This window comes from Mycolicibacterium iranicum, assembly GCF_002101705.1.
GTDB lineage: Bacteria > Actinomycetota > Actinomycetes > Mycobacteriales > Mycobacteriaceae > Mycobacterium > Mycobacterium iranicum.
This window is the reverse complement of the sequence record NZ_LQPC01000054.1, coordinates 1-57,671: the sequence shown is the minus strand read 5'-3', so window position 1 is coordinate 57,671 and position 57,671 is coordinate 1. Positions and strand designations below refer to the sequence as shown.

The window sequence follows — 57,671 nt, the reverse complement described above, 5'->3', positions numbered from 1 at the left end:
GCTCCCGTGAATCCTGCCGCTTGCCCACTGCTGCAGTGTGGCACAAAACGAGATCGGTGCTCTTGTATTTTTCGGCCAAGCCTGCCACTGTAAGAAAAGAGAGCAGTGCTCTCGATAGGGAAAGGGAGAGACATGGCAGAGCGCTACGACCACCCCGGACGGGGAGCGCGGATCTTCAACGAAGCGATCCGCAGGCTCGCCGAGGTCGGGATCAGCATTCAAGGAAGTACCGCGGTGCAGGTCCGCGGCCGCACGAGTGGTCGGCTCCGCGGAGTCGTGGTCAACGTGCTGACGGTCGAGGGACGCCGCTACCTCGTGTCGCCGCGCGGCAACACCCAGTGGGCGCGCAATGCGAGGTCCGCCGGCGAGGTCGAGGTGGGGCCACGTCGACGTTCCCGAACGCACGGCGTCGTCGAGGTGCCCGACAGCGCCAAGCCGGACCTTTTGAAGCCCTATCTCGACCGCTGGTATTGGCAGGTCAAGGGGCACATCGGCGGCCTGACGCCGCGGTCGACCCGCGAAGAGATGAACCGTGCGGCGCCGTCGATCCCGGTGTTCGAGCTCGTCGGCTAAGGGGCCACGGGCGGGATTTGGGCCGAGGCGGCGGAGATGGTGTCCGCCTGAGCCTGCTGGCTGGCGACCTGCCACGAGATCGCGGCGGGAAAGGTGCCCCAGGTGCTGTTGAACAGGCCGATCAAGACGGTCCGGCCGTCGGGAAGCGTGGTGTAGACCGGGCCGCCCGAATCACCCTTGCGGCTCACCACGCCGTTGGCCATCGTGAACCATCCGTTGTTGACCGACTCGATCGTGCCGCAGCTCTCCCCCGTGACGACGCCGAAGTGGCACACCGGCATTCCCTTTGCGGGCAGCACTGCCGGATCGGTCACCAGCACCTTGCCGCCGGGCAACACGTTGTTGACCATCACGCCGGGGTGCAGGTGGATGACCTCCCAGTCGGTGATCTGGTGATTGGTGTCGACCGTCATTCCGTCGGGCGTGTTGTCACGGAACGTGCCCTGTGTGCCGATCGGGGTTCCGAACCTGTCCGACACGGTGCCTGAGGCGCGGCAGTGCCCCGCGGTGTAGGCAATGCGCGTCTGCGGATCGACGTAGCCGAGCGTGCACAGCACGGTGTCCTGGTGAATCTCCATCCCGGGAAAGACGAGAACGCCGGGCTGCGCATGCGCGGCTGACGAGGCGAGCGCGACGGCCAACAGCGGGGCGAACAGCGCCACCAATAGCTGCATCAGCCGCCTCGGCGACCGTGCGGACGTGGATACAGACCTTGAAAAAGACACTGCCCCTCCGACCCGTGATGACCCGATTCACCAGTACCCGAAGGCAGGGCTGGTGTAACTGGGTCATCGCGGTTAGATAAAGCGGCGTTACACGCGAGTTGTCAAAAAGCGACCTCAGGAGTCGAATCCGAGACCCGCGGCGTCGAGGGTTCGCAACAGCAGATTGCGACGTCCGGCACTGTGGTCGGCACGGTCCAGCGACCACCGGGTGGCCTGGATGCCGACGCTGGCCAGCGGTTCCGGCGGGAAGGGCAACGGCTTCTTGCGGACCATTTCCAACTCGGTGCGTGGTGTCGGCGTGCCGCCCAGCAGATCCAGGCACACGTCGGCGGCGAACCGGGCGGCCCCGACGCCGAGTCCGGTGAAGCCGTTGACGTAGGCGACCCGGCTTTCGCGCGCCAGCCCCCAGTGGGCACAGAACCGGGTGTTGGTGTCGATGGCGCCCGCCCACCGGTGGGTGAACCGGACATCGTCGAGTTGCGGGAAGGTGATGAAGAAGTGAGCGGCCAGTCGGCGATAGCTCTGCTGCCGCTCTTCGTAGGACGATTTGACCTGCCTGCCGAAGTGGTAGACGGCGTCGTAGCCGCCCCAGACGATCCTGTTGTCCTGGCTCAGCCGGTAGTAGTGAAACTGGTTGGCGGAGTCGCCAATCCCCTGCCTGCCGCGCCATCCGATGCGGCTCATCTGCTCGTCGGTCAGTGGCTCGGTGGCCAGTACGTAGTCGTAGACGGGCACGGTGTAGAGCCGGTTGCGCCTCAGCAGGCTAGGAAACACGTTGGTGGCCAGCACGACCTGCCGGCACAGGATCGACGATCCGTCGGTGTACACGCGTACCGCAGCGCCGCCGGTCTCGATGCGCGACGCGGTGGTGTGCTCGTAGATTTCGACTCCGGCCTCGCGGCAGACTCGCGCGAGTTCCAGCGCCAGCTTCGCGGGGTTGACGATCGCGCAGGAATCGGCGCTCACCAGTCCCGCGAGGAAGGTCGGCGACTGCACCTGATCACGGACCTGTTCGAGATCGAGGAAATCGCCGTGGCCCTCGGCTGCGGCGTCTTGGAGCCACTGCACCTGGTGCGGTTCGGTGGCGACGCCGAGCATGCCGGTGCGCTCCCACTCGACGTCCATGCCGAGGTCGGCGATCTCGGCCTGCATCCCGTCGAGGTTCTCCAGGCCCATTGCCTCGAGGGTGTCGATCTCGTTGGGCCAGCGCGTCTTTCCGTTCTCGTAACCGTGAGTCAGGCTCGCGTCGACGAATCCGCCGTTGCGGCCGGAGGCGGCCCATCCGATGCGGTCGGCCTCGATGAGCACGACGCGGCGGTCGGGGTGACGCCGCGCCGCGTGCAAGGCGCTCCACAGACCGGTGTATCCCCCGCCGATGACGAGCAGGTCGCACGTGACGGGGCCGGCGGTCGAGGGGAATTCCGGACGGGGAACGTCCAGCCACATTGAGCCGAGCGTGGTCTCGGCGAGTGATCGGTCGATCAGCGCGGGGTCGACAGGGGCATCGAAGACGGTCTCCACTCGCGCCACATTACGACGTGGCATGGGCTTTCCTGGCCGGGCTGGGCGCATTCGCCGGTTCCCAACCGGGTGGGCCGAACATGTAGCCGAGCTTGGTGCGCAGTCCGCGCGCGGCACGCACATCACGACCGATGGCCGCATACTCGCGCGTCTGCAGTTTCCAGATGTTGAAGGTGTTCACGGGCTTGGTGAGGCCGTAGTGGGGACGGAACTGCTCGGCCTGGAAGCTGCCGAACAGCCGGTCCCAGATGATGAGGATCCCGCCATAGTTCTTGTCGAGATAGAGCTGGTCCATCCCATGGTGGACGCGGTGGTGCGACGGCGTGTTGAAGATGAATTCGAAAGGCCGCCAGAGCTTTCCGATGCGCTCGGTATGGATCCAGAACTGGTAGATCAGACTCAGCGAGAAGCTGAAGAACACCATCCAGGGCGGGACGCCCAGCAGCGGCAGCGGCAGCCACATCAGGATCTCGCCGCTGTTGTTCCACTTCTGGCGCAGCGCCGTGGCGAAGTTGAAGTACTGACTGGAGTGGTGGGCTTGATGGGTGGCCCAGATCAACCGGACCCGGTGCGCCGTGCGGTGATAGGCGTAGAACAGCACATCGACACCCACGATTGCGATGACCCACGTGTACCACTGCGAGGCCGACAGCTGCCACGGCGCCACATAGGCGAAGATCGCGGCATATCCCAACAGCGCCACGAACTTCCACGCGCCCATCGTGGCCACAGACACCAGTCCCATCGAGATGCTGGCCCACGAATCCCTGGCGTGATAGGCGCCGTTCGCGGGGGTCCCGTCCTCCGACACGAGATGCTCAAGCTTGCGGGCGGCGGTCCATTCGATGATGAGCAGCAGCAGGAAGAAAGGGATGGCGAACAGCACGGGGTCGCGCATCTGCGGCGGAAGGAAATCCAGGAACTCCACGGCGAGCACCTCCGAGGTGAGTGTACGGCGGTTACAGGAAGCTCAGGACGTCGTCGCCCCAGGCGCGGCGCACATGGGCGTCCAGGTCGTCGACCACCGTGTCGTGTTTGTCGATGACCAGCGTCGCGCGGTCGTCGTCGTCATAGGGCCGCCAGCGCGGTTCATCTGCGGGGCCGTCCGGTACGCCGTGCGTGGCGAAGTTCGCCCAGCGGGTCTGCATCCGCCGCGAGACCTCGGTGCCCGCCTTGCGGCCGCCGAGCGCGAACGTCGGATCCTTGCGGCCCGAGCCGAGGTTGCCCCACACGAACGGAAGTTCGGTGGCGTGGGCGGCGTGCAGCCTCGCGAGTCGCAAGAGCGGCGTCGCGAAGTCGAACCGGTAGAGGTACACGGGCGCTACCTTGCGGTGGCCGTCGGCGAACCAGATCGAGGGCATGCGGAAACCCAGATCGCTGGTCAGGCCGAGGCCTTTGGCCTTTCCGCGGCCGCGATAGGTGCCTTTCAGAACATCTTCGGTGGGCAGCGGCAGTCCCGGCTGCTCGGCGGCGATCTCGTTGAACATGGCCTTGATGGAGTCGGGCGCGATCGGCATCAGCGGCGACTTCATGTACCGGAACAGCGCGGCCTCGTTCTTGTTGGTGCCGATGATCAGCGGGACGGCGTGGGTTTTGCCGTCTCTGGCCAGGTTCACCGGGTAGTCCGGAAGCAGGTCGCCGTCGACGGTCGGGGTGAAGGCGAGAGTGCCGGGCTTGCGCACCGGAACCTCGTTGAACACCGTCCGCGACGCCTCGATCAGAGTCTTCAGCGGCGCGTCGGCCAGCGCCGGGAGGTCGTGCCTTCCGGCGCCGAGCACCTCGAGGAACCTTTCGGCGACCCTGCCGGCGCGGCTGAGTTCGTAGGTCGATGTCGCGGGGGAACTTTTGGCGATCGCCGCACTGAACAGCCCCGCCGCGGCCGGGCTACCGAGCAGCGACGTGACGATGCCCCCGCCCGCCGATTCACCGAACAGCGTGACCCTGCGCGGGTCGCCGCCGAAGGCAGCGATGTTGTCGCGCACCCACTGCAACGCGGCGAGGACGTCACGAAGACCGACGTTGGTCGCGAACCGTCGGGTGTCGTCACCGACCGTGGACAGCTCCAGGAAGCCGAGTGCGCCGAGCCGGTAGTTCACGGTGACGACGATGACGTCGCCCCCGGTGGCCAGCGCACGGCCGTGATACAGCGGCTGGCTCGCCGACCCGAGCACGTAGGCGCCGCCGTGCACCCAGACCATTACCGGCTTGTCGTCCCCGGGCTGCGCGCCCGAGGGCGCCCATACGTTCAGGACGAGAAAATCCTCGCCCTGTGGCGCGCCGAGGTCGAGGGGAATCTTGGGGTCGGTGGGCTGAGGGCACACCGGCCCGACCCGTGCCGCGTCCGCCGGCTCGGTCCAGGCGGCCGGCGGCTCGGGGGCGCGCCAGCGCAGTTCCCCGACGGGGGCCGCGGCGTAACGAATACCCTTCCAGGATTTGACGATTCCGTCGTCGACGCCCCTCACCGGCCCGTTCGTGGTGTCCACGACGGGGCGGTCGTTCTTCGAACTTCGGGCGGTCGCCTCCGCGGTCATGCCGAGCTCCTTCGACTAATCGGTACGCCAGTGTACCAGCGGCGTGCTGCACCGACATTCTCCCTGCTTGGAAGCTGTTCAGTGCCGCCGCGCGCTGAGCGCCCCGGCGAGCAGTATCACCGCGACGCCGGCCACCGGAACGGTGAGCAGTCCGATGCGTAGGCTGCTGGCGTCGGCGACCACGCCGACGATGAGCGGCGCGCCGAGGAAGCCGAGACGCATCAGCCACGTCAGCAGGGTCAGCCCGGTGCCGGCCCGCAGCCCGGGCAACTCGTCGGCGGCACGCATCGCAGCGGGCACCACTGTGGCGACCCCGAGGCCGGCGGCGGCAAACCCGGCGATGGTTCCCGGCACCGTCGGGAAGGCCAGCGCGACGCCCATTCCGACCGCGGCGAGGGCGCCGCCGGCGCGGGCCACCGCCCGGTCGCCGAACCGGTCGACGAGCCGGTCCCCGATCATCCTGCCGACGAACATGAACCCGACGAGGGCGACGTAGCCGAGCGCCGCGACGGGCCCGGGGGCACCCAGGCTGTCTCGCAGATAAAGGGTGGCCCACGACGAGCCGGCGTCTTCGACCGTCGCACCCGCCACGGCAATTCCGACCAGGGCCGCCAGCGTGAGGTAGATCAACCCGCCCGCCTTCGCGCCGCCGTCGTTCTGCGTCGCGGGGTGGCCGTCGTGGTCGGGGCCGCGCAGCAGATGTGGGTAGGCGCCGACGACGACGCCGCAGAACAGCACCGCCGCGAACCCGAGGTGGATTCCTCGCGGAATGTGGAGCGCGATGGCGGCCGCGCCCATCAGCCCGCCCAGGATCGCCCCCACCGCCCAGATCGCGTGCAGCGAATTGATGATCGACCGACCGTAGTCGCGTTGCAGGCGAAGGCCGTTGACGTTCTGGGCGACATCGGTGATCGCGTCGCACGCGCCTGCGAACAGCAGGGCGGCCGCAAAGGCCAGGGGTGTCGCGGCCACCCCGGCGACGACGATCAGCGTCGCCAACGCCACCGTCGTGGCGACGGCGACACGCGCGGACTGGAAACGCCGCACGAGCGCACCCGCGGTCAGGCCCGCCAGCAACGCCCCTACGGAGAACGACGCGACCGCCGCACCGTAGGCAGCGTTCGACATGTCGAGGTCGGCTTTGATCTCGGGGAGACGCGGCAGCAAGTTGGCAAAGAGTGCACCGTTGGTGAGGAACAGCGCGGCGGCGGCGATCCTGGCTCGCCCGTGACGACCCTCGCCGCCGGTCGGCGGTTCAGACGCCATGATGGTCGACCCTACCTTCGACGTCTTCGACATTTGCGAACGGGTTTTACAGGGCAAGATTGGCGCCATGTCCGATGACACCGCGCTGCCCGAATCGCTCATCGAACTGGCACAGCGCTTCGGGGTGGCGACCGAATACACCGATTGGACCCACCGGGCAGTTGCGGTGTCCGCCCCGACCCTGATTGCGGTACTGGATGCGCTGGGCGTCGCGGCCGCCACCGAAGCCGACCGCGCCGATGCCCTGGCCGCACACGATCGCGATCACTGGGCCCGCCCTTTGCCGCCGACCATCGTCGGGCGCTCGGGCGCCACCACGCCGTTCTGGGTTCACGTCACCCACGGCGACCCGGCCAGGCTGTGGCTACGGCTCGAAGACGGCAGCGTGCGCACCGGCATTCGGCAACTCGAAAACAACAGACCGCCTTATGATCTCGACGGCAGGCTGGTCGGCGAGGCCACCTTCGAGCTACCCGCGGACCTGCCGATCGGCTATCACCGGCTGCATCTTCAGGTCGGCCCCTCCGACATCAGCACCACGGTGATCGTGTCTCCGTCCACGCTGCTGCGATCCGTTCGGCTGGCGACCGGGCGGACATGGGGGCTGGCCACCCAGCTCTACAGCGTCCGCTCCCGAAAGTCATGGGGCATAGGAGATTTGACCGACCTCACGGACCTCGCCGTGTGGTCGGCGGCCCGGTACGGCGCGGGCTTCGTGCTCGCCAACCCGCTGCACGCGGCAGCACCCGTCGCTCCGATGGAACCGTCGCCGTACCTGCCGACGTCGCGGCGCTTCGTCAATCCGCTGTACCTGCGGGTCGAGGCGGTGCCCGAGTTCGCCTACATCCGGCACCGCGGCCGCATCCGCAAGGCCCAGGCGCAGGTGCAGGCCCGCGCCAACCGGTCGACGCAGATCGACCGCGACGCCGCGTGGAAGGCCAAGCGTGCCGCACTGGAGGCGCTGTACCTGGTCGAACTGTCGGACGGCCGCCAGATCGCCTACCAGGCATTCCAACAGCGGCAGGGGCGCAGCCTCGACGACTTCGCGACCTGGTGCGCGCTGGCCGAGCATTACGGGGCGGACTGGCACCAGTGGCCGGAGGCGCTGCAGCACCCACGCAACGACGCGGTGACCGAGTTCGCCGAACAGCACGCCGCTGAAGTGGACTTTCATCGATGGCTGCAGTGGCTGGTCGACGAACAGCTGTCGGCCGCCCAGGACGCCGCCGTGCAGGCGGGCATGGAGCTGGGCATCATGCACGATCTCGCCGTGGGCGTCGATCCGAACGGCGCCGACGCCTGGGCGCTTCAGGACGTGCTGGCACTGGGCGTCACCGCGGGAGCTCCGCCGGACGAGTTCAATCAGCTGGGTCAGGACTGGTCGCAGCCGCCGTGGCGCCCCGACCGGCTGGCCGACGCGGCGTACGAACCGTTCCGAGCTCTCGTCAGCGCCGTGCTGCGGCATGCAGGCGGCGTCCGGATCGACCACATCATCGGACTCTTCCGGCTGTGGTGGATTCCGAAGGGGTCGCTACCCACGGTCGGCACATATGTGCGCTACGACCACGAGGCAATGATCGGCATCGTCGCCCTCGAGGCGCACCGGGCGGGCGCTGTCGTCGTCGGCGAGGATCTCGGCACCGTGGAGCCGTGGGTGCGCGACTATCTGCGCGACCGCGGGCTGTACGGCACTTCGATCCTCTGGTTCGAGATGACCGACGAAGGCCGCGAGCCGCTGCCTGCGGACCGGTGGCGGGAGTACTGCCTATCGGCGGTCACCACACACGACCTCCCGCCGACCGCGGGGTATCTGGCCGGCGAGCACGTGCGGCTGCGTGACGAACTCGGCCTGCTCACCCGCACCGCCGACGAAGAGCTGGCCGGCGACCGCGCCCATCAGGACGCCTGGCTCGCCGAGCTGCGGCGCGTCGGGCTGCTCGCCGACGGTGACGAGGACACCGACCACGTCGTGCTCGCCTTGCACCGCTACCTCGGGCGTACGCCGTCGCGGCTGTTGTCCCTGTCTGTTGCCGACGCAGTCGGTGAGGTGCGCACCCAGAACCAGCCGGGCACGACCGACGAATATCCCAACTGGCGGGTGCCGCTGGGCGGCCCCACGGGTAAGCAGATTCTGCTCGAGGACATCTTCGCCGACCCGAGGGCGGCGGCGTTGTGCGAGGCGATGCGATCCGCGGTCACGCCGCGCAGCTGACCCATCGGAAGGTCCCTTCCTCGTCGCCACATGTACTTGTATGATGAGTTGCGATACTTGTCATACAACTGAGTCGAGGTCTCTCGTGTCCGATCGCATCCGCCACCTGAAGCTGTCCCACGTCGTCCTGCCGCTGGAGACTCCGGTCAGCGACGCCAAAGTGCTGACCGGACGCCAGAAACCCCTGACCGAGACCGTCTTGCTCTTCGTCGAGGTCCTCACCGAAGACGGCCACACCGGAACCGGTTTCAGCTACTCGAAGCGCGCCGGCGGGCAGGCGCAGTACACGCACCTCAAGGAGGTCGCCGAGGTCGCGATCGGCCAAGACCCGTCCGATATCGACCGCATCTACCAGTCGCTGCTGTGGGCGGGCGCATCGGTTGGCCGGTCCGGAACAGCCACTCAGGCCATCGCCGCCCTCGACGTGGCGCTCTATGACCTCAAGGCCCGCCGCGCCGGCCTGCCGCTGGCCAAGCTGCTTGGCGCACACCGCGATTCGTGCCGCGTGTACAACACCTCCGGCGGATTCCTGCAGGCCTCGGTCGAGGAGATCAAGGAGAAGGCCGGCGCTTCGCTGTCCGCTGGCATCGGCGGCATCAAAATCAAGGTGGGACAACCGGATTGGCAGACCGACCTGGCGCGGGTCGCGGCGATGCGCGAGCACCTCGGCGACGCCCCGCTGATGGTCGACGCCAACCAGCAGTGGGACCGCGCCCGCGCCCGCCGCATGTGCCGCGAGCTCGAACAGTTCGACCTGATCTGGATCGAGGAGCCCCTCGACGCGTGGGACGCGGTCGGGCACGCCGATCTCAGCCGCACCTTCGACACCCCCATCGCCACCGGCGAGATGCTGACGTCGGTGGGTGAGCACATGGCCCTCATCGACGCGGGCTACCGGGGCATCGTGCAGCCCGACGCCCCGCGCATCGGCGGCATCACACCATTCCTGCGGTTCGCCACACTCGCCTCGCACGCCGGTCTCGCGCTCGCGCCGCACTACGCCATGGAAATCCACCTGCACCTGGCCGCGACCTACCCGACCGAGCCGTGGGTGGAGCACTTCGAATGGCTCAACCCACTGTTCGACGAGCGCATCGACATCCACGACGGCCGGATGTGGCTGCCGGAGCGGCCGGGTCTCGGATTCACGCTCAGCGAACGGATGAGGGCTCTCACCGTGGAGTCGGCGGAGTTCGGCACGCCATGATGTGGTGGTGATGAGCGCTTGCGCGAAGGACAGACGGTCATGACGACCACCATGGCGGCGCGAGTCGTCGAAGGCCTGAAGGACAAGATCTTCGCCGGTGATCTCCCTGCAGGCGAGAAATTGCCGTCGGAGGCGGAGCTGATCGAGGAGTTCGGTGTGTCGCGCACCGTGGTGCGCGAGGCAGTGACCCGGTTGCGGGCCGAGGGCCTGGTGGAGACGTTCCAGGGGCGCGGTTCCTATGTACTCGCCCTCCCCCGCTCGACGGCCTTCACGATCGGACCCGTCGAGATCCGCACCCAGCGCGACGTCCTCGACGTCGTCGATCTGCGCCTCGGCATCGAAAGCGAGGCCGCGGCATTGGCTGCGGCGCGGGCCGACGCATCGGAACGCGACTCGGTGCGCGCAGCGCTCGCGGCATTCGAGGACGCGCCACCCGAAGACGCTGTGGAGGCCGACTTCCGCTTCCACCGCGCTGTCGCCGAGGCCTCCGGCAATCGGTTCTTCCTCGATCTGCTGGACTCTCTAGGGCCGATGACGATCATGCTCGCCCGCACCCGCCTCGGCGAAGAGCATTCGATTGTGCACGCCGACCACGCCGAGCGGGTGCGACGCGAGCATGCCGACATCGCCGCCGCTGTCGTGGCGGGTGACGTGGACACCGCCCGGGCGGCGATGCGGGTGCACCTGGGCAACACCCGTCGCCGCCTCGACTCCGGCCGCTGACCCTCAAACTTCGAGTTTGTCGTTCTCCGAGGCGGTTTCGTCGCGCTGCGACGATTGCCTGCGACCCTTGAGCAGGTGTCGGGCCAGTGGCAGCACGGCGAGCACGACGAACACGGCCAACAGCACACCGGAGATGGGCCGGGTGACGAACCCGGTCGGGTCGCCGCCGAAGATCAGAAGTGACCGCCTGGTGCTCGACTCGATGATCGAGCCGAGCACAAATGCCAGCACCATCGGCCCGGGGTCGAACCCGGCCTTCTTCATCAGATATCCGACGATGCCGAAAGCCACCATGAGAAAGATGTCGAACGTCGAGTTGTTGATCGTGTAGACGCCGAGCAGCGTGATGAGAGCCGTGATCGGCGCAAGGATCGCAGGCCGCACCCGCAGGATGCGGACGAAGATCCCGACCAGCGGCACCGACAGGATCAGCAACAGGATGTTGCCGATGTACATCGAGTTGATGACGCCCCAGAAGACGTCGGGATGCTCGTCGACGAGTTGCGGGCCCGGGGACACCCCGAGGATCAGCAGCGCCCCGAACAGCATCGCCATGGTCGCGTTGGCGGGCAGGCCGATGGTGAGCAGCGGGATGAACGACGAGGTGGCCGCCGCGTTGTTGGCCGTCTCGGGAGCCGCGACGCCCTCGACCGCACCGCGGCCGAAGCGTTCCGGGGTCTTGCTGCGGCGCTTCTCGGTCGCGTACGCCACGATCGACGACAGCACCGCACCGCCGCCCGGAAGCACCCCCAGCACGAAGCCGATGATCGACCCGCGCCCGATGGCTCCCGAGGACTGCCGCAGATCCTTGCGCGACGGCCACGCGTTTCCGACCTTTGCAGGCGGTGCGACCTTGCGGTGGCGCTGTTCGAGGTTGTAGAGGATTTCGCCGACGCCGAACAGCCCCATCGCGACGACGACGAAGTCGATTCCATCCGCGAGCTGCAGGCTGTCGAAGGTGAAACGCGAAGCGCCGGTGAAGCTGTCGCGTCCGACGGTGGCGAGTAGCAGGCCTATCGCTCCGGCGATCAAGGCCTTGAGTTTGTTGCCGCTGCCGATGGTCGCGACGAGGAGCACGCCGAGCAGTGCCAGCGCCGCGTACTCGGGCGGGCCGAAATCGAGTGCGACGCTGGCCACCACCGGCGCCAACAAGGTCAGCCCGATGATCGAGATCGTGGCTCCCACAAAGGAACCGATGGCCGCGATGCCGAGCGCGGTGCCGGCTCTGCCCTGTTTGGCCAGCGCGAAACCGTCGAAGACGGTCACCACCGACGACGCCTCGCCGGGTAGCCGCAACAGCACCGACGTGATGGTGCCGCCGTACTGGGCGCCGTAGTAGATGCCTGCCAGCATGATGATCGCCGACACCGGATCGATGGTGTAGGTGATCGGGAGCAGGATCGCGATGGTGGCCGCGGGCCCGAGGCCGGGCAGCACGCCGATGACCATGCCGATCAGCACGCCAACCAGGCAGTAGAGCAGGTTCTTCGGTTCAATGACCAGAGCGAACCCGTCCAGGAATGCGGTGAAATCCATTTCGTGCGTCGCCTCTACAGAGATATCAAGTGCGGCAACGGAATCCGCAGGCCGTAAAGAAAAAGAAAATAAAAGGCGGCGACCGTCACCACGCTGATCACCACGGTGTTGCGCCAGCTCTCCCCGCCGAGGAACCTCAGCCAAATCACGCACAGCGCGAGCGCGGGGATCTCGAAGCCGGTGAGCGGCAACAGAACACCGAATACGACGAACGTGACCATGCCGGCGACGGCGAGCAGACTACTGCGGGTGAAGGCTTCGCTGTCGGTCAACCCGCGACCTGTCACCAACAGCACCGCCGACAGCACGGCCACGATGACACTGACGGCGAACGGCCACAGCCCGGGGCCGGGTTCGCTCAGCGACCCGAGGCCGTAGCGGAACGCAAGCACTCCGCCGCCGAGGCCGATCGCGAGCCCCACCAACGCGCCGACCGTCTGATAGACGGGCTCGCCGGGGGTGGGCCGCTCCTCCTCCAGCTCGTGAGCGACTTCGGCCTCGATCTCGGCAAGGAGGTCGCGGGTGTGGGGGTGCGGCGCGGGTTCGGTCACGGCTCAGGCCTCGTTGCGCAGGTTGATGCCGTATTGCTGGACCAGGTCGGCGTAGCGCTGCCGGTCCTCTTCGAGCGCCGCGACGACCTCGTCGCCGGGGATCTCCATCGGGGTGAGGCTGTTCTGCTCGTTGAAGGCTTTGTACTCCTCGGTGGCGAAGGTGGCTTTCATCCCTTCCACGAGCCGGTCGCGCACCTCCTGCGGGGTGCCCTTGGGCACGGTCATGAAGCGGTACTGCGTGACCTCGACGTCGAGACCCTGTTCCTTGGCCGTCGGCACATCCGGCAGGTAGGCGATGCGGTCGGGCCCGAATACCGCCAGTGCGGTGAGCTTGCCGGACTGGATGTTCTCAATGGCCTCACCGACCTGGATGCTCGCGACGTCGACCTGATTTCCGAGAACTGCGGCCAGCGCCGGTGCGCCGCCGTCGAACGGGACGGCCTGGGCGTTGACATTGCTGGTCTTGAACAGCAGTGCGGCCGAGAGCTGGGCGCCGGTCCCGACCCCGGTGGTCCCGTATCGGACCACGCGGGTGGCGCGCTTGATGTCCTCCAGCGTGCGGTATCCGCTGGCCGGATTGGTGACAAGGACGTAGTCGTCGCGGGATACGCCCTGCACGACGTCGAAGCTGTCGAGGTTGGTGACCTCGTTCTCGGCGACGGCCAGTGGGGTGATCGTGAACAGCGACGCATTCTGGATCGCGATCTTGGAGCCGTCCGGTGTGGCATTGGCGACTTCGGCTGCGGCGAGTGCGCCGTTGGCTCCTTCGCGGTTGATGACCGGGAAGGAGGCGCCGAGATTGTCGGACAGTCCTTTCGAAACCGCGCGGCTGATCAGGTCGCTGGATCCACCCGCCGATGCGCCGACGTACATCTCGACCGTCCCCGACGGGTAGTCGCCGCCCGACTCGCCGCCGGTGGAGCTCTGCACTCCGCTGCAACCGGTCACCGCCAGGCCGACGGCTGCCAGCACGGCGAAGCCGCCTTTGAGAGAGGTGGGCAGGGCCAGGTTCATGGGGTCACTCCTTGTTCCGTGTGGTCCACATCCGCGGCACGCACAGGTGTGGTGGGCGTCACGTCATAAGCTAGGCAGATCGGTCGATACCTGTCCAAGCCGTTTTCGGCATAGGTTGATACCTTCTCGGCATCAGAGTCAGGTCAACATGTGGGCACCCTGACAGCGCGAACGCGGCTGGCGTGTAACACCGACGCCCGCTGCAGCGGTTTCACATTCGTCACTGCTGCGATATGTTCGCACCGCATACCGAACCCGAGGGAGTTGTCGTGAACAAGTTCGTTGCGCTCAGCGGCGGATTGCTCGCCGCCGGAACAGCCGCGCTGGTCGGCACCGGTGTGGCGATGTCGCAACCACAGCCGGGTGCAGCGGCTCATCCCTCCAACGTCATCGGCGAGCAATACGGGCGCGCGCTGGCGATCCTGAAAAGCCAGGGCGTCAAGGCCTACTTCGGCGGATCCACCGGCAGTGTGCTGCCCCAGTCGTCCTGCCTGGTCGGTTCGCAGAAAGTCACCAGCGGCGGCCGCATGCTGCTCATGCTCGACTGCACGCAGGCCGCAGCAGACCAGATCAAAGCCATGGGTCCGACCGGTGGACCGACCGTCGGAGCCAATGGCGTCACCACCGTCACCCCGACTCCGCTGGTCCCGATCGCGGGCGCTCCCGGCGCCGGGATGGCGCCGCCCGCTCCCGGCATCGTGCAGAACGTCCCGCAGGGTGGCGGCGCGCCGATCATCGCCAACACGTCGCCGCAGCCCTGAGGTCCGCAGTCATCTAACCGGTACCCGCGTTCCCACTAACGGGGCTGCTTCGTCGTAAACTCTGCTGAGTTCACCGACGAACAGGAGCCGCAATGTTGCGACCGCGCCGTTTCGCCGCGGAGATCGATCCCGGTCCCGTCCAGATCCAGGCCCGCAAGGTGCACTTCGACGTCGCCGATGTGCCGCTGCACTGGATCCCCGGCCATCCGGTGGCCTCGCACGTCGTCAGCGTGCTCAACATCGTGCTGCCCGCAGGTGAGCGCTGGTTCGTAGAGACGTTCAACGAGGCACTTCCGATGGTCAAAGACCCCAAGCTGGCAGACGACATCCGGGGGTTCATCGGCCAGGAAGCCACCCACGCCGACGTGCACGATCAGGTCCTGCACGAGTTCATGGTCCATCACGGCGTGGACCCGACGCCGATCCTCGACCAGATCGAACATCTGTTCAGCGGGGTACTCGCTCCGCTGGACGGTGCCGTCGACGAAGCCCGCCGGATGAATCACCTGTGCGACCGGCTCTGGCTGATCGCCGCGATCGAGCATTACACCGCTGTCATGGGCGATTTCGCGCTGAATTGCTCCTGGGACGACCACGGCGCCGACCCGACGCTGGTGGACATGTTCCGTTGGCACGGCAGCGAAGAGGTCGAACACCGCAGCGTCGCCCACGACGTCGCCGTCTACTTTCACGACAGCTACTTCGCGAGGATCCGCGCGATGGCGATGTCGGCGACGATGCTGTTCGTCTTCTTCCAGCGGGCGGCCTGGTATCTGGTGAAGCACGACCCCACGGTGGATGCCACCTGGTGGACATTCAACAAGATGCGCATGCGTGACTCCAAACTGGGCCTACTCCCCTTGTACCGCAACCTTTTCGGCTCCAGCACGCTCGGCTATTTCCGTCCCGGCTATTCGCCGGAGCAGCTGGGTTCCACCGCCCAGGCGGTGGCCTATCTGGCCACCTCACCGGCGGCGCGCGCCGCACACCTGTGATGAGACTCTTCGAGCGCCACCGCCGGGTCCCGCCGAGCGCGTCGGGAAGGATGCGGCACGACCCGACGCTGAGCCTGGCCGATTCGGCGATCTCGGGGCTCTTCGCCCTGTCGGCGGCGGTGCGGCGCATCCGGCCGCCCGAGACTGCACCGGACACCTTCGGCCTGACGGTCGCCGCGCGGCGCACCGTGGCACGAGACCAGGACGTCGTCGAGCTGACGCTCACCTCCGGCGACGGAACCCCTCTGCCGCCGTGGTATCCCGGCGCCCACCTCGACGTGCACCTGCCCAGCGGCGCGGTGCGCCAGTACTCGCTGTGCGGTGACCCCGCTGCCGCATCTGAATACCGGATCGCGGTACGGCGCATCCCCGACGGCGGCGGCGGATCGGTGGAGGTGCACGACGCCCTGCCGGTGGGGTCGACCGTGCACACGCACGGTCCGCGCAACGCGTTCCCCCTCACCGTGCCCGGCTACGGGTCCCCCGCCCGCCGATTCCGTTTCATCGCAGGCGGTATCGGCATCACGCCGATCCTGCCGATGCTCGCTGCGGCCCGCCGCCTGGCCATCGACTGGTCGATGGTCTACACCGGCCGTTCCCTCGACAGCCTGCCGTTCGTCGACGAGGTCGTGGGCTACGGCGCGGCCGTCGAGGTCCGCACCGACGACCGCAGCGGGTTGCCGTCGGCCGTCGAACTGCTCGGCGACTGCCCCTCGGGTACCGCGGTGTATGCGTGCGGGCCCGCCCCGATGCTCACCGCCATCAGGTCCGCCCTGGTCGGACGCGACGACGTCGAACTCCATTTCGAACGCTTTGCGGCGCCCCCGGTTGTCGACGGCAGACCGTTCCGGGTCACGGCGGCCTCCAGCGGCGAAACGGTCGAGGTGCTCGCCGAGGAGACTCTGCTCGCTGCGCTTCGCCGGGCCGGCGTCACCGCGCCGTACTCCTGCCAGCAAGGCTTCTGCGGGACCTGCCGGATCCGGGTGCTCGCGGGGTCCGTCGATCACCGCGACACATTGCTGACCGATCCGGAGCGGGCTGCCGGGATGATGCTGACCTGCGTGTCCCGCGCCGCAGAAGGTTCGGGCCTGACGTTGGATCTCTGAGACCCTGGCGCCCCGTCTGTAGTATTCGGCAATGCCGTTGGCCGCTGGCGACACGTTCGCGGGGTACACGATCGTTCGCCTGCTCGGAGCCGGCGGCATGGGCGAGGTCTATCTCGCGCAGCACCCGAGACTCCCCCGCCAGGATGCGCTGAAGATCCTGCCCGCCACGGTGTCTGCGGACTCCGAGTATCGGCAGCGCTTCAATCGGGAAGCCGACATCGCCGCAACGCTGTGGCATCCCCACATCGTCGGAGTGCATGACCGCGGCGAATACGACGGTCAGATCTGGATCTCGATGGATTATGTCGAGGGCACTGATGCAGCGCATCTGCTCGCCGCAGGCCACGGCGACGGCATGCCCGCACAGCAGGTCGCCGACATCGTCACCGCGGTCGCCGAAGCGCTCGACTACGCCCATGAACGCCATCTACTTCACCGCGACGTCAAACCCGCCAATATCCTGCTGGCCCGCCCCGGTTCTAAAGATCAGCGAATACTGTTGGCGGACTTCGGCATTGCCCGCTGGGAAGACGACATCAGCGGTTTGACCGCCACGAATATGACGGTCGGGACGGTGTCGTACGCGGCACCGGAGCAGCTGATGGCCCGCGACCTCGACGGTCGCGCCGATCAGTACGCACTGGCGGCGACGGCGTTCCACCTGTTGACCGGTAAACCCCCGTTCGCCCATTCGAATCCGGCCGTCGTGATCAGTGCGCACCTCTCGGCGGAGCCGCCCACCGTCGCCGGACACCGCCCCGACCTGTCCGGCGCGGACCCGGTCCTCGCCAAGGCGCTCGCGAAGGATCCCGCCGATCGCTTCGAGCGGTGCACGGATTTCGCGCACGCGCTCAGCCACCGCCTCACCGTTGCCGGACAAGACGTTTCCGATGTCACCCGGTTGGCGCAATGCCCCGCACCAGAGCCGGCCGATCGGGCCAGGCCGGCGTGGTTGCGGCCCGCGGTCCTGGCACCGGCCGTGCTCGCGGTGCTACTCGTCGTGGCGATCGGCGTGGCGGCGATGGAGTTCCTGCGCGCCGACAGCGAGCAACAGCCGTCGGCGCGCCCACCCACGACGACGCCCACCACCGCCGCCTCCAGCGTGGCGCCGCCGCCGGTCCCGGCCGTCACTGACACGACGACCACCGAGGCGACCGTGACCGACACCGTGACGTCGGCGGCGGCCCCGGCCGCCGCCGTCATCGGCGCGAACTGCACCCCGCTGGACGCCACCGCGACGACGGAGACTGGCGCGACGGCCTACTGCGCATCCGTCCCGGGCTCGGGCACCACCATCTGGTCGCTGACCCAGGGCGAGGTTCCCAGCCCCACGTCGACACCGCCGCCCGATCCGACAGAACCGCCCGTGTCTGCCGAAGAGGCGTTCCCGGTGCTGACCTGCATGGCGCAGACCGGCCAGACCCGCAGAGAGTGCCGCGAAGACATCCGCAGAAGCAACGGCGGGCCACCGCTGCCGTGACGCTGGACGTCGCCGACCGGCTCGCAGTCTCCGACCTGGTCCATCTTTACGCCTCCGCCGTCGACGACCGAAGGTTCGACGATGTAGGAGAATTGTTCACCGCGACAGCAGAATTGCGGACCCCCGATCCGCCGCGATCCCTGGACCCGGTGCGCACGCATCACGGCCGAACCGGCGTGCGGACCGCGCTGGCAGCGTTGGCGGGGGTCGCCCGCACCGAGCACGCGATCGTCGGTGAGGTTTATGCGCCCGGCGACGACCGCGGTTACGCGCTGGGACGCATCACCTGTATCGCACACCACTGGACGCTGGACGGAAATGGCGCGGCTGCGGATCTGGTGTGGCACCTGCGCTACGACGACGAGTATCTGCGCACACCGCACGGGTGGCGCTTCCACGGCCGCGCGCTGACCATCAATGCGATCGAGACCCGTCCGGTCCGCCGCGTCCGAGTGCATCCTCGAGCTGATCCAGCAGCGGGCGCTGGCCCTTCAGCAGCTTCTCCCGCGCCGCCGCGACGTCGAACCATCCCACCCGGTCGACCTCCGGGAACTCCCTGAACGTTCCCGACCCGCGCGGCCATTCCAGCGTGAAGGTGTTGCTGAAGGTGCCCTCGAGGTCGAGGTCGCCGCGCACGGCGTACGCGGTGACGATCTTGCCGCCGGGCTGGCGCAGCGGCGTCAGGTCGATCCGGACGCCCATGGGAGGTTGTTTTCCGAGTTCCTCCAGGAATTCGCGCTGTGCGACCGCCCAGGGATCCTCGCCGTCGACGTACTCCCCTTTCGGAATCGACCACGCGCCTTTGTCTTTACGCGCCCAGAACGGGCCGCCGGGGTGTCCGATGAGCACTTCGAGGGTTCCGCCGGTTTCGCGGAACAGCAGCAGTCCGGCGCTGAGCTTGGGCACGGCCCCGACGATAATATGGACGCCATCATGACCCGTCCTCGGCGGTTCGACCCGTCACGTCCGGTCGAGCTGCTGTCCTCGCTGTGGTTTGCGACCGCGATGGTGCCCGTGAACAGTGGCGCCGCCGCCGCTTACCGCACGCTGTTCGTCACCGTGCGCAGGCTCGTCCTCGGCCGCAGGATGACCGTACGGCTCGACGACGGCGATCTGACCATGACCGTCACCGAGTTCGACTCCCGCCTCGACACCCGCGGACTGGCCGTCGGACAACTCAACGATGTCACCGCGAAAGCTGCGGATATCCATTGGCGGACAAGCAGATTCGATGCCGCGACGGTCAAGGCCCACAACGTCCACATGAAACCGGGCGCACCTCCGGTACTCGTGGCGGCTCCGGTCGACGTCACACTGGACCTGCCCGCGTCCGCGCTCGACGCCCTGTTCCGCGCTGCGGCACCGCGGCTGACCGCCGCGGTGGGCCCCGACGGCGTCGCGCGTCTTCGGCTGGCCAACCGACCCCGACTCGGGCATGTCGAGGTCGAGGCCAGGCTCGACGGCACCACGCTGTGGCTGACCGCCCGCCGCCTGGGCATCGGCACCCGAGGATGGCGGTTACCTGCCAGGACGCCGAGCTATCCGGTACGGCTGCCGGAAATGGCTCACAACCTGCAGCTCACCGCCGTCACGTTCGCCCCGGGGGTGGTGCAGGTGTCGGGACGGCTGCCCGAGTGGCGCACCGAACTGCCCCCGAAACTGTTGGAGGACATTGTCGTTCACCTCGGCAGGCTGCTGTGACCCGGTGGCGGAGCCGACCCGGTTCGGCCGGATGGCCGACACCGTCGGCCTGCGGCAGGTGATGGACGCCGCGCGCCGCTAGAGTCGCCTCTGTGTTGGGGTATTCCCGGTATGTCGCGCTGGGCGACAGTCAGACGGAGGGCCTCTGGGACGGCGACGACGAGACCGGTCTCGCCGGCTTCGCCGACCGCCTCGCAGCAATGCTCGACGATGTCCGGCCCGGACTGCTTTATGCCAACCTCGCGATCCGCGGACGACAGATCCGTGATGTCCTCGACGAGCAGTTGCCGCGGGCGATCGCGATGCAGGCCGACCTGATCACCGTGTGCGTCGGGATGAACGACATGACGAGGCCCGGTAGGGGCTTCGACCGCGCGCTGGGACAACTCGACGAGATGCATGTGCGGCTCGCCTCATCGGGAGCGACGGTTGTGACGACGACGTTCCCGGACCTCGCCCGAATCCTTCCGATCGGACGGGTGCTCGCCAAGCGGCTTCTCACGATCAACGAGCGCATCCGGGCCGCCGCGGCACAGTACGGCTTCCGACTGGTCGATCTGTTCGTGGCGCCGTCGATGACTCAGCCCGACGTGTGGGCCCTCGACCGGGTGCACGGCTCGCCGAAGGGACACGCGCTGTTCGCCGCCGCGGCTGCCGAGGCGCTCGGGCTCCCCGGCAGCAACCATGATTGGGCGGTTGCCGATCCGGCGGCCGCGCTGCCGTCGTTCCGGTCGCGGATGTACTCGCAGATGCTGTGGACCCAGAACATGATGATGCCGTACCTGTGGATGCACATGCGCGGCAAGTCGGTGGGCACCGGCCGTCCGCCGCGGCGCCCCGAGCTCGAGACCGTACGGGCACTCAAGGATGCCTGAGCGATGGCAGAGGCGTGAGACTCAGACGCCGGTCCAGGTGTCGGCGATGGTCTCGGCGACGTCGATGACCTTCGCTTCCTGTGATCCTGGGCTGTCGATCTCGCCGGCGACGTGCAGGGCGATGAAGCGTTTGATCTCGGCGTCCACGCCGCCGATGATGCGCACCACTTCGCCGCGCAGGGACTTCGACGTCACGTGGATCGCGATATCGGAGGCGCGCGGTTTCTCCACGTCGAGAATCAGCAGCAGCGGCTCGGCCGCCTTGGCGGTCGCACGGAGCGAGATCTCGCCGAAGACCATGAACTTCGGTTTGTCGATGCGGAGGTCGACGACCATGTCGATCTCCAGGGGGATCCGGATCGCGAAGGTGATCAGCTCGCCGACGTCGCGGGTCACCTTGGGCTGCTGAATGCGGACTTTCGCAGTCACCTTGGCGATACGGCCGGGTCCCTGCGCGATCGGGCCCATCTCGAAGGCCTCGCCGGCGATTTCGCCGATCGCTGCGCCGACCCGCTGCTCTGTCACGGCGATCTCGAAGAACCTGCGGCCGAACTGCTCGTAGGTCAGAAAGTTGCCGGGAAAAGGGTCACCGCCGGGCGGGCTGGACGCAACAGACTCTGACATGGTGCTGTTACGTTCTCACGTTCAGCTCGCCCCGGGCGACACCGCGACCGAAACGTTGCCGTCAGTTGACCTCGGCGAAAAGGCGGAGCCGGGTAATGCGAGTGCGATCCGCGCCCGTCCCGGCCCCGATTTCGGCGATGAGCACACTTCGCCGCCCGTCGCGGTCGATGCGCGCCGCGACAGAACGACCGGCGCCGATCAGCTTGCTCCAGTTGCCACCTGAAAGGTTCTTGACAAGATCAGATGAGGTCACCGGCTCGCTGTCCCCGAGGGTCAGCGTGGCGTCCGAGAGCAGGCGCCGCATGCCGACCTCGTCTCCTCCGCAGACGTCGTCGAGGAAACGGCCGAACAGCGCTTTGCCACCGCTGCCCAGTCCACGGAACCCGCTGAGGAATCCGAGACTGCCGCCGAGACCTTGATTGGCGACCATCGTCCTGCCCAGCGACACACCGGCGGGCACGGCACCCAGACCTGCCCGGGCGAACCGGCCCATCATCGCGGGTAGCTCCCAGTAGGCCGACAGCGCGGCGATCTTGAGCTCCCCGCGCTCGTCGCGCATGTCGTAGCGGATGTAGGTCGGGACGGTCATCGTCAGCGACGACGACATCTCGATCTGAAGTTCGACGTCGCGGATCACGATGGAACCGACGACGGTATCGCCGTCGGGTCGGAACGAGATCGAGCGCGGGGCGATGAAGGTGTCGTAGAACCGCCCGATCGCCGGATGCCCCCGGTGTGGCGCCGACCCGACCGGGTCTTCGACCCTGCCATCGGCGGTGAACAGCCCGATCCAGCCGTCGCGGTCGTGCGTTCCCGCGGCGACGAGCGAGCGCTGCGCCGCGGCCAGCGCGTCGGCGTGTGTGAAGGGCATATGGTTGCCTACCACCTCGCCGCGCGACAGTCGACTAGACCTGCCGTCGCAGGCACACTGGTCTCTGACGGCAGCGTTTTCTGCGCTGCCACGAGGAGGACCACATGGCCAGGAGCAACGGACCCTTCGGATTCGACCCCGAGGATTTGGACCGTGTCGTGCGCGAGGCGGGCGAAGGGCTCAAGGAGGCGCTGGACGGCCTCGGAAGGTTCGTCGGCACACCTGGTGAGCGGGCGGGGTGGTCTGCGCTGTTCGATGAGTTCTCGCGCGGCACGCGTCCGCGGCCCCGGCCTGAGACCACCGGCGAGGCCGGCGATGGCGTGTGGGCGATCTACACAATCGACGACGCGGGCGGCGCCCACATCGAGCAGGTGTATCCGACGGAGTTGGACGCGCTGCGGGCGAACAAGGACAACACCGACCCGAAGCGCCGCGTGCGCTTCCTGCCGTATGGCATCGCCGTCAGCGTCCTCGATGCCGGCGGCGATTCCGGCCCCGACAGCGAAGGCTCCGGCGCCTCAGGCGACCAGCACCCGTAGGTGTTCCCAGCCCCTGACCGTGGAGGTCGGGGCCAGCTGGGCGCTGCCGTAGTCGATATCCCACTCGGGCCACCGGTTGAGCAGTTCGTCGAGTGCGACGCGGCCTTCGAGGCGCGCGAGGTTGGCACCCAGGCAGTAGTGCAGACCCTTTCCGAACGTCAGGTGGCTGATGTTGTCGCGATGAATGTCGAATGTGTCGGGATCGCGGTATCGGCGCTCGTCGCGGTTGGCGGCGCCGAAGAGCAGCAGGATCGCACTCCCCGCGGGCACGGTGGTGTCGCCGTACTCGAAATCCTTTGCGAGATAACGCGCGACGTGTGGTCCGGTGGGTTCGAAGCGGAGGGTTTCATCGACGGCGCGTCCCAGCAGTGACCGGTCGTCGACGATCTGCCTGCGCTGGTGAGGGTGCTCGGCGAGCACCTTGGCCAGCCAGCCGATCAGCCGCCCGGTGGTCTCGTTTCCGGCGCCGGCCACCACCTGGGTGTAGTGCAGCACTTCCTTGCGCGTCAGCTTGCGTTCGACGCCGTGCTCATCGGTGAACTCGACGTTCAGCAGCGCGGTCATCAGATCGTCGGAGGGGTTGGCCGAGCGCCATTCGACGTAATCCGCATAGATGCGGCCGTCGGCGATCCTGTCGGGGTCGGCGACCTTCATCGGCGCACCCGGCTTGGTCCGCAGGTTCGCATCGTTGGCGTCACGCACCGAAACCTGCTCCGACTCCGGGATGCCGAGCAGCATGCCGATCACCCGCATCGGCATCATCGCGGCGAGCTCGGCGATGACATCGAAACCGTCCGAGCCCACCAGGGGGTCGAGGCAGCTCACGCAGTACCGCCGGATCTGGTCCTCGATCTCGGCCATGCGGCGGGGCGTAAACACCCGCGACATCAATCCGCGCAGCATGGTGTGTTCGGGCGGGTCCTCGAACATCATCACGCCTTCGGGCATGGCGAAGTCGGACTTGACCAGCTCAAGGATGTCGCTGCGGCTGTTGGAGAAGGTCGCCCAGTCCAGCAACGCCTTCTCGACGTCGGTGTGACGCGACAGCGCCCAGAAGTCGTAGCGTTCGTTGTAATAAAGAGGTGCTTCGTCACGTAAGCGCGCATAGGTTGGGTAGGGGTCGGCGGTGATGTTCAGGTCGTAGGGGTCGTAGTACACGGTCATCCCGGCACGCTCCTCGTCGGCTGTGCGACTGCTCAGCATTGGGCTGCCGCTATGTCTAGCAGCGCTGAGACAAACACCGCAAGCGTCAAATTGTGACCTGGATCGCGCGCGTGCGAAATGAGTTAGCAGGGACACAATCGCTTGAGCTAATCTGTGGCTGGATGAGAACTTAAACGCGCTAAGTTACGATCAGCCAAACAATAGTCACGAATATTTTCCAGGGGTCACATGCGCGCCACTCCGCGGGGTCAGCAACCGTGCTAGCAATCGGCAAGAAGGTGTGGCTACCGCTGCTCATCATCGTCGTCGTCGTCATCGCCGGTCTGACGGTGGCCCGCATCCGTACCTTCTTCGGTTCCGAGGGCATCATCGAGACCCCCCGCAACTTCGCCGATCTCCCGGAACCGTTCGATCCCAAAGTCGTTCGCTACGAGATCACCGGTACCGGCAGCTATGCCGATGTGAACTACCTCGATCTCGACGCCAAGCCCCAGCGCGTCGACGGAGCCGCACTCCCCTGGTCGCTGACGCTGGAGACCACCGAGCCGTCCGCGGCACCCAACATCGTCGCCCAGGGCGACGGCAGCACCATCACCTGCCGGATATTCGTCGACGACGAGTTGAAGGACGAGAGGACGACCGACGGCTTGAATGCCCAGACCTTCTGCTTCGTGAAATCCGCATGAGCGCAACAGTTTCCGACGCCCGCACCGACGAGTTCCCCTCGGCACGCCAGCCCCACAGGCCGTTCATCCCGCGGATGATCCGACTGTTCGCGCTGCCGATCGTCGTGGTCTGGGTCGGCGTGATCGTCTGCCTGAACGTCTTCGTCCCCCAGCTCGAAGCGGTCGGCGAGGCCCAGGCGGTCTCGATGAGCCCCAATGACGCGCCCTCGATGATCTCGATGAAGAAGGTCGGCGAGCTGTTCGAGGAAGGCGATTCCGACAGCTCGGTCATGATCGTCTTCGAGGGGGAGCAGCCGCTCGGCGACGAGGCGCACGCCTGGTACGACGAACTGGTCGACCGCCTCGAGGCCGACACCGCACACGTGCAGTCGGTTCAGGACTTCTGGAGCGACCCCCTGACCGCGTCGGGCTCGCAGAGCAACGACGGCAAGGCGGCCTACGTCCAGGTCAAACTCGCCGGCAACCAGGGTGAGGCGCTGGCAAACGAGTCGGTGAAGTCCGTTCAGAGCATCGTCAACAGCCTGGAGGCACCGCCGGGGGTCAAGGCCTATGTGACAGGTCCGGCGGCGCTGGCCGCCGACCAGCACATCGCCGGCGACCGCAGCATGCGCATGATCGAGGCGGTGACGTTCACCGTCATCATCGCGATGCTGCTGCTGGTCTACCGATCGATCGTGACGGTGCTGATCACGCTCGTCATGGTCGTGCTGTCACTGGCCACCGCCCGCGGTGTCGTCGCGTTCCTCGGCCACACCGAGATCATCGGCCTGTCCACGTTTGCGACGAACCTGTTGGTGACGCTCGCGATCGCGGCAGCCACCGACTATGCGATCTTCCTGATAGGCCGATATCAAGAGGCCCGTTCTGCTGGTGAGGACAAGGAACAGGCCTACTACACGATGTTCCACGGCACGGCGCACGTCGTGCTCGGTTCCGGCCTCACCATCGCGGGCGCGACGTTCTGCCTGAGCTTCACCCGGCTGCCTTACTTCCAGACCATGGGTGTCCCCCTGGCGATCGGCATGTTCGTCGTCGTGATGGCGGGCGTGGTGTTGATGGTCGCGATCATCAGCATCGCAACACGCTTCGGAAAGCTGCTGGAACCCAAGCGCGCCATGCGGATCCGGGGCTGGCGCAAGATCGGCGCCGCGGTGGTTCGCTGGCCGGGGCCGATTCTGATTGCGACGATGGCGATCACGCTGGTCGGCCTGCTGGCGCTGCCCGGCTACCGGACCAACTACAACGACCGCGACTACCTGCCTGCCGACCTGCCCGCCAACGAGGGTTACGCGGTCGCCGACGAACACTTCGATCAGGCCCGCATGAACCCCGAGCTGCTGATGATCGAAAGCGATCACGACCTGCGCAACTCGGCGGACTTCCTGGTCATCGACAAGATCGCCAAGGCGCTGTTCAGGGTCGAGGGCATTGCCCGCGTGCAGGCCATCACCCGTCCCGACGGCAAGCCGATCAAGCACACGTCGATCCCGTTCCAGATGAGCATGCAGGGCACCACCCAGCGCCTCAACGAGAAGTACATGCAGGACCGCATGGCCGACATGCTGGTGCAGGCCGACGAGATGGCCAACACCATCGCGACCATGGAGAAGATGTCGAATCTGACTGCTCAGATGGCATCGATCACCAACGACATGGTCTCCAAGATGGAGAACATGCTCACCGACATCGAGGATCTGCGCGACAGCATTGCGAACTTCGATGACTTCTTCCGACCTATCCGCAACTACTTCTACTGGGAACCGCACTGCTACAACATCCCGGTGTGCTGGGCGCTGCGGTCGGTGTTCGACACGCTCGACGGCATCAACATCATGACCGACGACTTCCGGGAGATCCTGCCGGACATGCGCCGGCTCAACACGCTGATGCCGCAGATGGTCGCGCTCATGCCCGAGATGATCGAGACCATGAAGACCATGCGCACGATGATGCTGACGATGTATCAGTCGCAGAAGGGTCAGCAGGATCAGATGGCGGCGATGTCGGAGGACGCCGACGCCATGGGTGAGGCGTTCGACGACTCGATGAACGACGATTCGTTCTACCTACCGCCGGAAATCTTCGAGAACGCCGACTTCCAGCGCGGCCTGGAGCAGTTCCTGTCCCCCGATGGCCATGCCGTGCGCTTCATCATCTCCCACGAGGGCGATCCGCTGAGCCCCGAGGGCGTGGCCAAGATCGACAAGATCAAGACGGCGGCCAAGGAGGCGATCAAGGGCACTCCGCTTGAGGGTTCGAAGGTCTACCTCGGCGGTACCGCGGCAACCTTCAAGGACATGCAGGATGGCAACAACTACGACCTGCTGATCGCGGGCATCTCGGCGCTGGGCCTGATCTTCATCATCATGCTGATCCTGACGCGGGCCGTCGTCGCGGCCGCGGTGATCGTCGGGACCGTGGTGTTGTCGCTGGCCGCATCGTTCGGGCTCTCGGTGCTGCTGTGGCAGCACATCCTGGGCCAGGAGCTGCACTGGATGGTGCTCGCCATGGCGGTGATCATCCTGCTGGCCGTCGGCGCCGACTACAACCTGCTGCTGGTCTCCCGACTCAAAGAGGAGATACATGCAGGAATCGGCACCGGCATCATCCGCGCGATGGGCGGCAGTGGTTCCGTCGTAACGGCCGCAGGGCTGGTCTTCGCGCTTACGATGATGTCGATGTCGGTCAGCGAGCTGACCGTCATCGGGCAGGTCGGCACGACGATCGGTCTGGGTCTGTTGTTCGACACGCTGGTGATTCGAGCGTTCATGACACCGTCCATCGCCGCGTTACTGGGTCCGTGGTTCTGGTGGCCGCAGCGGGTACGCACCCGCCCTGTCCCCGCGCCCTGGCCGAGACCTGGTGGGCTGCAAACGGATCCGTCGGAAGGAGTGAGGGCATGAAGCGCCTCATGATCGGTGTGGCCGCAGCGGCCGTGTCACTGGGAGCGCTGGGCACCGCGGCACCCGCCGCTGCGGATCCGGACACCGCGTTCACCAACGAGCTGAACACGTACGGCATCTACGGCCAAAAGGACTACAACGCCTGGATCGGCAAGATCGCGTGCAAACGCATCACAATGGGCACCGACCCCGATCTGTTCGCGTCGGCGACGTTCGTGCACAACCAGCTCGAGAAGGACGCGACCACCGACCAGGCGTACAAGTTCCTCGCCGCGGCGCTGCGCACGTACTGCCCGGACAAACTGCCCATCCTGGGTCAGGCACAGAACTGAGTCTGCCCAGCCGCAGAGGCTTCAACGAAGCGGTCACCGGATTCTGGGGCTTCGCGGCGCCTGTCTACGACACTGCGGTCGTGCAGCGGTGGGTGTATCGCCCGCCGCAAAACGAGATGATCGCGCTGCTGCGCGCCCATGGATCGCGCAGGGTGGCCGATGTCGGTTGTGGCACAGGGATTCTCGCGGACAGGATCGAACGTGAGCTGCAGCCCGATGCCGTCTACGGCGTGGACCTGTCAGAAGGGATGCTGGAACAGGCGGCCGGCCGATCAACCCGAGTTCAGTGGCATCGCGCACCGGCTGAGCAACTACCGTTCGACGACGCCGCCCTGGATGCCGTGGTGACCACCTCGGCGTTCCACTGGTTCAATCAGCCCGCCGCCCTGCGGGAGTTCCACCGAGTGCTGGCGCCAGGCGGTTTCGCGGCGGTGGCCACCTTGAGTCCGCGGCAGCGGCTGCCCGGTCTCCAGATCCAGTGGCTTCTGGCGAACCGGCTGAATCCCTCGCACGCCCCGACTCTCGGCGAGATGCGCACGATGTTCACCGAGGCCGGTTTCGCCGTCGAGGATCAGCACCGCGTCCGACGCCCGGTGTGGACGCCGATCTCCGACCTGATCACGGTCGGTGTCAAAACCTAGTTACCGAACGACCCAGTTCCACACGGACATATCGCCCTTGGGGTAGTTCATGCACACATCGGTGGCGTGGGCGACGACGCCCTTGTTGTTGAAGAAGATTTTGGCCCAGTTGCCCCAGCGCGTCGCCACCTGCTCGTAGAAGACGTTGGTGGCGGTGTTCTCCGAGTACTGGCGGCGACCGACAGGGTCGAGCGAAAAGAACCAGTGGATGCGGTCGAAAGCCATCTGCTGGACGTCGGCGGGGCGGTTGCTGCGGTCGATCATGTAGCGCTCGAAGTACACCGGGTTGGTGTCGCGCACCGCGGCCAAGTACTGCTCGACGTCACAGGTGGTGTGGATGATGCGGCGCGGAATCGGATAGTCCTCGGTGCTATCGGCTGCCGCCGGTCCGGCGACGCTGAGGCAGACCGCGGCGGCTCCGAGGATGCCCAGACCCATTCGCGTGACGCGGCTCTTCAGTCCGGTCATCGTTGCTCCTGCCTCGTCGTGTCGATTGGGGTGCGCAAATCCCCGGGTGAGTATAAAGCGCAGCTATGCATTCGTTGTGGCGTGCGCACTGAATCATCCGCCGCCGGTAACAGGATTCGATGTCAGGGAGATCCAGCCGCCATTGATCCAGACGCCCCAGCGCCCGCCCCAGGCCGAGTTCCAGACGACCGGCTGACCGATCCAGACCTCTGCGGGTTTCGGCGGCGCCCATGCCGGGGGGACCTCACCGAGAACGGGTGGCGGTGGGACCGGTTGCGCGCCGGCGGAGGCAGCACCGAGACCCACCATTCCTGCCGCGAGCCCACCCGTCATGACAGCAGCGGACAGTGTGCTCTTGATCCAGGTCATTAATTCGCTCCAGGTCGGAAACAGCCGAGTACTTAGCATATATAACGAGACGCCCCGGTGGTAACCCACCGGCACGCCGCGGCCGCTGACCGACCCGCGCAGAGCCTCAGAGCCCGAACTGATCCTCGACGATCCCCAGCCACACCTGCGCGGCGTCGATGGCGACCTTCTCGCTGATGAAGGCGTGCTGTGTTCCGGTGTAGATGTCACGGAAGGCCCGCTCCAGCCGGCTGCCCTCGCGGATGCTGGAGGTTCCCGCCACCAGGTGCGCCCATTCCGCACATGATCGTGCGGTGTCGGTGGCGAACACCGCCGCAACTCGCATATCGGCGCGCAACGTCGGAGTCAGCTCGCCTCCCCCGCCGACGACCGCCTCGGCAGTGGTGAACGCGTCGAGCACCAGCAGACGGGCCGCTCGCCATGCTGCAACATGATGCGCGAGACCCTTCTGGAACGTCGGCCTGCTTGCCAGCGATGCCATGTCGCTCATCCGGAATTTCGTTTCGGCGAGCTCCGCGACGTCGTCGAGCATGCTTTGCGCGACCCCGAGGGCCCACGCGGCGTGGCCCGCGGCGGTGACCGGCATCATGCCCATCCGCATCGCCGCCGAATTGCCCCGCTTGGGCTCGCGCGTGAACAGCGCAAACGTGCGGTCGTGGGGAACGAACACGTCGGTGACGGCGTAGTCGTAGGAGCCGGTGCCCTTCAAACCCTGTACGTGCCAGCCGTCGTTGAACGCAACGTCTGCGCGGGGCACGACGGCGACTCGCATGTCGGGCACACCTTCGCTGATCCACTGCATCTCTCCGTCGACCATGGGGAAGAACCCGGCGGCGACGTATTGGGCGTGACCGGTTCCCGAGCCGAAGCTCCACGATCCGGTCAGGCGGTAGCCGCCGTCGACGGCGACTCCCTGCCCGTTGGGGAAGAACTGACCGCCCATCGTGACGCGGTTGCCGTTGGCGGTGAACACTTCGGCGAACCCGGCGTCGGAAAGGTAGGCCGACGCGGCAAACGACGACGGCAGATTCGCGATCCCGATCCACCCGAATGACCCGTCCTGCCAAGCCATTTCGATCCACGTCTCGATCATCTCGGTGAACGTTGGCTCGACACCGCCCGCGGCCTGCGCATTGAAAGCCGTCATCAATCCGCTCGCCCACATCGCTTCGACGATCTCGGGGCTCAGCGTGCGTTCGCGTTCCGACGTCGCTGCCTGTTCACGGACCAGGTCGCGCAGCCCGCGGGCCCGGTCGACGAGACTGTTTTCGGTATCGAATTGGTGCGTCACCGCCGTCACGGCGTCGAGATTAACCCGTCAGGGCAGCGCACTGAACAGAATTGCCGGATCTGTCATCTCGGGGGCCGACGGCAGCACCGGCTGCCCCTCGGGCAGGTGCGGCTCGCCGGTCGGTACCACCTCTGGAGCCGGGAGGCTTTCGGGCACAGGAGCCGATTCGGGTAGGGGCGCTGCCGCGGCAACGGCAGCAGGCACCTCCGCGGAGGGCGCGACGACGGGTACATCGGCCGGCGCCGCGAGATGCGGGACCCCTTCGGGGAGGTGCGGCACGCCGGTCGCGGCGGCCATCGACGGCGCCACCGGCGCGGGCGCCGCGGGCTGAACCTGGCGAACCGGGACAGCGACCTGGCGTTGGTCAACCTCGTCGGCGACTCCTTCGGGCGACTTGACCACCTTGCGGACGGTGCTGGCCGCGCTGTCGGAGGGCGCGGGCACGGCCACCCAGCCCGGATCGGGCAGGGGCGCTGACGCTGCCGCGGTGGCGGTCTGCTCGACGGGCGCAACGGAACCCGACGAGAGCAGCAAACCGCCGAGAGCCGCGACGGCGGCCGCACCGAGCAGTCCGACCCCGATGCGTGTCCTGGAGAGGCGGCGACGGGCCGAGGCCTGTCGAGCGACCGGCGCCGTGATCGCCTCGCTCGGCTCGACCTTGGCGACCGCGGCCCCATAAGCCAGAGCAAGTCCGGGCTCGGTGTCAGGATGCACCATCACAGCGACGGCACAGCGATAAGGAACGACCTCCACCGTGCGGAAACCGCAGGCGCTCAGGCGCGTACGCAGCCGCAGCCCATCCTGAGCCACTACATCGGACCAGGTGAGCCGGACGCCGGTGACGTCGAACCCGCCGTTGGTCGCGATCGCGTGGGCACCGCGGGCCGCGGCGCCCGCCATCTCGGCGTCCTCGTGAACCTCGATGACGTCGTGGTCGATTACCGTGCCGTCAGCCTCGTCGACCAACACCCAGACGACATCGTCGGAGGTCAGTGACAACCCCAGCACCATGCCCACGCCGTCCCCTTATCGTCGTTCTTGTGTGATCCATCGAACACTGCCGGGCCGGTGTTACAGGTGAGGTTGTGCGTGCGCATGGCTGGACACCGCTCCGCACAGCCCTTAGGCTTCGCTAAAGGTCGGGTGAGCGACCTTTAAATCCGTCCCGGGCACTCGGCGGATCGGCAGGAGCGTAACGCCAACCCACGGGTCCCGCGCGTCTAGCGGGGTGCGACGTCGTCGTCGCGTGGATCCCGCCTGTTCCCGTTACGTCAAATGTGTTGCCCGGCAAAGCTTTTCACGTTTTCATGCAACGTCAATGCAACCCTTTGGCAACTAGTGTGCTGGGTCACATCGATGAAGGGAGACACGTCTCGTGAAAGGCGTCGAAGAACACCGCGAATCCGACACCTATCTGGAGAAGCGCCAGCTGAAGCGGGGCACCGCAGGCTGGGTGCTGCTGGCCGGGTTGGGCGTCAGCTACGTCATCTCCGGCGATTACTCCGGCTGGAACTTCGGCCTGGCCGAGGGTGGGTTCGGAGGACTGGCGATCGCCGCGGTGATCATCGCCGGGATGTATCTCGCCCTCGTCCTCGGCATGGCGGAACTGTCCTCGGCATTGCCCGCGGCCGGCGGTGGCTACACGTTCGCCCGGCGGGCTCTCGGACCATGGGGCGGCTTCGCCACCGGCACCGCGATCCTGATCGAGTACGCGATCGCACCGGCCGCCATCGCGACGTTCATCGGCGCCTACGTCGAATCCCTCGGCCTCTTCGGCATCACGGACGGCTGGTGGGTCTATCTCGCGGCGTACGCGATCTTCATCGGCATCCACCTGTCGGGAGTGGGTGAAGCGCTCAAAGTCATGTTCGTCATCACCGCGATCGCGCTCATCGGACTCATCGTGTTCGCCGTCGCCGCCGTCGGGCGGTTCGATCCCGCCAACCTCACCGACATCGCCGTCACCGACGCGGCAGGGGCATCCGAGCTGTTGCCCTTCGGCCTGCTCGGCGTGTGGGCGGCCATCCCATTCGCGATCTGGTTCTTCCTCGCGATCGAGGGAGTGCCGCTGGCCGCCGAGGAAACTGACCGACCGGAGCGCAATGTGCCGCGGGGCATCATCGCGGCAATGGCGGTGCTGTTGGTCACCTGCGTCGCGGTACTGGTCCTGACTACGGGTGCAGGTGGGGCCGCGGCGATGTCGGAGTCCGGCAATCCTCTGGTCGAAGCACTGGGCGACAGCATGTGGGCCAAGGTCGTCAACTACATCGGGCTTGCCGGCCTGATCGCCAGCTTCTTCTCGATCATCTACGCCTACTCGCGACAGCTGTTCGCACTGTCGCGCGCGGGCTATCTGCCCACCGCGCTGTCGGTGACCAACTCGCGCAAGGCCCCGACGCTCGCACTGATCGTGCCCGGGCTGATCGGGTTCGCCCTGTCGCTGACCGGCCAGGGAGCACTACTACTCAACATGGCAGTGTTCGGCGCCGCGCTGAGCTATGTGCTGATGATGGTCAGCCACATCGTGCTGCGCAGGCGTGAACCGGAGATGCCGCGGCCCTACCGGACCCCCGGTGGCGTCGTCACCACCGGATTCGCTCTGGTCGTGGCGGTGCTGGCCGTGATCGCGACGTTCCTCGTCGACCACATCGCCGCCCTGTGCTGCCTCGTCGTCTTCGCGCTGTTCATGGCGTACTTCGGGCTCTACAGCCGGCACCGCTTGGTCGCCAACTCCCCCGATGAGGAGTTCGCCGCACTGGCCGCCGCCGAGGACGAGCTCAGATGACCTACCGCCAGCAGATCTCCGGGCACACCTATCAGTTCGACGGGCTGGTCGACGTGATGGCCAAGGCGACGCCGCTGCGCTCGGGCGATGAACTGGCCGGGTGCGCAGCCCAGTCCGACGCCGAAAGGGCAGCTGCGGCTTGGGTTCTCGCCGACCTTCCGCTGGCGACGTTCCTGGACGAGCAGGTCGTCCCCTATGAAACCGACGACGTCACCCGTCTGATCATCGACACCCATGATCGGGCCGCCTTCGCGCCGATCGCACATCTTACGGTGGGCGGATTACGGGATTGGTTGTTGGACAGCGCATCTCAACCAGACAGCGCCGAGCGCATCGCGGCGGTCACCGCAGGACTGACACCGGAGATGGTCGCCGCGGTGTCGAAGATCATGCGCAACCAGGACCTGATCGCCGTCGCCGCCGCTACGACCGTACATGCCGCATTCCGCACATCGATCGGAGTTCCGGGCACGCTGGCCACCCGCTTGCAGCCCAACCATCCGACCGACGACCCCCGCGGGATCGCGGCGGCGACCCTCGACGGGCTGCTGATGGGGTGCGGCGACGCGGTGATCGGCATCAACCCGGCCACCGACTCACCTCATGCGACGTCGGATCTGTTGCATCTGCTCGACGAGATCCGCCAGCGATTCGACATACCGATGCAGTCGTGCGTGCTGACACATGTGACGACGACGATCGACCTCATCGAGCGGGGCGCCCCGGTCGACCTGGTGTTCCAGTCGATCGCCGGAACCCAAGGTGCGAACGCGAGTTTCGGCATCAACCTGCCGATGTTGCACGAAGCCGACGAGGCGGGCCGTTCGCTGGGTCGCGGCACCGTCGGCGACAACGTCATGTACCTGGAGACCGGGCAAGGATCGGCCTTGTCGGCAGGCGCGCATCTGGGCACCGGCGGAAAGCCCGTCGACCAGCAGACCCTGGAGACCCGCGCCTACGCCGTTGCCCGAGCTCTGAACCCGTTGCTGGTGAACACCGTTGTCGGTTTCATCGGACCTGAGTACCTCTACGACGGCAAGCAGATCGTGCGGGCCGGCTTGGAAGATCACTTCTGTGGCAAGCTTCTTGGACTGCCGATGGGTGTCGACGTCTGTTACACCAACCATGCCGAAGCCGACCAGGACGACATGGACACCCTGCTCACGCTTCTCGGGGTGGCCGGTGCCGCCTTCGTCATCACTGTGCCTGGGGCCGACGACGTCATGCTCGGCTACCAGAGCCTGGCGTTCCACGACGCGCTCTACGTGCGCAAGGCCCTGGGGCTGCGACCGGCACCCGAATTCGAGGCGTGGCTGGCGCGGCTGGGGATGGCCGACGGCGAGGGCCGCATTCTCCCGGTAGATCCCGCCGCCTCTCCCCTGCTGGCCCTGGCGGCAGGTCAATGACGACCGAACACAATCTTCCCGCCGACGATGTGTGGGCGCCGCTGCGCCGGAGCACCCAGGCGCGAATCGGGTTGGGCCGCAGTGGTAATGCGCTACCGTCTCGGCGTGTGCTCGAGTTCAAGGCGGCGCATTCGGCGGCGCGCGACGCGGTGCACGTCCCGCTCGACGCGCAAGCACTCGCCTCCGAGGTCGAGGCTCTCGGCCTGGGAACGCCGACTCACGTGCGCAGCCGGGCCGCCGACCGCAGCGAGTATCTGCGGCGCCCGGACCTCGGGCGCGCGCCGGTAGACCTGAGCGCGGTGCCGCACTGCGGCGCCGACGTCGGCGTCGTGCTCGCCGACGGCCTGTCTCCGCGGGCGCTGGCCGACCACGGCGCCAACCTGCTGGCCGCGCTCGCCGGCGAGCTGGGCGGCGCTTATCGGCTGGCGCCACCAGTCATTGCCACCCAGGCGCGGGTGGCGCTCGGGGACCACATCGGTGCCGCACTCGGTGTGTCGACACTGTTGATGGTCATCGGCGAACGACCCGGACTGTCGGTCGCCGACAGTCTCGGTATCTACCTGACCCACCTGCCCCGGCCGGGCCGTACGGACGCCGACCGCAACTGCATCTCGAACATCCACCCGCCTGGCGGCCTCGACTACGCCACCGCGGCACGCATCGCGGCGGCGCTGGTGACCGGTGCACGCAGGCTGGGGCGGTCCGGCGTCGACCTCAAAGACAGCTCTCGCGCCGAGCTCGAGGCCTGACTACGCCGTGGTGTTGGCCAGCCGCTCGATGCGCTCGAGCGCTTCCTCGGCCAACCCGACGACGTCGAAGCCCGGGGTCGCACCGCACGTGGTGATCTCGATGGCGGCGTTGTGGGCCGCGACGAACAGGTTGTCGCAGTTCCAGTCGAAGGCCCGCAGGGACCACAGCACGCTGCCGTCAGGCCCCTCCGCCGGCGGCGGTTGGACCTCGAAGTCGTACACGCGATCACGCATCGTGGTGACTGACAGCGTGGTGCCGTCGCACTCGTCGATGGTTTCCCGCACCGCCTGCAGAGCGGCGGCGGGATCGAACTCCGCCCGGTACACCGCGACCATCTCCTCGACGAAGTACTGTCCGTCGTCGCTGGTCCAGTGGCCCCCGTCGGTGGCAAGAGGCCTGCCCGCCTCGATGAACGGCGGCTCGACCTCGCGGCCCAGACCGGCACAGCGCTCTGGTTCTGCGACGACGAACAGGTTGCCGTCCTCCCCGATCACCTTCGGACTGAGCAGGTCGACCACCTGCAGTGTGCCGATCGGGGCGGCGAGGGACTCGGGTTTTGCCCGCGGTTGATCGACGTGGCGTGTGCAGCCACCGAGCAGCGCGACGAGGCAGGCGGCGACTGCTGCGAGCTCAGCCGCCCCCACTCGACGCGCTGCCGAAGTCATCGTCCGAAGCCGGCGTCGCGCAGCGCCTGCGCCAGTGATCCGCTGGGGCGCTTGGTGTCGCGACCGCTGGAGTTGTTGGTGCGCTGAGGTTTTCGCGGCGTGCTACGGGACCGCTCGTCCTTGCGCGGGGCTCGGCCCGGCTTGACCTCGTCGTTGAGGCGAAGGGTCAGCCCGATTCGCTGCCGCTCCACGTCGACGTCGACAACCTTGACGCGCACCACCTGACCCGACCGCACCACTTCATGGGGGTCGGAGACGTAGCGGTCGGCCATCGCGGAGACGTGCACGAGCCCATCTTGGTGCACGCCGACGTCGACGAAGGCGCCGAATGCGGCCACATTTGTGACCACACCTTCCAAGACCATGCCGACCTTCAGGTCGGCGACCTTCTCGACGCCGGCCGCGAATGTGGCGGTGGTGAACGCCGGCCTCGGGTCGCGCCCCGGCTTCTCCAGCTCGCCGAGAATGTCGGTGACGGTCGGAATTCCGAACCTCTCGTCGGCGAAATCCGAGGGCCGCAGAGAGCGCAGGGCACGCTCGTCGCCGATGATCTCACTAAGCGTCAGACCTGCCCGGTCGAGGATGCGCCGGACCACCGGATAAGACTCCGGATGCACCCCGGACGCGTCGAGCGGATCCTCGCCGTCGCGAATCCGCAGGAATCCCGCACACTGCTCAAAAGCCTTGGGGCCCAAGCGCGGAACGTCGAGCAGCGCACGCCGGTTGCGGAACCGGCCCGACTTGTCGCGGTAGGCGACGATCGCCTCGGCCAGCGATTCGGTGATCCCCGAAACGCGGGACAGCAGCGGCACCGACGCCGTGTTCAGGTCCACCCCGACCGCGTTCACCGCATCCTCGACGACGGCACCCAGACTCTTGGCCAAGGTGCCCGGGGCCACGTCGTGCTGATACTGGCCCACGCCGATCGACTTCGGCTCGATCTTGACCAGCTCCGCCAGGGGATCCTGCAGGCGGCGCGCGATCGACACGGCACCACGCAGCGTGACGTCGAGCTCGGGCAACTCGTGCGCCGCATACGCCGACGCCGAGTACACCGATGCACCGGCCTCACTGACGATTGCCTTGGCCGGCGCCGGCGCGCCCGCGCTTCGAATCTCTGCAATGAGTTCGGTTGCCAGAGCGTCGGTCTCGCGGGACGCGGTGCCGTTGCCGATCGCGATCAGTTCGACGCCGTGCCGGGCCGCCAACGCGGCCAGCGTGGCCTTGGCCGCATCCCACTGCTTCTGTGGCTGGTGCGGGAATATCGCGCAGGTATCGACGACCTTGCCGGTGCCGTCGACGACCGCGACCTTGACCCCGGTTCGGAAACCCGGATCGAGGCCCATCGTGGTGCGGTTGCCCGCGGGTGCTGCGAGAAGAAGATCCTTGAGGTTCTTGGCGAAGACCGTGACAGCGTCCCCCTCGGCGCGCATCCTCAGCCGGACACGTGCGTCGACCGAGGCCGACACCGACAGCCGGGTTCGCCACGCAAAGCCGACAGTGGCGGCCAGCCACGGCGTGGCCGCGCCTCCGGCGGCCAGGTCCACTCCGAGTGCGTCAGCGATCATCGCCTGGTACTGGGCGTCCTCACCGCCGTCGAGAGCAAGTGAGAGCGCCTGTTCCTTCTCTCCGCGCAATACGGCGAGCACACGATGCGACGGCATCGTCGCCAGTGGCTCGGTGTGGTCGAAGTAGTCCCGGAACTTCTGCGCCTTCTCCGAGGTCGACGCGTCATCGGAGGCGGGCCGGGTCCGTACCGAAGCCTGCTCCCAGAAACGCTCGCGCAGTCCCCCGACGAGCTCGGCGTCTTCGGCGGCTCGTTCGACGATGATGTGTCGCGCGCCGTCGAGTGCTGCAGCGACATCGGCGACCTCGCCGGAGAGGAACTCCGCAGCCACTTCCTCGGGGGCATGCGTGGGGTCGGCCAGCAGCCGCTCGGCAAGTGGCTCGAGGCCGGCTTCCCTGGCGATCTGCGCCTTGGTGCGCCGCTTCGGCTTGTACGGCAGGTAGATGTCCTCGACCCGGGCTTTGGTGTCGGCGGCCATCAGTGCGGCGGTCAGCTCGGCGGTGAGCTTGCCCTGCTCCTTGATGGAGGCCAGCACCGCGTTGCGCCGCTCGTCGAGCTCGCGCAGGTAGCCGAGGCGTTCCTCCAGCAACCGGAGTTGGCCGTCGTCGAGACTGCCGGTGGCCTCCTTGCGGTACCGGGCGATGAACGGCACGGTCGCGCCTTCGTCGAGCAGGCGCACCGCCGAGGCCACCTGGTTCTCCGCCACCGCCAGTTCCGCAGCGAGACGGGCATTTACAGAATCAATCGCGGCAGAGAAGGTCACGCGCGGAACCCTACCCAACCGGGCGGACAACCCCGCTTCGGGACACGGGCGCAGACCGAGTTTGAGCGGGCCGGGCCGGGGTAGCCGCCACGTGCATGAGCACCGATGTCGGCGATTTCATCCTCGATCGCCTCCGCCAATGGAACGTGACCCACATCTTCGGCTACCCCGGCGACGGAATCAACGGGCTGATCTCGGCCCTGGGACGCGCCGACGACGACCCCAAATTCGTCCAGACCAGGCACGAGGAGATGGCCGCCTTCGCCGCGGTGGGCTACGCGAAGTTCTCCGGGGAGGTCGGTGTTTGCATGGCCACCTCGGGGCCCGGGGCCATTCATCTGCTCAACGGTCTCTACGACGCCAAGCTCGACCACGTTCCCGTGGTGGCCATCATCGGCCAGACTGCGCGCACCGCCATGGGCGGTAGCTATCAGCAGGAAGTCGACCTGCAGGCGTTGTTCGCCGACGTCGCCAGCGACTATGTCGTCGAGGTCAACGCTTCCGCGCAACTGCCTGCCGTCCTGGACCGTGCGATCCGCACCGCCAGAACTCGCCGCGCCCCGACCGTGGTCATCGTGCCGTCGGATCTGCAGGAGGAGACCTACGAGCCGCCCGAGCACCAGTTCAAGCATGTTCCGTCGAGCGATCCCGGCGATGTCGTCGGCATCATCACACCGTCGGATGCCCAGGTACGACGCGCCGCGGAGATCCTCAACGACGGTGAACGGGTTGCCATCCTGATCGGTCAGGGTGCCAGGGGTGCCCGGGACGAGGTTGTCGAGGTGGCCCGCCTGACTGGCGCCGGAATCGCAAAAGCGTTGTTGGGCAAGGACGTCCTGTCCGACGATCTTCCATTCGTCACCGGCGCGATCGGGCTCCTCGGCACGCGGCCGAGCTACGACCTGATGCGCGACTGCGACACGCTGCTGATCGTGGGCTCGAATTTTCCCTACACGCAGTTTCTTCCTGAGTTCGGTCAGGCCCGCGCTGTGCAGATCGACAGCGACGGAACCTCGATCGGGATGCGCTATCCCACCGAACTCAACATCGTCGCCGACGCCCGGGCGACTCTGGCTGCGCTGCAGCCACATCTGCGGCCCAAAGCCGACAGCGCGTGGCGCGACACTGTCGAGAAGAACGTGCAGCGGTGGTGGTCGGTGATCGAGGAGCAGAGCACCACCTCCGCGCAGCCGGTGAATCCGATGAGGGTGGCGTGGGAACTGTCGAAGAGGTTGCCTGCCAATGCGATCGTGACCGCCGACTCGGGGTCGTCGACCACGTGGTACGCCCGCTGCGTGAGGTTCACCGACGGTGTGCGCGGCTCGGTGTCCGGCACACTCGCGACGATGGGGTGTGCGGTCCCCTACGCCCTTGGTGCAAAGTTCGCCCATCCCGACCGGCCCGTCATCGCCTTCGTCGGCGACGGGGCCATGCAGATGAACGGTCTCGCCGAATTGCTCACCATCAACCGCTACCGCCGGGAATGGGATGAACTTCCCTTCATCATCTGCGTCTTCGGAAACGGCGATCTCAACCAGGTCACCTGGGAGCTGCGCGCCATGGGCGGGGCGCCGAAATTCGCGGATTCACAAAGCCTTCCCGCGGTCAGCTATGCAGAGGTGGCCCGCGCGATGGGCATCGATGCGATGACCATCGAGTGCGAAGCCGATCTGGGCGATGCGTGGGACTGGGCCCTGAGCGTCCCGGGTCCCACGTTGCTCGACGTACGCTGCGATCCGGCAGTTCCTCCGATCCCGCCGCACGTCACAGTCGACCAGATGCTCAACATGACGCAGGCCGTCGGCAAGGGCGATCCCAACGCCCGCCATCTCGTCTACCAGACGATCAAAACCAAGGCCGCTGAACTCTTCACCCGAAACTAGGTGAGTTTGGCCGCAACATCGGCGGGTATTGCGCCGAGGGCCGGAACACCCAGTCCAACCATTTGTGGAGGTACAGATGCCTGCTTCGCGTAAGCGTGATCAAGCCGCCCCTGCCGCCGTCAGCCCGACCGGCGCCTCGAAAGGCACTGCAGAACAGGATGATCCGCGGGCCCAATCCGGCCGCTATCTGACGACCGCGCAAGGGGTGCGGTTGCCCGACACCGATCACTCTCTCAAGGCAGGCTCGCGCGGTCCCACGCTGATGGAAGACTTCCATCTACGGGAGAAGATCACTCACTTCGATCACGAACGCATTCCCGAGCGCGTGGTGCACGCCAGAGGCGCTGCGGCGCATGGCTTCTTCGAGGCTTACGGCAACACGGCGTCGGTTACCAGGGCAGCGTTCCTGGGCAAAAAGGGTACAAAGACCGACGTCTTCTGCCGATTCTCGACAGTGCTGGGCTCGCGCGGCTCGGCCGACACTGTTCGCGACACTCGTGGCTTCGCGGTCAAGTTCTACACCGAGGAGGGCGTCTTCGACCTGGTGGGCAATAACATCCCGGTGTTCTTCATCCAGGACGGCATCAAGTTCCCCGACATCATCCACGCGGGAAAGCCGCATCCGGACCGCGAGATCCCGCAGGCGCAGTCCGCGCACGACACCTTCTGGGATTTCGTGTCGCTCCACACCGAAGCGACTCACCATGTGTTCTGGAACATGAGCGACCGAGGCATTCCACGGTCCTACCGCACCATGGAGGGCTTCGGGGTTCACACGTTCCGCCTCGTGAATGCCAAGGGTGACACGAGTCTCGTCAAATTCCACTGGAAACCTGTTGCCGGCGTTCATTCTCTGGTGTGGGAAGAGGCTCAATTGGCGGCCGGTTTCGATCCGGATTATCACCGGCGCGACATGGCCGACGGCATCGAGGCGGGCGCACCGCTGGAATACGAACTGGGCATTCAGGTGATGCCCGATGACGGCACCGAAACCTACGAGGGCATCGATTTGCTCGACCCGACGAAGATCGTCCCCGAGGAACTCGTGCCTGTTCAGTTGATCGGCAAGCTCACGTTGGACCGCAACCCCACCAACTACTTCGCCGAGACCGAGCAGGTTGCCTTCCATACCGGCAACCTCGTCCCCGGTATCGAGGTCACGAACGATCCACTGATGCAGGCGCGGCTGTTCTCCTACCTCGACACACAATTGACACGCCTGGGCGGGCCGAACTTCACGCAGCTGCCGATCAACCGTCCCCGTTGCCCGGTCAATGACATGCTGCGCGACGGCATGCATCAAACCGCCATTCACACAGGACAGGCGCCCTACCGCCCGAACAGCATCGACGGTGGGGAGCCGTTGGTGGCCGACACGGACGAGGGCGGATACGTTCAGACGCCTCGACCGGTCGAGGGCCGGGTGGGTCGCGTCGCACCGGCGTCGTTCGACGACCACTTCACCCAAGCGGCGATGTTCTACCGCTCGCTGACCAAGATCGAGCAGGACCACATCGCGGAGGCGTTCACGTTCGAATTGGGCAAGTGCTACGAACAGGCGATCAAGGAACGTCAGCTCGAGGTGCTGGCCAATGTGGATGCCGACCTGTGCGCCCAGGTGGCCTCGGGTCTGGGACTCCCTGCGCCGCAGGGACAACCGCCTGCCGAGGTCACGCTCTCGCCGTCGCTGTCGCAGGTGGTGACGACTCCGGGGCCCGTCGCGGGCCGCAAAGTCGCGATCATCGCCGACGACGATTCCGACCTGGCCGGTGTGGCGAAACTCGCCAAGACGCTCGACAAAGCGGACGTCGTGCCCATGGTCGTGGCGCCGGCCGGCGGCCGTCTGAAGTCGGGTAGGCGCACGCTCGTCGTCGAGCGCACGTTCGACACGGCGCGCTCGATCGAGTTCGATGCGGTGGTCGTGGCTGGGGGCGCGCTGGCACGCGCTGACATCAAGGCCGTTGTCCTGCTTCACGAAATGCTGCGGCATTGCAAACCTTTGGCCGCCTGGGGTGACGGCCGCACGGCGCTTTCGAACATGGACATCAGCTTCGATGATCCGGGTGTCCTGGTGTCGGATGATGTTTCGTCGGCATTCGGCGAGGAACTGCTGGCTGCGCTCGGACTGCACCGGCTATGGGCGCGCGCCGAGTCCGTGATGTCGTCGACCGTGGCTCCGGTGCGCACCAAAGCCGCACCGGCTCGACGGTCGCGCAAGCGCTGACATCGCACGCAGCGAAGTGAATCGGCCTCCACCTGCATATTTCGTGATGGTCGCAAGCAGCAGATGTTCGCTTTGCGGACAGGTGTACCAGCAACTTTTCGTTTAACGGGCTGTGCGGCCGTGCGGGTGTGTGAAACCATCTGCCGGACACATTCGCGTCGTTTGGACGAAAGGTGCTGGTGGACTTGACAATCCTGGCTTCCGGCAACGCCCTGGTCGCCGCTGTACCTGTGGCCGTCGGAGGCCGGGTGCATCGGTAAACACTCCGAAACCGTTGACGAATCCCAACAGGCCGCTTCCCCTCGCACGGTCCGAGTTCTCCGATGACGATCCCCGTCGCATTCGCGAGCAGCTGCAGGCTGTATATGGTCACGGCACGCACGTGGATTGCACCGGCGGGCAAAACCTCGGCCGGTACCGGCACGTCCGGCACTCGGCCACCGGCTTTGACGTCGACCAGACGGACCACTCCGGCGAGGCGACTCTGACCATCGCCGAGATCGGGTACGACACCCTGATCTGGGTTCACGCCGGCACCCTCGTGGTGCGGTTGCAGGATGAGGTGGGGGCCGCATCGCGCGGCGAGATGCGGCTTCTGCGAGCCGCATCGGGCCCGGTGTCGCTCCAGACGGTCGACTCTCGGCTGACGATCGTGCATCTTCGCAGCGCGCTGCCGCGGGGCTCGTCGTCGCCCGTCTTGCTTGGACCGCGGTCCCCGGACGCAGCCGCGCTGGTCGAACGCACCGTCACCTATGCCACCGAGCTGATGAACCACGGTGACACTGCTATGGCGGAAACGCTGTCGGACTCTCTGGCGCGACTACTTCGGGACGCGGTAGTCGCGGGCTTTGCGTGCGGCAGCGGGAACGACGCCGCCACGCCAGACAGCACCGATCCGCTGCCGGCGACGCTGCGCGCCGCCCTGACCTATATCGAGGCCGACATCTCGCGACGGATCTCGTTGGCCGATCTGGCGCGCGAGGCGTACGCGACTCCCCGCACGGTGCAGTACCTTTTTCGCCGTTACCTGGACACCACGCCGACGGCCTACGTACGAGAGCTCCGGTTGGCCGCTGCCCGCCAGGAACTGTTGATGGCAGATCGGTCTGAGACGACTGTGGGCGCCACCGCGTCGCGGTGGGGCTTCGGCCACACCGGCCGCTTTGCGGTGCTGTACCGCGAAACTTACGGTGAGAGCCCACACCAGACGCTGGCCCGGTGATCGCCACTCGGCAGGAGGATTCAGCGGCCGGTGCCCACACCGCCTCCAGCCTGGCCATGGTCTCGGCGTTGAGCCGATGCTGGGAAAGCCCCACGGCGGGCGGGAAGACGGTGTGGGCGGTGCTCGGACCCGAGAACCAGCTCTGACCCGTCGGTCTCAGCGCAGGTCGAACCGATCGTTGTTCATCACCTTCACCCACGCTGCGACGAAGTCCTCGACGAACCTGCCCTTGTTGTCTTCCTGCGCGTACACCTCGGCGAGGGCCCGCAACACCGAATTGGAGCCAAAGACAAGGTCGTTGGGCGTGGCAGTCCACTTCACCTCACCGCTCGCCCGGTCACGGCCTTCGTAGACGTTCTCCGCCGTTTCCGACGACTTCCACTGCGTCCCCATATCCAGCAGGTTGACGAAGAAGTCGTTCGTCAACGCGCCCGGCGTCTGGGTGAAGACACCGTGCTTGGTGCCGCCGTGGTTGGCGCCGATCACCCGCAGGCCCCCGATCAGAGCTGTCATCTCAGGCGCGGTGAGGTCGAGGAAGTACGCCTTGTCGACGAGCAACTTCTCGATCTGCCCCTTCTCACCGGGGCGCACGTAGTTGCGGAACCCGTCGGCCTGTGGCTCCAGCACCGCAAAGGAATCCACATCGGTGTCCTGCTGCGAGGCGTCGGTGCGCCCTGGTGCGAAGTGCACGTTGATCTCGTATCCGGCAGCCTTCGCGGCTTTTTCGATCGCCGCGGACCCGGCCAGCACGATCAGGTCAGCCAGTGAGACCTTTTTGCCGCCCGTCGCACTCCCGTTGAAATCCTGCTGGATCCTCTCCAGGACGGGCAGCACCTTGTCCAATTCGGAGGGTTCGTTGGCCTCCCAGTTACGTTGCGGCTCAAGGCGCAACCGCGCGCCGTTGGCGCCGCCGCGCTTGTCGGTGCCGCGGAAGCTCGATGCCGACGCCCAGGCCGTCTTGACCAGTTGCGGCACCGACAACTCCGACTGCAGGACCGTGGCCTTCAAGGCCGCGATGTCGGATTCGTCAATCAGGGTGTGGTCGACCGCCGGCACCGGATCCTGCCAGAGCTGGGGTTCTGGCACCCACGGTCCGAGGTAGCGGCTGACGGGTCCCATGTCGCGGTGCAGCAGCTTGTACCAGGCCCGCGCGAACGCATCGTTGAGCTCTTCGGGGTGGTCCAGCCAACGCCGGGTGATTTCGCCGTAGATCGGATCCACCCGCATCGACACGTCGGTGACGAGCATCGTCGGCTTGCGCTTCTTCGTCGCGTCGAACGGATCCGGGATGATCGCCTCGGCGTCCTTGGCCTCGAATTGCCAAGCGCCACCGGGGCTCTTGGTCAGCTCCCACTCGTACCCGTACAGGATCTCCAGATAACGGTTGCTCCACTTGGTGGGCTTATCGGTCCAGACCACCTCGAGACCGCTGGTGATCGCGTCGCCGGCCTTGCCGGAGGCGAAGGCGCACTTCCAGCCCAGGCCCTGCTGCTCGATCGGCGCGCCTTCCGGTTCGGGGCCGACGAGATCACCGTCACCGGCGCCGTGGGTTTTACCCAGCGTGTGGCCACCGACGATGAGCGCGGCGGTCTCCTCGTCGTTCATCGCCATCCGGCCGAACGTCTCCCGGATGTCGTGGGCGGCGGCAAGCGGATCCGGCTTCCCCTCCGGCCCTTCGGGATTGACATAGATCAAGCCCATCGTGGTGGCGCCGAACGGCTGCGCCAGCTCGCGGCTGTCGCTGTCCTTGGTGCCGCCGTACCGCTTGTCGGTGCCCAGCCAGGTGTCCTCCTGGCCGTAGAGGATCTCCTCGGGCTCCCAGATGTCCTCACGTCCGAAACCGAAGCCGAACGTTTCGAAGTCGGCCGACTCCAGCGCTACGTTTCCGGCGAACACGAGCAGATCCGCCCACGACAGCTTGTTGCCGTACTTCTGCTTGACCGGCCACAGCAGACGCCGCGCCTTGTCCAGGTTGGCATTGTCGGGCCAGCTGTTCAGCGGGGCGAACCGCTGCGCACCCTGGCCACCTCCGCCGCGGCCGTCGAAGATGCGGTAGGTACCAGCGGCGTGCCAGCTCATCCGGATGAACAGGCCCGCGTAGCTACCGTAGTCGGCCGGCCACCAGTCCTGCGACGTGGTGATCACCGAGAGCACATCGGCCTTGAGCGCGTCGACGTCGATCTTCGCGAACTCGGCCGCATAGTCGAAGTCGGCGCCGAGCGGGTTGGCCTTCTCCGACTGCTTGTGCAGCACTGACACGTCGACCTGCTCGGGCCACCAGTCCTGATTGGTCAGTGGCGCATGCGCTTTCGGCTTCGGTGAATCGATTGCCGGGTTCTCGGACTCGCTGTGGCTGTGCGTCTGGGAGTCGGAGTGGGGCGGGCGGGCATCAGAAGTATCGGACGACACGTGTTTTTCCCTTCATTCGTGCGCACTGCGGGTGGATGGTTGGGCTGTAGAGCAATTCGGACACAGGCCCCAGTAGATGACCTCTGCCTCGTCGACCTCGAAGCCGAGGTCGTCGGATGCCGTCAGGCAGGGCGCTTCGCCGACAGCGCAGTCGACATCGGCGATGACCCCGCAAGACCGGCACACGATGTGGTGATGGTTGTCTCCGACCCGCGTCTCGTACCGTGCCAGTGAGCCGGCGGGCTGGATGCGGCGCACCAAACCCGTTGCGGTGAGGGCATTCAGCGCGTCGTACACCGTCTGCCTGGAGATGTCGGGCAACTGTTCCCGGGCAGCGCCGATGATCACCTCGGTGTCTGCGTGGGGGTTTTGCCCGACGGCGTGCAGTACTGCGATCCGCGGTCGCGTCACCCGCAGTGCCGCCGAACGCAGCACGCCCGAGTAGTCGTCAACGTCGGCCATCGTTCCGATACTGGCCTGCAATCTGGACAGGATCAAGAAATCGGCGCAACCAATGCGTGAAACTGGCATTTCGTTCGCTATCGGGCTGTTGGTCCGAAAAGCGAAAGTCGCCTTTCGCCCATGTGCGAGGGGTGGCTCGGATTCGATCGTCTCCCCAAACCGCGTCCAGGTACAGCTGGTCCCGTTCCTCGCTCAGAGCCGGGGCGAACCGGCTTCTGTCCGCGCCGCCGGGACACTGATTCGCAACGGCGCCGCAGCACACAACCGAGCCGCCGCGGCCGCGATGAGAAAACCTCCCAGCGCCGCCCACCCCACCGTGTCGCCCAGTCCGAACTTGGCCATCACCACCAGAACGACTCCCGCCGCGCAGGTGAGAATGCCCGCGGCGTTCGCCCGCGCACCGGTGGCGGTGACCGCCGCGTCCCACCACGGCAGCGGACGCCGCTCCAGGACAGAGAGCAGCTTGAACAACACCAGCATGACGACTGCAAAGACGGGGGCGCGCAGCGCCAGCAGACCCCAGAAGCCCGGCGCCTCGACGTCGTAGGCGTCGAGGCCGACGGCGTGCAGGCTGAATGCGGCGATTGCGATGGCGACGATGTGCCAGAGGTAGAGCGTCATCGCCCCGGCGTTGCCCGCCGCCACCACCCGCCACACCCTCGGACGCTGAGCCCAGCGGCGGATCGCACCCGCTGACACCACGAACGCGCAGGACATCCAGACGCAGTGCATCGCCAGCAGCAACGTGGGCGGTGCGACATTCGAGACACGCTCGGCACCTGTCACCACCAGCGACACCTCGTAGGGCCCGAAGGTGACCAGCGCCAGTGCAGCACCGAACGCGACGACGCCCACGCCCGCCGCGACGCGCGTAGCGAGAAGACGACGTGCGTAGGCCGCCCCGATCGCAACCGGAATCAGCCACACGATCACGAAGTTCGCCACGGCGGACTCCGGAGCGCCGGTGGTGAAGCGCACGGCATCCATGGCCGCCGCTGCGGCGAGGAGTCCGGTCAGGACGAGCGCCACGTCGCGGCCGCTGCGCAGCCGCACCAGCGCCGGCACGAAGGCCAGCGTGACGACGTAGACCCCGAGGAACCACAGCAGTGCCACGCTCTCCCCGCCGAGACCGGCCGCGGAGTCGGGCCCGAGGATCAGCCGGGTGGCGAGCAAGCCCACCGACCACGCCGCCAGATACCAGAAGACCGGTCGGAACAGCCGCTGCGCTCTGCTGAACAACCATGTGCCCCAAGGTGTTCCGGGACGGTAGCTATAGGCGCCCGCCGCCCCGCCCGCTAAGAAGAACAGCGGCATCACCTGGACGATCCAGGTCAGGGGCGCGACGGAGGGGACCTCACCGATCAGGTTGGCGATCCGCAGACCACCGCCGTCGATGGTGGCGAGCAGCAGCGCGCAATGTCCGAACATCACCACGATCAACGCAGCGATACGGGCGACGTCGACGGCACGGTCTCGCGTTGGCTGGGTCATGTGCCAAGCATGCCGGGCCGTGGACGACCCGGCATGAGTAGAACTACCGCGCTTACGGGAGCGCGCTGAGGAAGGCGCCCAACGGACCGGCGGGCGGCGGCGGAGCGGGCGTCGAGGGCACGGTGGCGGGCGTCGCCTGGGCGATCGGAGCCGTCACTGCTTGAGCGGGCGGCCCGGCGAGCGGGCCGACACCGGTCAGGTGCGGTTCGCCGTTGGGAGCCGAGACCTGCCCGGGTGCAGTCGAACCGCCACCCGCAACGGCTGTGGTGACCGGAGCCTCCGCGGCCAGCGCCGCGGGCACCTCGGGCACCACGACTTCTGGAGCGGTCGCGAGCTGGGATTCGGCGACGGTTTCCAGGGTCTGGGGCACGGCGTTGGCGTATTCCGGCATCTGCTCCGCCTCAGGCAGCGCCTCAGGGGAGGTGAGCTCCTCGACGACTGCTTCCGGCGCGGGCACGGGTGCGGCGACGCCCTGCGGTGCCGGCGGCAAGGCGGGAAGCGCGGGCGCGGCAGGCGCGGGAACGACAACAGCGGCCGCGGCTGTGTCAGGTGTCTCGTGGGAGGGCGACGTGCCACCGAACAGCGCCCACCCAACGAGGCCGGACACCGCAGCCAGGAAGGTGATCCCTGCCGCCGCCGCGGGTACCGGTCGCGACAGCGTCGAACTGACGTGCCGGAAACGGTCGGAAAGTCGAAGCGCGGCCTCACTGCCGACCTCTCGGAGGCCGGCCATGCGGCCACCGCCGGTCGGCATACCGCCGCCTCGATCGCCGGGATGCACGCCGGGCACCCGCGCGACCAAGCGGCCGAGCACGCCCTTTTCGGCATCGGTGTCGAGGTCTGCCCGCGCTGCACCGTAGGCGAGCACCATGTGCGGCGCGATGTGGCGAGCGGTCCGGTTGCGTCCCTCTCGCGCGGCCTCCTCGGAGACCGTCTCGACGGTGTCGAAGCCGAACAGGCGCATCTTGGTCCTCAAGCGGATGCCGTGCGCACGCGCCTCGTCGTCCCAGACCAACCGAACACCGTCGATGTCGCGTTCGCTTTGCAGGGCGAAGGCCTGCACGCTGCGTGCCGCCGCCCTGGCTATCTCGTTGACCGACTCCAGCGGCACGACCTCGTCGGCAAGGATGCTGCCGTCATACGTATCGACAAGCACCCAGACGGCGCTGTTGGCGGTCAAGGACAAACCCAATACCACGCGCATAACTACCCCTAGACGAGTGCCGGTGTTGGCTTGTAATCGGCACGCCTGCGGCAGATGTTACGCGTGTGTCAGCTTTAAATTGTGGCTCTACGGCGAAAAGAGTATTTACCCAAGCGGCGAATACTGCGTGGTAGCTGGCTGATAGCCGGCGCCGGCACCTAGCCGGCGGCGGCCTGCAGCGCCTCGTTGAACGTCGTGCTGGGGCGCATCACCGCCGTCGTCTTCTCCGGGTCCGGGTAGTAGTAGCCGCCGATGTCCACGGGCTTACCCTGCACCGCGTTGAGCTCAGACAGGATGGTCGACTCGTTTTCCGCCAGCGTGTCGGCCAGCGGCGCGAAGTGTTCGGCCAGCTCCTTGTCCTCGGTTTGTTTCGCGAGTTCCTGAGCCCAGTAGAGCGCCAGGTAGAACTGGCTGCCGCGGTTGTCGAGTTCTCCGGCCTTGCGCGACGGGCTCTTGTTCTCGTCGAGCAGCGTGCCGATCGCAGAATCCAGTGTCTTGCCCAGCAGCGTGGCCTTCTCGTTGCCCGACTTGGCGCCCATGTCCTCGAACGACGCCCCGAGGGCGAGAAACTCACCGAGCGAATCCCAGCGCAGGTGGTTCTCTTCGAGAAGCTGGCTGACGTGCTTGGGTGCCGAACCGCCGGCGCCGGTCTCGTACATGCCACCGCCGGCCATGAGCGGGACGATCGACAACATCTTGGCGCTGGTGCCCAGTTCCAGGATCGGGAACAGGTCGGTGAGGTAGTCGCGCAGGATGTTGCCTGTGACGGCGATCGTGTCCTGGCCGCGGATGACACGTTCGAGCGTGTACCGCATCGCCCACACCTGCGGCAGGATCGTGATCTCGAGGCCCTCGGTGTCCTCCTCCTTGAGGTAGGCCTTCACCTTCTTGCGGAGTTCGTTCTCGTGCGGGCGCTCGTCGTCGAGCCAGAAGACCGTCGTCATGCCGGACTGCCGTGCGCGGTTGACGGCCAGCTTCACCCAGTCGCGGATCGCGGCGTCCTTGACGATCGGCATGCGCCAGATGTCTCCGGTCTCGACGTTCTGGCTCAGCAGCACCTCGCCGGTGTCGATGTCGACGATGTCGGCGACCCCGTCCTCCGGGATCTCGAAGGTCTTGTCGTGGGAGCCATACTCCTCGGCCTTCTGCGCCATCAGGCCGACGTTGGGGACGGTGCCCATCGTGGTGGGATCGAACTGGCCGTGGGTCTTACAGAAGTTGATGATCTCCTGGTAGATGCGGGAGAACGTCGACTCGGGGTTGACCGCCTTGGTGTCCTTGGTGCGGCCATCGGCGCCGTACATCTTGCCGCCGAGCCGGATCATCGCGGGCATCGACGCATCGACGATCACGTCGCTGGGCGAATGGAAGTTGGTGATGCCGCGCGCTGAATCCACCATCGCCAGTTCGGGGCGGTGTTCGTGGCAGGCGTGGATGTCGCGGATGATCTCCTCGCGCTGAGAGGCGGGCAGCGTCTCGATCTTGTCGTACAGATCGGACATGCCGTTGTTGACGTTGACGCCGAGCTCGTCGAAGAGCTTCTGGTGCTTGGCGAACGCGTCCTTGTAGAACACCTTGACCGCATGCCCGAACACGATGGGGTGCGAGACCTTCATCATCGTCGCCTTGACGTGCAGCGAGAACATCACGCCGGTCTTGTAGGCGTCCTCGATCTGCTCCTCGTAGAAGTCGCAGAGGGCCTTCTTGCTCATGAACATGCTGTCGATGACGTCGCCCGCGTCGAGCGCCACCTCTTTCTTGAGGACGACGGTCTCGCCGCTCTTGGTGGTGAGGACCATCTTGACCTTGCGATCGGAGTCGATGGTCATCGACTTCTCTCCGTGGTAGAAGTCACCGCTCTTCATCGTCGCGACGTGGGTGCGCGACGCCTGTGACCACTCCCCCATGCTGTGCGGGTGCTTGCGGGCGTACTCCTTGACGGCCTTGGGGGCGCGGCGATCGGAATTCCCCTGGCGCAGAACAGGGTTCACCGCGCTGCCGAGCACCTTCGCGTACTTTTCCTTGATGGCCTTTTCTTCGTCGCTCTTCGGGTCGCCCGGGTAGTCGGGCAGGTCGTAGCCCTTGGCTTTGAGTTCCTTGATGGCAGCGAGCAATTGGGGCACCGAGGCGCTGATGTTCGGCAGCTTGATGATGTTGGTCTCAGGCAGCTGCGTCAGTTCGCCGAGCTCGGACAGGTTGTCCGGCACCTTCTGCTCGTCGGTGAGCCGATCGCTGAACTCCGCCAGAATGCGCGCCGCGACCGAGATGTCGCTGGATTTCACGTCGATTCCGGCAGCGGAGGCGAACGTGCGCACGACGGGAAGGAAGGCATAAGTCGCAAGCAGCGGCGCCTCATCGGTCAGCGTGTAGATGATGGACGGCTGCTCGGCGCTCATGTGTGGTCTCCCGGCTCGTTTCGGTAGTACGGCGCTGTCGCTCTTGTGGAGCTACGCACCCTTCAGGCGCAGCGTACCGAAGTGCCCGGCTGCTGGGCTCGGCCAGTCAGCACGCTCCCCGGACACGCTGAGGTCACGGTTCCCACACTCCCCGGCGAGTCGGTGACGGCAACGAAAATTCGGCCGTTAGATTCCGCCGACGAGCAACGTTTGGCGTCTCCGCGGAAAGAGGAACGGCATGATTCACAGGACTCGGTCTGGTTGGTCAGGCCCGCTACGGTGCGGCGCAGCGGCCGCGTGGGTCGCTCTCGCCGTCGCGGGTTGCTCATCGGCTCCCGCTCACGACGGTTCGGCAAACGCAGACGCACCCTCCCCCTCGATCACCGGTTCACTCGGCGAGTGGCGGGCCGCCATCTGTCGCGACGACGTCGCAACGGCGTCCGGTACCCGCCACACCGTCGAGGGCAGCACGTGCGTGCCGCAGGACGGCGACGGCGTCGTCAACTTCGACCACTTCGAGTCCGAGCCGTCGATGAAGTCGGTGCTGTCGTGGCAGCCGTCCACGTACGTGGCGCAGGCCGTGGTCGAAGGGAAGCCGCTGGCCATCTGGACGCCGTCCGGGGAGGCCGAGGATCTTGAGCCGCTGAAGCAGTACGGCTTCACGTTGGCGTCCTACCAGTCGCCTCTTGAGGCGCTGCCCACCACCGCGTTGCCTGCTGCCTCCGAGACCGCCGACATCGCAGCGTTGCCACCCAACCAGTACGGCTACGTCGTCGTCCAGACCGCCGGGGGCGACACCCAGTGCATCGTCGACACGACGTATGTGGGCTGTCAGACCGACGGGATGAACTGGGCGCAGCACGTCGACGGCAGCGGGCCCTACCACGGGGTGAGGATCAACGCCGACGGCACGGGTTCCTGGGTGGATGGCAATCTCGGCGCTGCGGCACCTACGACGCTGGGAAGCAAGACCTACCGCGCGCTCGGCTGGACGATCGCGCCGACGCCGTCGGGGATGCGTTTCACCAATGACGCGACGGGTCACGGCGCGGTGGTGAGCATCCAGAAGGTCGAGACTTTCTGACGCCGATGCGCGGGGCTTGCGGTGCGGCGACATCAGGCATCCAATGGCAACCATGCAGAAGGTGTCGATCGAAGCGCTGGCTCGTCAGCAGTTGTCGCAAGCGGCCACGAACGGTCGCAACGCGGCCGACACCGTGGTGGGTGGCCACGAGAAGGTGTTGCGCCAGACAGTGATCGGAATGCTCTCGGGCTCCGAGATGGGCGAGCATGAAAATCCGGGCGAGGCCACGCTCTACGTGCTCAAGGGGTCGGTCCGGTTGATCGCAGGTAACCAGGAGTGGGATGCCCGCACCGGTGACCTGCTGCTGTTGCCAGACACCCGGCACTCACTGCTCGCGCTCGCCGACTCCGCGCTGTTGCTGACCGTCGCCAAGGTCCCCTGACAGTCAACCTCCGACTCGTGACGGCGACACGACGTCGTCGTCGCGTTTGGCGTGCCTTCGGTTCACCACGATCCCCGCGGTCACGATGAACACGGCGGACACCACCGAGAGTGCGATGGCCTGCTGCTGGTCGGGATCGAACGCCATCAGGACCAGCACCACGACGATCAGCGCGATCACGGCGACCGTGAGATAAGGGAACAGCCACATGCGCACCGCAGGCCTCTCCCCCGAGGACCGCATCGTCCGTCCGAGCACGAACTGGCTGGCCGCGATGACGAGGTAGACGAACAACGCGACCGCGCCGCTGGTCGCCAGCAGATAGCCGAAGATCTTCTCCGGCAACAGATAATTGCCGATCACCGCCAGGAAGCCGACGACCATCGACGCCAGCACCGCGACCCACGGCACTCCGTTGCCGGTGAGCTTTCTGACGGCCTGGGGTGCGTCGCGCCTCTCAGCCAGTGAGAACAGCATCCGCGACGCGGTATAGAGCGCCGAGTTCAGGCACGAGGCCACCGCGGTAAGGATGACCAGGTCCATGATCAGCTTCGAACCAGGGATGCCGATCGCCTCCAGGGTGGACTGGTAAGAGCCGTCGGCGAGCTGGTCGTAGGGCATTAGCGCGACGATCACGAAGATCGACCCGACGTAGAAGAGCGAGATCCGCCAGATCACCGAGTTCACCGCGCGGGAGATGCCCGACGCCGGATTGGGCGACTCGGCAGCGGCGATGGTGACGATCTCGGTGCCCATGAACGAGAACATTGTCAGGAGCATGGCGGCGATGACCGCCCCGAAACCGTTGGGCATGAAGCCGTCCGGCTGCCACAGGTTCTGAATGCCGCTCACCTCGGAGTCGGGAATCAGCCCGAAGATCGCCGCAACGCCGATGCCGATGAACGCGATGATGGCGACGACTTTGATGAGCGCGAACCAGAATTCGAACTCCCCGTAGTTGCCGACGCTGACCAGGTTGGTGATGGTCAGCAGAAGTGTGACCGCGAGCGCCCACACCCACTGCGCACCTCCGATGAGGTCGCTCAGGATCGCCGCGGCCGCGGTGGCCTCCACCGGGATGACGAGCACCCAGAACCACCAGTACAACCACCCGATGGAGAAGCCTGCCCACCCGCCGAGCGCGCGGTCGGCGTAGACGGAGAACGACCCGGTGTCCGGGTTGGCGACTGCCATCTCCCCCAGCATTCGCATCACCAGGACCACCAGGGTGCCGGCCATGAGATAGGCCAGAATCACTGCCGGCCCGGCCTCTTCGATGGCGTTGGCAGAGCCGACGAACAGTCCCGCCCCGATGATCCCGGCGATCGAGATCATCGTGATGTGCCTGGGCTTCAGGCTCGTGCCGAGACCCTGCGTACCGTTTGCGGCGTTGTTGTCCATGCCTGCACCCCCTCGAAACAGGCTGTGCGAATTCCCACGGCGCGACACGCCCAAACCGGGTTTGACCGGGCTGCCTCCGGGCAACCATTCGTTCGATTCCGGCGGCACGGCGAACTGAGGTCCGGCGATGACGAACACCGAGCCCCCCGGGGGCGACACCGCGGTTCTTGCCGCGCGCCTGGCGCCGAGATGGCGACTGGTGCGCAAAGAAGGCGCCGCTGGACCGTTGCAGTTCTGGCGCGGAGTCGACACCTCGACATCTCGTCCGGTGGCGCTAACCCTGCTCCTGCCGGGCGACGGCTTGGGACGGCACCAGGTCGACGAGATCCTCGAGCGCACCGCCCGGCTGGGCGCACTCCAAATGTCCGGGCTCGCAAGGATTGTCGACGGTTTCAAGATCGACGACATCGGCGTGGTGATCACGGAGTGGGTGCCCGGCGGGACACTGCGTGAGGTCAGCGACACGGAACCGACGGCAACCGCAACCGCAGCCGCCCTCAAATCACTGGTCGTCACCGCCGATGCGGCGCACCGGGCCGGCCTCGTCCTCGGCGTCGACCATCCAGACCGGGTCAGGATCAGTTCCGACGGTCGCGCTGTCCTCGCATTCCCCGCCCCGCTGCCGGGTGCGACGACCGCCGACGACCTCCGCGGCATCGGCGGTGTCTTCTATGCGCTGCTCGTCGACCGTTGGCCTCCCCAGCGCCACATGCCGGACGGATGGGTTCCTGCCGACCTCGAGGAAGCCGGCTGGCCACGCGAGCCCGCGGCCATCAAACCCGGCATCCCGTTCCTGATCTCGACTGCCGCAGCGGGTCTGCTGCGTCCCGATTCCGGGGTGGCCGACACGTCTGTCCTGTTGGCGTTGCTCAAACAGGTGGTGCCGAGCGGTCGGCCACACATTCGGCCCAACCCGCAGCCTGCCCGTCCCTCTGGTTCCTATGCGGTGTTCCACGCCCGCGACACCGCCGCACAGGCCAAGCAAGCGCGGCGGCACCTGACGTTCACGATGATCGCGGTCGCCGCCGCCGTCATCCTCGTGGCGGTCACCGGACTCGGCTCGACAGTCAACCAGGTGCTCGACGCCCACGACGATGTCGTCGCATTGGACGCGAACCAGTTGGGTCTGACACCGGGGCAGGACAAAGCCACCGGGCCCGCGAACCCCGCCAGTCCTCCGAAGGTTCTCAAGCAGGGAGCGGTCGACCCCGCCGTTACTCCGGTGCGCGCCACCGTGTTCTCCCCCGAGGGGCGGCCCGACAATCCGGAGAACGCGGGCAATGTCATCGACGGCGATATCGCGACGTCCTGGGCGACGGACCGCTACTACGACGCGAATCCGTTCCCGGTGTTCAAGCAGGGCCTTGGTCTGGTTCTCACACTTCCGGAGCCGTCCAGAGTCGGCACCGTGGCCATCGAGGCCAAGACTGCGGGCACGGTCGTGCAGATCCGCACCGCACCGAACGATGCTCCACGGGCGCTGTCGGAGACGACAGAATTGACTGCACCGACGCCGTTGCAGCCCGGCGCCAATCGCATCGCGCTGCGCGCCGCGGACAAGACCTCCACGGTGATTGTGTGGATCACCGCGCTGAGCGACCACCGGGCGGAAATCTCCGAGATCACGATCAACTCCCCCGCACTGACCTGATATCCGGCCACGGCGCGACGCGTTGGCGCCAATTGCCAACTGCGGCACCGCACGGCCGTTAAGGTGCTCTGCGTGGGCAGGAACCTGTTAGCCAACGGCAGAGGGCGGTGGATGGCGGTCGGCGCCTCCCTCGTCATCTCCGGTGCGATGGTCTACGCCCAACAGACTCAGCCTGTTGCCCCGCCTCAGCCCGCGTCACCCGTCGCGGAAATGCCCGCATTCAACGCAGACCCGCCTCCAACGCCCGTGCCGACCGAAGCGGAGCTGCTTGCAGCAACCGCGCCTGCCGTGGATGCCCGGGTGTTCGATTTCGCGCTGCCCAAGGGCATCACCCCGGAGGGCGGACTGCAGGTCCACACCATCTGGGTCGCGCGCGCGATCAGTGCGATGTTCCCGGAGATCAAGACGATCGGCGGCTACCGGCAAGATCCGTTGAAGTGGCATCCCAACGGGTTGGCCATCGACGTGATGATTCCCGATCACAACAGCGAGGAAGGCATTGCGCTCGGCAACCAGATCGCCGGGTATGCACTGGCCAACGCGGAACGAATGGGTGTCATCCACGTGATCTGGCGGCAGGGTTTTTATCCCGGCATCGGCGCACCCAGCTGGACCGCCGACTACGGTTCGGAAACCTTGAACCATTTCGACCATGTGCACATCGCGACCGACGGTGGGGGTTATCCGACAGGCGACGAGACGTACTACATCGCTTCTATGCAGAAGTAGCGGCGATGTCGAGGACGATCCGGAACCTCGCTTTGCCGGACATCATTCGTTCGTAGGCTTTCGGAGCCTCGACGAATGGCATGGTCTCGACCATCGGCGTGATGCCCGCCGCGAGACTGAAGTTGAGGTTGTCCTCGTTTTCGATCGGTGACCCCGTCAGGCTCCCCACGATGCTGCGGCCGCCGAAGATCAGATCCGAGGTACCCACCGCGATCGGATCGGGCGCGGCACCGACCACCACGAGCTTGCCGCGGGGCCGCAGTCCTGCCAGCAACGGAGTCATCGACGAGCCGCTGGCAGCGGTGGCGATGACAGCTGCCGCTCCACCGAGGGCGTTCAGCGCGGCCGCCGGGTCTTCGGCCGCACCGTCGATATAGTGGTCGGCCCCGAGAGTAGTTGCCAGAGAAGCCTTTTCGTTACCCCGCGCGATGACTGCGACGCGGTGGCCGAGCTTCTGTCAGCAGTCACGTAATTCCCCAGGTATGAGGGGTTGTCCGTCACGTAATTCCTCACCCGCCGTCACGTAATTCCC

50 protein-coding genes and 3 pseudogenes (1 of these 53 running past the window's edge) are annotated in these 57,671 nt (G+C 66.6%); 27 read left to right on the top strand and 26 right to left on the bottom strand.

The window, feature by feature from the left end:
- A protein-coding gene (locus AWC12_RS26310; RefSeq protein WP_024447776.1) for a TetR/AcrR family transcriptional regulator crosses the window boundary here: on the bottom strand, nt 1–28 show its 5' portion. It extends 653 nt beyond the left edge of the window; the window shows 28 of its 681 coding nt (coding positions 1–28); its start codon is at nt 26–28; its stop codon lies beyond the left edge, outside the window.
- Between the two features lie 104 nt (nt 29–132).
- On the opposite strand from AWC12_RS26310, the gene AWC12_RS26305 reads away from it, so the two are divergent.
- Complete coding sequence (locus AWC12_RS26305; RefSeq protein WP_024447777.1) at nt 133–573, top strand: nitroreductase/quinone reductase family protein; 441 nt, start codon at nt 133–135, stop codon at nt 571–573.
- Here the strand turns inward: AWC12_RS26305 and AWC12_RS26300 are convergent.
- The 5 genes from AWC12_RS26300 to AWC12_RS26280 form a co-directional block, all read right to left on the bottom strand.
- The gene (locus tag AWC12_RS26300) at nt 570–1,247 is read right to left on the bottom strand and encodes an Rv1815 family serine proteinase (RefSeq protein WP_024447778.1); all 678 of its coding nucleotides are present in this window, start codon (nt 1,245–1,247) and stop codon (nt 570–572) included. The genes AWC12_RS26305 and AWC12_RS26300 overlap by 4 nt on opposite strands.
- Nucleotides 1,248–1,412: 165 nt before the next feature.
- The gene (locus AWC12_RS26295; protein ID WP_024447779.1) at nt 1,413–2,819 is read right to left on the bottom strand and encodes an NAD(P)/FAD-dependent oxidoreductase; all 1,407 of its coding nucleotides are present in this window, start codon (nt 2,817–2,819) and stop codon (nt 1,413–1,415) included.
- A 10-nt stretch (nt 2,820–2,829) separates the two neighbouring features.
- Complete coding sequence (locus AWC12_RS26290) at nt 2,830–3,717, bottom strand: sterol desaturase family protein (protein WP_051226812.1); 888 nt, start codon at nt 3,715–3,717, stop codon at nt 2,830–2,832.
- A 61-nt stretch (nt 3,718–3,778) separates the two neighbouring features.
- Nucleotides 3,779–5,350 carry a carboxylesterase/lipase family protein gene (locus AWC12_RS26285; protein ID WP_085177969.1) on the bottom strand — a complete coding sequence of 524 codons (1,572 nt, stop codon included), beginning with the start codon at nt 5,348–5,350 and terminating at the stop codon, nt 3,779–3,781.
- Between the two features lie 78 nt (nt 5,351–5,428).
- Nucleotides 5,429–6,616, bottom strand: a complete 1,188-nt coding sequence (locus AWC12_RS26280) for an MFS transporter (protein ID WP_085177968.1) — start codon at nt 6,614–6,616, stop codon at nt 5,429–5,431.
- Between the two features lie 67 nt (nt 6,617–6,683).
- On the opposite strand from AWC12_RS26280, the gene malQ reads away from it, so the two are divergent.
- Genes malQ through AWC12_RS26265 form a run of 3 tightly spaced genes read left to right on the top strand, consistent with a single transcriptional unit; the run spans nt 6,684 to nt 10,758 of the window.
- Nucleotides 6,684–8,828 (top strand): 4-alpha-glucanotransferase, encoded by a 2,145-nt coding sequence (gene malQ, locus AWC12_RS26275; protein ID WP_085178049.1) that lies wholly within the window; start codon nt 6,684–6,686, stop codon nt 8,826–8,828.
- Nucleotides 8,829–8,871: 43 nt separating this feature from the next.
- The gene (locus AWC12_RS26270) at nt 8,872–10,035 is read left to right on the top strand and encodes an L-talarate/galactarate dehydratase (protein WP_412093759.1); all 1,164 of its coding nucleotides are present in this window, start codon (nt 8,872–8,874) and stop codon (nt 10,033–10,035) included.
- Between the two features lie 39 nt (nt 10,036–10,074).
- Nucleotides 10,075–10,758, top strand: coding sequence for a FadR/GntR family transcriptional regulator (locus AWC12_RS26265; protein ID WP_024447785.1), 684 nt, complete (start codon nt 10,075–10,077; stop codon nt 10,756–10,758).
- A 3-nt stretch (nt 10,759–10,761) separates the two neighbouring features.
- Here the strand turns inward: AWC12_RS26265 and AWC12_RS26260 are convergent, their stop codons facing one another.
- Genes AWC12_RS26260 through AWC12_RS26250 form a run of 3 tightly spaced genes read right to left on the bottom strand, consistent with a single transcriptional unit; the run spans nt 10,762 to nt 13,859 of the window.
- Nucleotides 10,762–12,294, bottom strand: a complete 1,533-nt coding sequence (locus tag AWC12_RS26260) for a tripartite tricarboxylate transporter permease (RefSeq protein ID WP_085177967.1) — start codon at nt 12,292–12,294, stop codon at nt 10,762–10,764.
- A 14-nt stretch (nt 12,295–12,308) separates the two neighbouring features.
- On the bottom strand, nt 12,309–12,845 hold the full coding sequence (locus tag AWC12_RS26255) for a tripartite tricarboxylate transporter TctB family protein (protein WP_234814166.1): 537 nt from the start codon (nt 12,843–12,845) through the stop codon (nt 12,309–12,311).
- Between the two features lie 3 nt (nt 12,846–12,848).
- Entirely contained in the window at nt 12,849–13,859 is a 1,011-nt protein-coding gene (locus AWC12_RS26250) for a Bug family tripartite tricarboxylate transporter substrate binding protein (protein WP_085177966.1), read from the bottom strand.
- Nucleotides 13,860–14,128: 269 nt separating this feature from the next.
- Here AWC12_RS26250 and AWC12_RS26245 point away from each other — a divergent pair, with 269 nt between their 5' ends.
- The 5 genes and pseudogenes from AWC12_RS26245 to AWC12_RS26225 form a co-directional block, all read left to right on the top strand.
- Entirely contained in the window at nt 14,129–14,620 is a 492-nt protein-coding gene (locus AWC12_RS26245; protein WP_024447789.1) for a hypothetical protein, read from the top strand.
- A 92-nt stretch (nt 14,621–14,712) separates the two neighbouring features.
- Nucleotides 14,713–15,615, top strand: a complete 903-nt coding sequence (locus AWC12_RS26240; protein ID WP_024447790.1) for a metal-dependent hydrolase — start codon at nt 14,713–14,715, stop codon at nt 15,613–15,615.
- Nucleotides 15,615–16,721 carry a PDR/VanB family oxidoreductase gene (locus AWC12_RS26235; RefSeq protein ID WP_024447791.1) on the top strand — a complete coding sequence of 369 codons (1,107 nt, stop codon included), beginning with the start codon at nt 15,615–15,617 and terminating at the stop codon, nt 16,719–16,721. Before AWC12_RS26240 ends, AWC12_RS26235 begins: the two co-directional genes overlap by 1 nt.
- A 31-nt stretch (nt 16,722–16,752) precedes the next feature.
- Complete coding sequence (locus tag AWC12_RS26230; RefSeq protein WP_085177965.1) at nt 16,753–18,201, top strand: serine/threonine-protein kinase; 1,449 nt, start codon at nt 16,753–16,755, stop codon at nt 18,199–18,201.
- A pseudogene (locus tag AWC12_RS26225) lies at nt 18,153–18,593 on the top strand (nuclear transport factor 2 family protein); the annotation flags it as partial. The gene AWC12_RS26230 and the pseudogene AWC12_RS26225, both read left to right, overlap by 49 nt.
- A gap of 22 nt (nt 18,594–18,615) precedes the next feature.
- Here the strand turns inward: AWC12_RS26225 and AWC12_RS26220 are convergent.
- On the bottom strand, nt 18,616–19,107 hold the full coding sequence (locus AWC12_RS26220; protein WP_085177964.1) for an NUDIX hydrolase: 492 nt from the start codon (nt 19,105–19,107) through the stop codon (nt 18,616–18,618).
- A 27-nt stretch (nt 19,108–19,134) separates the two neighbouring features.
- On the opposite strand from AWC12_RS26220, the gene AWC12_RS26215 reads away from it, so the two are divergent.
- The gene (locus AWC12_RS26215) at nt 19,135–19,902 is read left to right on the top strand and encodes a hypothetical protein (RefSeq protein ID WP_234814165.1); all 768 of its coding nucleotides are present in this window, start codon (nt 19,135–19,137) and stop codon (nt 19,900–19,902) included.
- A gap of 92 nt (nt 19,903–19,994) precedes the next feature.
- Complete coding sequence (locus AWC12_RS26210) at nt 19,995–20,777, top strand: SGNH/GDSL hydrolase family protein (protein WP_085177962.1); 783 nt, start codon at nt 19,995–19,997, stop codon at nt 20,775–20,777.
- 21 nt (nt 20,778–20,798) lie between these two features.
- On the opposite strand, the gene AWC12_RS26205 is transcribed toward AWC12_RS26210, so the two are convergent.
- Complete coding sequence (locus AWC12_RS26205; protein ID WP_024447796.1) at nt 20,799–21,401, bottom strand: hypothetical protein; 603 nt, start codon at nt 21,399–21,401, stop codon at nt 20,799–20,801.
- Between the two features lie 61 nt (nt 21,402–21,462).
- Complete coding sequence (locus AWC12_RS26200; RefSeq protein ID WP_085177961.1) at nt 21,463–22,272, bottom strand: nuclear transport factor 2 family protein; 810 nt, start codon at nt 22,270–22,272, stop codon at nt 21,463–21,465.
- 104 nt (nt 22,273–22,376) lie between these two features.
- Here AWC12_RS26200 and AWC12_RS26195 point away from each other — a divergent pair, with 104 nt between their 5' ends.
- Nucleotides 22,377–22,811, top strand: coding sequence for an Rv0313 family protein (locus tag AWC12_RS26195; RefSeq protein ID WP_085177960.1), 435 nt, complete (start codon nt 22,377–22,379; stop codon nt 22,809–22,811).
- On the opposite strand, the gene AWC12_RS26190 is transcribed toward AWC12_RS26195, so the two are convergent.
- Nucleotides 22,791–24,014 carry a cytochrome P450 gene (locus AWC12_RS26190; RefSeq protein WP_085177959.1) on the bottom strand — a complete coding sequence of 408 codons (1,224 nt, stop codon included), beginning with the start codon at nt 24,012–24,014 and terminating at the stop codon, nt 22,791–22,793. The genes AWC12_RS26195 and AWC12_RS26190 overlap by 21 nt on opposite strands.
- Nucleotides 24,015–24,232: 218 nt before the next feature.
- Here AWC12_RS26190 and AWC12_RS26185 point away from each other — a divergent pair, with 218 nt between their 5' ends.
- From AWC12_RS26185 to AWC12_RS26170, 4 genes are read left to right on the top strand one after another with little or no spacing between them, the layout of a single operon-like run.
- Entirely contained in the window at nt 24,233–24,661 is a 429-nt protein-coding gene (locus AWC12_RS26185) for an MmpS family transport accessory protein (RefSeq protein WP_024447800.1), read from the top strand.
- Nucleotides 24,658–27,564, top strand: coding sequence for an MMPL/RND family transporter (locus tag AWC12_RS26180; protein ID WP_085177958.1), 2,907 nt, complete (start codon nt 24,658–24,660; stop codon nt 27,562–27,564). The genes AWC12_RS26185 and AWC12_RS26180 overlap by 4 nt, the downstream gene beginning before the upstream one ends.
- Nucleotides 27,561–27,896, top strand: coding sequence for a DUF732 domain-containing protein (locus AWC12_RS26175; protein ID WP_024447802.1), 336 nt, complete (start codon nt 27,561–27,563; stop codon nt 27,894–27,896). Before AWC12_RS26180 ends, AWC12_RS26175 begins: the two co-directional genes overlap by 4 nt.
- Nucleotides 27,893–28,537 carry a class I SAM-dependent methyltransferase gene (locus AWC12_RS26170; protein WP_085178047.1) on the top strand — a complete coding sequence of 215 codons (645 nt, stop codon included), beginning with the start codon at nt 27,893–27,895 and terminating at the stop codon, nt 28,535–28,537. The genes AWC12_RS26175 and AWC12_RS26170 overlap by 4 nt, the downstream gene beginning before the upstream one ends.
- Here the strand turns inward: AWC12_RS26170 and AWC12_RS26165 are convergent, their stop codons facing one another.
- From AWC12_RS26165 to AWC12_RS26150, 4 genes are all read right to left on the bottom strand, one after another.
- Nucleotides 28,538–29,005, bottom strand: coding sequence for a DUF5078 domain-containing protein (locus tag AWC12_RS26165; protein ID WP_024447804.1), 468 nt, complete (start codon nt 29,003–29,005; stop codon nt 28,538–28,540).
- 93 nt (nt 29,006–29,098) lie between these two features.
- Entirely contained in the window at nt 29,099–29,374 is a 276-nt protein-coding gene (locus tag AWC12_RS26160; protein WP_024447805.1) for a hypothetical protein, read from the bottom strand.
- 106 nt (nt 29,375–29,480) lie between these two features.
- Entirely contained in the window at nt 29,481–30,665 is a 1,185-nt protein-coding gene (locus AWC12_RS26155) for an acyl-CoA dehydrogenase family protein (protein ID WP_024447806.1), read from the bottom strand.
- Nucleotides 30,666–30,692: 27 nt separating this feature from the next.
- Nucleotides 30,693–31,676, bottom strand: a complete 984-nt coding sequence (locus AWC12_RS26150; protein ID WP_234814171.1) for a DUF7159 family protein — start codon at nt 31,674–31,676, stop codon at nt 30,693–30,695.
- Nucleotides 31,677–32,040: 364 nt separating this feature from the next.
- Here AWC12_RS26150 and eat point away from each other — a divergent pair, with 364 nt between their 5' ends.
- From eat to eutC, 3 genes are read left to right on the top strand one after another with little or no spacing between them, the layout of a single operon-like run.
- Entirely contained in the window at nt 32,041–33,450 is a 1,410-nt protein-coding gene (eat, locus tag AWC12_RS26145) for an ethanolamine permease (RefSeq protein ID WP_024447808.1), read from the top strand.
- Nucleotides 33,447–34,856: an ethanolamine ammonia-lyase subunit EutB gene (locus tag AWC12_RS26140; protein WP_024447809.1), complete on the top strand. Its 1,410-nt coding sequence runs from the start codon at nt 33,447–33,449 to the stop codon at nt 34,854–34,856. The genes eat and AWC12_RS26140 overlap by 4 nt, the downstream gene beginning before the upstream one ends.
- On the top strand, nt 34,853–35,605 hold the full coding sequence (gene eutC, locus AWC12_RS26135; protein ID WP_085177956.1) for an ethanolamine ammonia-lyase subunit EutC: 753 nt from the start codon (nt 34,853–34,855) through the stop codon (nt 35,603–35,605). Before AWC12_RS26140 ends, eutC begins: the two co-directional genes overlap by 4 nt.
- On the opposite strand, the gene AWC12_RS26130 is transcribed toward eutC, so the two are convergent.
- Nucleotides 35,606–36,271, bottom strand: coding sequence for a sensor domain-containing protein (locus tag AWC12_RS26130; RefSeq protein ID WP_024447811.1), 666 nt, complete (start codon nt 36,269–36,271; stop codon nt 35,606–35,608). It abuts the gene before it with no gap.
- On the bottom strand, nt 36,268–38,583 hold the full coding sequence (locus tag AWC12_RS26125; RefSeq protein ID WP_420087740.1) for a Tex family protein: 2,316 nt from the start codon (nt 38,581–38,583) through the stop codon (nt 36,268–36,270). The genes AWC12_RS26130 and AWC12_RS26125 overlap by 4 nt, the downstream gene beginning before the upstream one ends.
- Nucleotides 38,584–38,696: 113 nt before the next feature.
- On the opposite strand from AWC12_RS26125, the gene AWC12_RS26120 reads away from it, so the two are divergent.
- The 4 genes and pseudogenes from AWC12_RS26120 to AWC12_RS26105 form a co-directional block, all read left to right on the top strand.
- Nucleotides 38,697–40,484, top strand: a complete 1,788-nt coding sequence (locus AWC12_RS26120; protein ID WP_085177954.1) for a thiamine pyrophosphate-requiring protein — start codon at nt 38,697–38,699, stop codon at nt 40,482–40,484.
- Nucleotides 40,485–40,560: 76 nt separating this feature from the next.
- Nucleotides 40,561–42,708: a catalase gene (locus AWC12_RS26115; RefSeq protein WP_085178046.1), complete on the top strand. Its 2,148-nt coding sequence runs from the start codon at nt 40,561–40,563 to the stop codon at nt 42,706–42,708.
- A gap of 274 nt (nt 42,709–42,982) precedes the next feature.
- Nucleotides 42,983–43,930, top strand: a complete 948-nt coding sequence (locus AWC12_RS26110; protein ID WP_085177953.1) for a helix-turn-helix transcriptional regulator — start codon at nt 42,983–42,985, stop codon at nt 43,928–43,930.
- 44 nt (nt 43,931–43,974) lie between these two features.
- Nucleotides 43,975–44,076: pseudogene (locus AWC12_RS26105) on the top strand (sulfate transporter); the annotation flags it as partial.
- 10 nt (nt 44,077–44,086) lie between these two features.
- On the opposite strand, the gene katG reads toward AWC12_RS26105, so the two are convergent.
- The 5 genes from katG to AWC12_RS26080 form a co-directional block, all read right to left on the bottom strand.
- On the bottom strand, nt 44,087–46,339 hold the full coding sequence (gene katG, locus AWC12_RS26100; RefSeq protein ID WP_085177952.1) for a catalase/peroxidase HPI: 2,253 nt from the start codon (nt 46,337–46,339) through the stop codon (nt 44,087–44,089).
- A gap of 12 nt (nt 46,340–46,351) precedes the next feature.
- Nucleotides 46,352–46,801: a Fur family transcriptional regulator gene (locus AWC12_RS26095; RefSeq protein WP_024447817.1), complete on the bottom strand. Its 450-nt coding sequence runs from the start codon at nt 46,799–46,801 to the stop codon at nt 46,352–46,354.
- A 192-nt stretch (nt 46,802–46,993) separates the two neighbouring features.
- On the bottom strand, nt 46,994–48,292 hold the full coding sequence (locus AWC12_RS26090; protein ID WP_024447818.1) for an acyltransferase family protein: 1,299 nt from the start codon (nt 48,290–48,292) through the stop codon (nt 46,994–46,996).
- A 52-nt stretch (nt 48,293–48,344) separates the two neighbouring features.
- Nucleotides 48,345–49,496, bottom strand: coding sequence for a DUF7159 family protein (locus AWC12_RS26085; protein WP_085177951.1), 1,152 nt, complete (start codon nt 49,494–49,496; stop codon nt 48,345–48,347).
- A 158-nt stretch (nt 49,497–49,654) separates the two neighbouring features.
- Entirely contained in the window at nt 49,655–51,892 is a 2,238-nt protein-coding gene (locus AWC12_RS26080; RefSeq protein WP_024447820.1) for an NADP-dependent isocitrate dehydrogenase, read from the bottom strand.
- A 238-nt stretch (nt 51,893–52,130) separates the two neighbouring features.
- Here AWC12_RS26080 and AWC12_RS26075 point away from each other — a divergent pair, with 238 nt between their 5' ends.
- Together AWC12_RS26075 and AWC12_RS26070 are read left to right on the top strand one after the other, a co-directional pair.
- Nucleotides 52,131–52,976: a hypothetical protein gene (locus AWC12_RS26075; RefSeq protein ID WP_085177950.1), complete on the top strand. Its 846-nt coding sequence runs from the start codon at nt 52,131–52,133 to the stop codon at nt 52,974–52,976.
- A gap of 52 nt (nt 52,977–53,028) precedes the next feature.
- On the top strand, nt 53,029–53,358 hold the full coding sequence (locus AWC12_RS26070; protein WP_085178045.1) for a cupin domain-containing protein: 330 nt from the start codon (nt 53,029–53,031) through the stop codon (nt 53,356–53,358).
- Between the two features lie 3 nt (nt 53,359–53,361).
- Here the strand turns inward: AWC12_RS26070 and AWC12_RS26065 are convergent, their stop codons facing one another.
- Nucleotides 53,362–54,759, bottom strand: a complete 1,398-nt coding sequence (locus tag AWC12_RS26065) for an amino acid permease (protein ID WP_085178044.1) — start codon at nt 54,757–54,759, stop codon at nt 53,362–53,364.
- Nucleotides 54,760–54,886: 127 nt separating this feature from the next.
- Here AWC12_RS26065 and AWC12_RS26060 point away from each other — a divergent pair, with 127 nt between their 5' ends.
- Both AWC12_RS26060 and AWC12_RS26055 read left to right on the top strand, forming a co-directional pair.
- Nucleotides 54,887–56,410 carry a protein kinase family protein gene (locus tag AWC12_RS26060; RefSeq protein ID WP_085177949.1) on the top strand — a complete coding sequence of 508 codons (1,524 nt, stop codon included), beginning with the start codon at nt 54,887–54,889 and terminating at the stop codon, nt 56,408–56,410.
- 72 nt (nt 56,411–56,482) lie between these two features.
- Complete coding sequence (locus tag AWC12_RS26055; RefSeq protein WP_024447826.1) at nt 56,483–57,139, top strand: VldE C-terminal domain-containing protein; 657 nt, start codon at nt 56,483–56,485, stop codon at nt 57,137–57,139.
- Here AWC12_RS26055 and AWC12_RS26050 read toward each other — a convergent pair.
- Nucleotides 57,126–57,578 (bottom strand): annotated as a pseudogene (locus tag AWC12_RS26050) (zinc-binding dehydrogenase); the annotation flags it as partial. The gene AWC12_RS26055 and the pseudogene AWC12_RS26050 sit on opposite strands and share 14 nt — an antisense overlap.
- Between the last annotated feature and the right edge of the window lie 93 nt (nt 57,579–57,671).

Excerpts from the sequence above, each read along its gene's own strand:
- AWC12_RS26150 (WP_234814171.1), bottom strand. The coding sequence starts at position 31,676 with ATGGTGCTGGGGTTGTCACTGACCTCCGACGATGTCGTCTGGGTGTTG.
- AWC12_RS26280 (WP_085177968.1), bottom strand. The coding sequence starts at position 6,616 with ATGGCGTCTGAACCGCCGACCGGCGGCGAGGGTCGTCACGGGCGAGCC.
- AWC12_RS26140 (WP_024447809.1), top strand. The coding sequence starts at position 33,447 with ATGACCTACCGCCAGCAGATCTCCGGGCACACCTATCAGTTCGACGGG.
- AWC12_RS26160 (WP_024447805.1), bottom strand. The coding sequence starts at position 29,374 with ATGACCTGGATCAAGAGCACACTGTCCGCTGCTGTCATGACGGGTGGG.
- AWC12_RS26165 (WP_024447804.1), bottom strand. The coding sequence starts at position 29,005 with ATGACCGGACTGAAGAGCCGCGTCACGCGAATGGGTCTGGGCATCCTC.
- AWC12_RS26230 (WP_085177965.1), top strand. The coding sequence starts at position 16,753 with ATGCCGTTGGCCGCTGGCGACACGTTCGCGGGGTACACGATCGTTCGC.
- AWC12_RS26120 (WP_085177954.1), top strand. The coding sequence starts at position 38,697 with ATGAGCACCGATGTCGGCGATTTCATCCTCGATCGCCTCCGCCAATGG.
- AWC12_RS26200 (WP_085177961.1), bottom strand. The coding sequence starts at position 22,272 with ATGCCCTTCACACACGCCGACGCGCTGGCCGCGGCGCAGCGCTCGCTC.
- AWC12_RS26065 (WP_085178044.1), bottom strand. The coding sequence starts at position 54,759 with ATGGACAACAACGCCGCAAACGGTACGCAGGGTCTCGGCACGAGCCTG.
- AWC12_RS26205 (WP_024447796.1), bottom strand. The coding sequence starts at position 21,401 with ATGTCAGAGTCTGTTGCGTCCAGCCCGCCCGGCGGTGACCCTTTTCCC.
- AWC12_RS26270 (WP_412093759.1), top strand. The coding sequence starts at position 8,872 with ATGAGTTGCGATACTTGTCATACAACTGAGTCGAGGTCTCTCGTGTCC.
- AWC12_RS26265 (WP_024447785.1), top strand. The coding sequence starts at position 10,075 with ATGACGACCACCATGGCGGCGCGAGTCGTCGAAGGCCTGAAGGACAAG.
- AWC12_RS26190 (WP_085177959.1), bottom strand. The coding sequence starts at position 24,014 with ATGCTGAGCAGTCGCACAGCCGACGAGGAGCGTGCCGGGATGACCGTG.
- AWC12_RS26085 (WP_085177951.1), bottom strand. The coding sequence starts at position 49,496 with ATGCGCGTGGTATTGGGTTTGTCCTTGACCGCCAACAGCGCCGTCTGG.
- AWC12_RS26305 (WP_024447777.1), top strand. The coding sequence starts at position 133 with ATGGCAGAGCGCTACGACCACCCCGGACGGGGAGCGCGGATCTTCAAC.
- AWC12_RS26090 (WP_024447818.1), bottom strand. The coding sequence starts at position 48,292 with ATGACCCAGCCAACGCGAGACCGTGCCGTCGACGTCGCCCGTATCGCT.
- AWC12_RS26095 (WP_024447817.1), bottom strand. The coding sequence starts at position 46,801 with ATGGCCGACGTTGACGACTACTCGGGCGTGCTGCGTTCGGCGGCACTG.
- AWC12_RS26060 (WP_085177949.1), top strand. The coding sequence starts at position 54,887 with ATGACGAACACCGAGCCCCCCGGGGGCGACACCGCGGTTCTTGCCGCG.
- AWC12_RS26285 (WP_085177969.1), bottom strand. The coding sequence starts at position 5,350 with ATGACCGCGGAGGCGACCGCCCGAAGTTCGAAGAACGACCGCCCCGTC.
- AWC12_RS26290 (WP_051226812.1), bottom strand. The coding sequence starts at position 3,717 with ATGCGCGACCCCGTGCTGTTCGCCATCCCTTTCTTCCTGCTGCTGCTC.
- AWC12_RS26080 (WP_024447820.1), bottom strand. The coding sequence starts at position 51,892 with ATGAGCGCCGAGCAGCCGTCCATCATCTACACGCTGACCGATGAGGCG.
- AWC12_RS26180 (WP_085177958.1), top strand. The coding sequence starts at position 24,658 with ATGAGCGCAACAGTTTCCGACGCCCGCACCGACGAGTTCCCCTCGGCA.
- AWC12_RS26070 (WP_085178045.1), top strand. The coding sequence starts at position 53,029 with ATGCAGAAGGTGTCGATCGAAGCGCTGGCTCGTCAGCAGTTGTCGCAA.
- AWC12_RS26300 (WP_024447778.1), bottom strand. The coding sequence starts at position 1,247 with ATGCAGCTATTGGTGGCGCTGTTCGCCCCGCTGTTGGCCGTCGCGCTC.
- AWC12_RS26215 (WP_234814165.1), top strand. The coding sequence starts at position 19,135 with ATGACCCGTCCTCGGCGGTTCGACCCGTCACGTCCGGTCGAGCTGCTG.
- AWC12_RS26195 (WP_085177960.1), top strand. The coding sequence starts at position 22,377 with ATGGCCAGGAGCAACGGACCCTTCGGATTCGACCCCGAGGATTTGGAC.
- AWC12_RS26240 (WP_024447790.1), top strand. The coding sequence starts at position 14,713 with ATGTTGCGACCGCGCCGTTTCGCCGCGGAGATCGATCCCGGTCCCGTC.
- malQ (WP_085178049.1), top strand. The coding sequence starts at position 6,684 with ATGTCCGATGACACCGCGCTGCCCGAATCGCTCATCGAACTGGCACAG.
- AWC12_RS26260 (WP_085177967.1), bottom strand. The coding sequence starts at position 12,294 with ATGGATTTCACCGCATTCCTGGACGGGTTCGCTCTGGTCATTGAACCG.
- AWC12_RS26250 (WP_085177966.1), bottom strand. The coding sequence starts at position 13,859 with ATGAACCTGGCCCTGCCCACCTCTCTCAAAGGCGGCTTCGCCGTGCTG.
- AWC12_RS26115 (WP_085178046.1), top strand. The coding sequence starts at position 40,561 with ATGCCTGCTTCGCGTAAGCGTGATCAAGCCGCCCCTGCCGCCGTCAGC.
- AWC12_RS26175 (WP_024447802.1), top strand. The coding sequence starts at position 27,561 with ATGAAGCGCCTCATGATCGGTGTGGCCGCAGCGGCCGTGTCACTGGGA.
- AWC12_RS26075 (WP_085177950.1), top strand. The coding sequence starts at position 52,131 with ATGATTCACAGGACTCGGTCTGGTTGGTCAGGCCCGCTACGGTGCGGC.
- AWC12_RS26130 (WP_024447811.1), bottom strand. The coding sequence starts at position 36,271 with ATGACTTCGGCAGCGCGTCGAGTGGGGGCGGCTGAGCTCGCAGCAGTC.
- eutC (WP_085177956.1), top strand. The coding sequence starts at position 34,853 with ATGACGACCGAACACAATCTTCCCGCCGACGATGTGTGGGCGCCGCTG.
- AWC12_RS26235 (WP_024447791.1), top strand. The coding sequence starts at position 15,615 with ATGAGACTCTTCGAGCGCCACCGCCGGGTCCCGCCGAGCGCGTCGGGA.